The organism is Microbacterium sp. VKM Ac-2923, assembly GCF_022815605.1.
In the GTDB taxonomy this organism is placed as follows: Bacteria; Actinomycetota; Actinomycetes; order Actinomycetales; family Microbacteriaceae; genus Microbacterium.
The window spans coordinates 115,344-173,014 of record NZ_JALGRP010000009.1 but is presented as its reverse complement, the minus strand read 5'-3'; the positions used below and the strand labels follow the sequence as shown (position 1 = coordinate 173,014).

General features: G+C 69.1%; 41 protein-coding genes (2 of these 41 cut by a window edge). 16 read left to right on the top strand and 25 right to left on the bottom strand.

Translation table 11 applies throughout. The features are described 5' to 3' along the window. The 4 genes from MT347_RS14665 to MT347_RS14650 form a co-directional block, all read left to right on the top strand. A protein-coding gene (locus MT347_RS14665) for a LamG-like jellyroll fold domain-containing protein (protein WP_243502007.1) crosses the window boundary here: on the top strand, nt 1-2,546 show its 3' portion. Its footprint begins 682 nt before the window's first position; the window shows 2,546 of its 3,228 coding nt (coding positions 683-3,228); its start codon lies beyond the left edge, outside the window; the stop codon is at nt 2,544-2,546. Between the two features lie 35 nt (nt 2,547-2,581). Then, the gene (locus tag MT347_RS14660) at nt 2,582-5,977 is read left to right on the top strand and encodes a family 43 glycosylhydrolase (protein WP_243502006.1); all 3,396 of its coding nucleotides are present in this window, start codon (nt 2,582-2,584) and stop codon (nt 5,975-5,977) included. 339 nt (nt 5,978-6,316) lie between these two features. Next, nucleotides 6,317-9,247 (top strand): immunoglobulin-like domain-containing protein, encoded by a 2,931-nt coding sequence (locus tag MT347_RS14655; protein WP_243502004.1) that lies wholly within the window; start codon nt 6,317-6,319, stop codon nt 9,245-9,247. Nucleotides 9,248-9,460: 213 nt separating this feature from the next. Further along, entirely contained in the window at nt 9,461-10,402 is a 942-nt protein-coding gene (locus MT347_RS14650) for an Abi family protein (RefSeq protein ID WP_243502003.1), read from the top strand. A gap of 326 nt (nt 10,403-10,728) precedes the next feature. On the opposite strand, the gene araA is transcribed toward MT347_RS14650, so the two are convergent. From araA to MT347_RS14590, 12 genes are all read right to left on the bottom strand, one after another. Then, nucleotides 10,729-12,240: an L-arabinose isomerase gene (gene araA, locus MT347_RS14645; RefSeq protein ID WP_243502002.1), complete on the bottom strand. Its 1,512-nt coding sequence runs from the start codon at nt 12,238-12,240 to the stop codon at nt 10,729-10,731. Nucleotides 12,241-12,281: 41 nt separating this feature from the next. After that, nucleotides 12,282-13,889, bottom strand: a complete 1,608-nt coding sequence (locus tag MT347_RS14640; RefSeq protein WP_243502000.1) for a xylulokinase — start codon at nt 13,887-13,889, stop codon at nt 12,282-12,284. After that, the gene (locus tag MT347_RS14635) at nt 13,886-14,647 is read right to left on the bottom strand and encodes an L-ribulose-5-phosphate 4-epimerase (protein ID WP_243501998.1); all 762 of its coding nucleotides are present in this window, start codon (nt 14,645-14,647) and stop codon (nt 13,886-13,888) included. The genes MT347_RS14640 and MT347_RS14635 overlap by 4 nt, the downstream gene beginning before the upstream one ends. Then, on the bottom strand, nt 14,644-15,696 hold the full coding sequence (locus MT347_RS14630) for an ABC transporter permease (RefSeq protein WP_243501997.1): 1,053 nt from the start codon (nt 15,694-15,696) through the stop codon (nt 14,644-14,646). The genes MT347_RS14635 and MT347_RS14630 overlap by 4 nt, the downstream gene beginning before the upstream one ends. Then, on the bottom strand, nt 15,693-16,730 hold the full coding sequence (locus MT347_RS14625) for an ABC transporter permease (RefSeq protein WP_243501995.1): 1,038 nt from the start codon (nt 16,728-16,730) through the stop codon (nt 15,693-15,695). The genes MT347_RS14630 and MT347_RS14625 overlap by 4 nt, the downstream gene beginning before the upstream one ends. Beyond that, complete coding sequence (locus MT347_RS14620; protein ID WP_243501993.1) at nt 16,730-18,301, bottom strand: sugar ABC transporter ATP-binding protein; 1,572 nt, start codon at nt 18,299-18,301, stop codon at nt 16,730-16,732. The genes MT347_RS14625 and MT347_RS14620 overlap by 1 nt, the downstream gene beginning before the upstream one ends. 110 nt (nt 18,302-18,411) lie before the next feature. After that, nucleotides 18,412-19,416 (bottom strand): substrate-binding domain-containing protein, encoded by a 1,005-nt coding sequence (locus MT347_RS14615; protein WP_243501992.1) that lies wholly within the window; start codon nt 19,414-19,416, stop codon nt 18,412-18,414. Nucleotides 19,417-19,616: 200 nt separating this feature from the next. Beyond that, nucleotides 19,617-20,639, bottom strand: coding sequence for a LacI family DNA-binding transcriptional regulator (locus MT347_RS14610; protein WP_243501991.1), 1,023 nt, complete (start codon nt 20,637-20,639; stop codon nt 19,617-19,619). 203 nt (nt 20,640-20,842) lie between these two features. Next, nucleotides 20,843-21,076 carry an LPXTG cell wall anchor domain-containing protein gene (locus MT347_RS14605; RefSeq protein ID WP_243501990.1) on the bottom strand — a complete coding sequence of 78 codons (234 nt, stop codon included), beginning with the start codon at nt 21,074-21,076 and terminating at the stop codon, nt 20,843-20,845. After that, a complete protein-coding gene (locus MT347_RS14600; protein WP_243501988.1) occupies nt 21,073-22,224 on the bottom strand; it encodes a WxL protein peptidoglycan domain-containing protein in 1,152 nt (383 codons plus the stop codon). The genes MT347_RS14605 and MT347_RS14600 overlap by 4 nt, the downstream gene beginning before the upstream one ends. Nucleotides 22,225-22,337: 113 nt before the next feature. Continuing rightward, nucleotides 22,338-22,985 carry a hypothetical protein gene (locus MT347_RS14595; RefSeq protein ID WP_243501987.1) on the bottom strand — a complete coding sequence of 216 codons (648 nt, stop codon included), beginning with the start codon at nt 22,983-22,985 and terminating at the stop codon, nt 22,338-22,340. Nucleotides 22,986-23,306: 321 nt separating this feature from the next. After that, a complete protein-coding gene (locus tag MT347_RS14590; protein WP_243501986.1) occupies nt 23,307-26,288 on the bottom strand; it encodes an immunoglobulin-like domain-containing protein in 2,982 nt (993 codons plus the stop codon). A gap of 370 nt (nt 26,289-26,658) precedes the next feature. Here MT347_RS14590 and MT347_RS14585 point away from each other — a divergent pair, with 370 nt between their 5' ends. Further along, nucleotides 26,659-30,990, top strand: a complete 4,332-nt coding sequence (locus tag MT347_RS14585; protein WP_243501985.1) for a family 43 glycosylhydrolase — start codon at nt 26,659-26,661, stop codon at nt 30,988-30,990. A 234-nt stretch (nt 30,991-31,224) separates the two neighbouring features. Continuing rightward, complete coding sequence (locus MT347_RS14580; protein WP_243501983.1) at nt 31,225-31,404, top strand: hypothetical protein; 180 nt, start codon at nt 31,225-31,227, stop codon at nt 31,402-31,404. Nucleotides 31,405-31,514: 110 nt separating this feature from the next. Here MT347_RS14580 and MT347_RS14575 read toward each other — a convergent pair whose 3' ends face one another. After that, nucleotides 31,515-32,537, bottom strand: a complete 1,023-nt coding sequence (locus MT347_RS14575) for a substrate-binding domain-containing protein (protein WP_243501982.1) — start codon at nt 32,535-32,537, stop codon at nt 31,515-31,517. Between the two features lie 151 nt (nt 32,538-32,688). Continuing rightward, entirely contained in the window at nt 32,689-37,026 is a 4,338-nt protein-coding gene (locus tag MT347_RS14570; protein ID WP_243501980.1) for a LamG-like jellyroll fold domain-containing protein, read from the bottom strand. Between the two features lie 192 nt (nt 37,027-37,218). Between MT347_RS14570 and MT347_RS14565 the strand changes: the two genes are divergently transcribed. From MT347_RS14565 to MT347_RS14535, 7 genes are all read left to right on the top strand, one after another. Next, nucleotides 37,219-39,402 (top strand): glycoside hydrolase family 36 protein, encoded by a 2,184-nt coding sequence (locus MT347_RS14565; protein WP_243501978.1) that lies wholly within the window; start codon nt 37,219-37,221, stop codon nt 39,400-39,402. Next, nucleotides 39,399-40,718 carry an ABC transporter substrate-binding protein gene (locus MT347_RS14560; protein ID WP_243501977.1) on the top strand — a complete coding sequence of 440 codons (1,320 nt, stop codon included), beginning with the start codon at nt 39,399-39,401 and terminating at the stop codon, nt 40,716-40,718. Before MT347_RS14565 ends, MT347_RS14560 begins: the two co-directional genes overlap by 4 nt. Before the next feature lie 56 nt (nt 40,719-40,774). Beyond that, nucleotides 40,775-41,713: a carbohydrate ABC transporter permease gene (locus MT347_RS14555; RefSeq protein ID WP_243501975.1), complete on the top strand. Its 939-nt coding sequence runs from the start codon at nt 40,775-40,777 to the stop codon at nt 41,711-41,713. Continuing rightward, a complete protein-coding gene (locus MT347_RS14550; protein ID WP_243501973.1) occupies nt 41,710-42,585 on the top strand; it encodes a carbohydrate ABC transporter permease in 876 nt (291 codons plus the stop codon). The genes MT347_RS14555 and MT347_RS14550 overlap by 4 nt, the downstream gene beginning before the upstream one ends. A gap of 29 nt (nt 42,586-42,614) precedes the next feature. Beyond that, the gene (locus tag MT347_RS14545) at nt 42,615-43,649 is read left to right on the top strand and encodes a LacI family DNA-binding transcriptional regulator (RefSeq protein ID WP_243501972.1); all 1,035 of its coding nucleotides are present in this window, start codon (nt 42,615-42,617) and stop codon (nt 43,647-43,649) included. Nucleotides 43,650-43,781: 132 nt separating this feature from the next. Further along, nucleotides 43,782-44,063 carry a hypothetical protein gene (locus tag MT347_RS14540; protein WP_243501971.1) on the top strand — a complete coding sequence of 94 codons (282 nt, stop codon included), beginning with the start codon at nt 43,782-43,784 and terminating at the stop codon, nt 44,061-44,063. Between the two features lie 174 nt (nt 44,064-44,237). Next, entirely contained in the window at nt 44,238-44,510 is a 273-nt protein-coding gene (locus tag MT347_RS14535; RefSeq protein ID WP_243501970.1) for a hypothetical protein, read from the top strand. 131 nt (nt 44,511-44,641) lie between these two features. Here MT347_RS14535 and MT347_RS14530 read toward each other — a convergent pair whose 3' ends face one another. The 4 genes from MT347_RS14530 to MT347_RS14515 all read right to left on the bottom strand — a co-directional run bounded on the left by MT347_RS14530 (nt 44,642) and on the right by MT347_RS14515 (nt 48,653). After that, nucleotides 44,642-45,139 (bottom strand): hypothetical protein, encoded by a 498-nt coding sequence (locus MT347_RS14530; RefSeq protein ID WP_243501968.1) that lies wholly within the window; start codon nt 45,137-45,139, stop codon nt 44,642-44,644. A gap of 385 nt (nt 45,140-45,524) precedes the next feature. Next, nucleotides 45,525-46,433 (bottom strand): carbohydrate ABC transporter permease, encoded by a 909-nt coding sequence (locus MT347_RS14525; RefSeq protein WP_243501967.1) that lies wholly within the window; start codon nt 46,431-46,433, stop codon nt 45,525-45,527. Continuing rightward, the gene (locus tag MT347_RS14520) at nt 46,430-47,359 is read right to left on the bottom strand and encodes a carbohydrate ABC transporter permease (RefSeq protein ID WP_243501966.1); all 930 of its coding nucleotides are present in this window, start codon (nt 47,357-47,359) and stop codon (nt 46,430-46,432) included. Before MT347_RS14520 ends, MT347_RS14525 begins: the two co-directional genes overlap by 4 nt. Beyond that, nucleotides 47,352-48,653, bottom strand: coding sequence for a sugar ABC transporter substrate-binding protein (locus tag MT347_RS14515; RefSeq protein WP_243501965.1), 1,302 nt, complete (start codon nt 48,651-48,653; stop codon nt 47,352-47,354). Before MT347_RS14515 ends, MT347_RS14520 begins: the two co-directional genes overlap by 8 nt. 186 nt (nt 48,654-48,839) lie before the next feature. Here MT347_RS14515 and MT347_RS14510 point away from each other — a divergent pair, with 186 nt between their 5' ends. Next, nucleotides 48,840-49,712, top strand: a complete 873-nt coding sequence (locus MT347_RS14510) for a neutral zinc metallopeptidase (RefSeq protein WP_243501963.1) — start codon at nt 48,840-48,842, stop codon at nt 49,710-49,712. 313 nt (nt 49,713-50,025) lie between these two features. Here the strand turns inward: MT347_RS14510 and MT347_RS14505 are convergent, their stop codons facing one another. Both MT347_RS14505 and MT347_RS14500 read right to left on the bottom strand, forming a co-directional pair. Further along, complete coding sequence (locus tag MT347_RS14505) at nt 50,026-50,337, bottom strand: hypothetical protein (protein WP_243501961.1); 312 nt, start codon at nt 50,335-50,337, stop codon at nt 50,026-50,028. 474 nt (nt 50,338-50,811) lie between these two features. Continuing rightward, nucleotides 50,812-51,627 carry a DUF2690 domain-containing protein gene (locus MT347_RS14500; protein ID WP_279391384.1) on the bottom strand — a complete coding sequence of 272 codons (816 nt, stop codon included), beginning with the start codon at nt 51,625-51,627 and terminating at the stop codon, nt 50,812-50,814. Nucleotides 51,628-51,999: 372 nt separating this feature from the next. Between MT347_RS14500 and MT347_RS14495 the strand changes: the two genes are divergently transcribed. Together MT347_RS14495 and MT347_RS14490 are read left to right on the top strand one after the other, a co-directional pair. Continuing rightward, on the top strand, nt 52,000-52,245 hold the full coding sequence (locus MT347_RS14495) for a hypothetical protein (RefSeq protein WP_243501959.1): 246 nt from the start codon (nt 52,000-52,002) through the stop codon (nt 52,243-52,245). 38 nt (nt 52,246-52,283) lie between these two features. Then, nucleotides 52,284-52,874, top strand: a complete 591-nt coding sequence (locus MT347_RS14490; RefSeq protein WP_243501957.1) for a hypothetical protein — start codon at nt 52,284-52,286, stop codon at nt 52,872-52,874. Between the two features lie 473 nt (nt 52,875-53,347). On the opposite strand, the gene MT347_RS14485 is transcribed toward MT347_RS14490, so the two are convergent. The 5 genes from MT347_RS14485 to MT347_RS14465 all read right to left on the bottom strand — a co-directional run. Continuing rightward, complete coding sequence (locus MT347_RS14485; RefSeq protein ID WP_243501956.1) at nt 53,348-53,926, bottom strand: copper resistance CopC family protein; 579 nt, start codon at nt 53,924-53,926, stop codon at nt 53,348-53,350. Nucleotides 53,927-53,928: 2 nt separating this feature from the next. Continuing rightward, on the bottom strand, nt 53,929-54,675 hold the full coding sequence (locus tag MT347_RS14480) for a YcnI family protein (RefSeq protein WP_243501955.1): 747 nt from the start codon (nt 54,673-54,675) through the stop codon (nt 53,929-53,931). Between the two features lie 64 nt (nt 54,676-54,739). After that, nucleotides 54,740-55,309, bottom strand: a complete 570-nt coding sequence (locus MT347_RS14475; protein WP_243501954.1) for a hypothetical protein — start codon at nt 55,307-55,309, stop codon at nt 54,740-54,742. 194 nt (nt 55,310-55,503) lie between these two features. Then, nucleotides 55,504-56,754, bottom strand: a complete 1,251-nt coding sequence (locus MT347_RS14470) for a wax ester/triacylglycerol synthase domain-containing protein (protein ID WP_243501953.1) — start codon at nt 56,752-56,754, stop codon at nt 55,504-55,506. 174 nt (nt 56,755-56,928) lie between these two features. Further along, nucleotides 56,929-57,671: the 3' portion of a VanZ family protein gene (locus MT347_RS14465; RefSeq protein WP_243501952.1), read on the bottom strand. Its footprint extends 343 nt past the window's final position; 743 of the gene's 1,086 nt are visible here — the last part of the coding sequence; the start codon falls outside the window, past its right edge — the gene reads right to left on this strand; it ends in the stop codon at nt 56,929-56,931.

The following is a 57,671-nucleotide window of genomic DNA, read 5'->3' as shown; positions in this document are numbered from 1 at the left end:
TCTACAACCGCGCGCTCACCCCGTCGGAGCTCGGACTGGCCACGGCGGCCAGCGACCCGGCCGCGGCGCTCAGCATCCCGGCCCGCATCACGGGCGACCTCCCCTCGTCGGTGCTCGGCAGCGCGGTGACGTGGTCGGCATCCGGTGCCGGTGCGTCTCTCGTCTCCGCCGACGGCAAGGTCACCCGCCCGGCATCCGGTCCGGTCGCCGTCGAGCTGACCGCGACGATCGCCGGCGTCACCACGCCCGTCACCGCCTCGGCGCAGATCCTCGACGCCGGCGGTGACGTCGCCACCTACGTCAAGACGGTCACGACGACCAACGGCGTGAAGGACGACCCCCTCGCCTACAACGACGACCGCCGCGCCGACGCCCTGTTCGTCTCGGCCCGCCCGTCGGGCGCCTCGACCTGGGAGCCGCTGAACCGCTCGCAGGCCATCCTCTACGCCACCTGGAACGGCTCGCAGACCGCGAACCCGAACGCCCAGGTCGGCTCCCCCACCCTCGTCCGGTTCGCCGACGGCACGCTCGGCGCAGTGGCGGCCCAGAACAACGCCACCGACTCGGTGTACGTCTGGGACGCGCCCGATGGGGCGACCTTCCGCAACCAGCGCACGGTCAAGATCGCCTCCGACGGATCGATCGTGAAGAACCCGCGCATCGAATACGACGCCGCGAGCCAGAAGTACAAGGCCTACTGGACCGACGAGCTCACCGGTGAAGGCCGCGTGGCGCGTCTCGACTCTCTCACCGCCGCCAGCACTCCCACCGCAGCGACGAAGGCCGACGTGCGCACGCTCGGCGTGGCCGGCGCGGGCCTGCCCGGCTTCACCGCGCAGGCGCAGGCCAGCTCCTTCGCCCTCTCGAAGGCCGAGTTCGACGTCTTCTACAAGAACTACGTCTACCTGCAGAACACCGGCGTCCGCGCGCCGGCCGACGTGCAGGTGGAGAACGGGAAGAAAGTGGATGCCACGACCCTTCCCGGCAGCGTCACCCTCGACTACAACGACGGCTCCACCAAGAACCTCCCGGTGACCTGGGATGCCGAAGATCTGGCATCCATCGACTCTCGGACTCCCGGCACGTACGAAGTAACCGGTCTCGTGCAGCAGACGGCCGAGGAGATGGTCAACGACGCACGCGCCGATCCGCACCTCTTCTTCAACGAGGACGACGGCTTCTGGTACCTGACGGGCTCGCACTACTCGATCCCCTCGAACGCCCCGAACGACCAGCTCATCGACGCCAACGCGTACCGCAAGATCGGTCTCAAGCGCGCCACCACCATCGCCGGCCTCAAGGACGCCCCCGAGCAGATCGTCATCGATCCCGACGGCGGCACCCCCGGCAAGCAGACCCAGTACCCCAACACCTTCTACGGCTGGGGCGGATACATCTGGGCGCAGGAGTTCCACAAGATCAACGGGCAGTGGTGGATCATCGCCGGCATGAACCGCGGCTACGCGCCCACCAACGGGTGGTGCGACAACACCGTCCTCATCCCCTACACCGGCACCGAGGAATCGCTGCGCAACGGCGGCCTCGTGAAGCAGGAGAACTGGGGCGAGCCGACCATCCTCGAGGGCGCGGCGTTCGACGTGTCCTACCTGGAGCGCGAGGAGAACGGCGTGACGCAGGGCTACTGGGTCATGCCGAACAGCGCCAAGCTGCTCATCGGCAAGGCGAAGATGGGCCCGAAGGGCACCGTCCCGTTGATCGACGGCGGGCTCACCGAGGTGTATTCCATCAGCCAGCCGTGGGAGTACGGAAAGCAGTCGCCGACACCTTCCGACACGAACGAGGGCGGCGACCAGGGCATCGTGGAGGCGCCCTACATGGTCGAGCACGGTGAGTACATCTACCTCACCTACTCGGGCGGCACGGTCGACAAGTACTACGACATCGGCATGCTCCGCGCGGCGAAGACGGCCGACCTGAAGAACCCCGCGAGTTGGACGCTCGTCCCCTCGCCCGTGCTCACCACCAACGACACCTTCACCGGACGCATCGGCGGCACGGGCCAGGGTGGCACCGGGCACAACTCGTTCGCGACCGACCCGGCCGGCAACCTCGTGCTGGCATACCACGCGCGTCCGTACCCCGAGCCGCACACCGGCGGTGCCGCGGGCGGCCTGTTCGACCCCGACCGAAACAGCTGGTTCAAGGCGGTCAACGTCCGCGCCAACGGCATGCTCGACCTCTCACTCACGGCCGCGCAGGAGGTCGCACCGGGCAACCGCACCGTCACCGCCCGGGTCGTCGTGGCCGCGGCGCCGGCCGGCGTACAGGCGAGCGTCGCGACACGCTGCGTCGCGGGCAAGGTGACCCTCGTCACGACGGTCACCAACACCGGCACGGCGGCGAGATCCGGAACGATCACCGGCGCGTACGGCTCGACCACCTTCACCGACCTGGGCGCGGGCAAGTCCGTGTCCAAGACGCAGTCCACCCGCAGCGCGTCCGTCGACGCGGGCACCGTCACGGTGACCGTGCAGGGCGCCTCCACCCCGGTGACCACGGACCACCGCGCCACCAGCTGCCGATGACCGACCAGCTCGACTCGACGAAGAGGAGAAACACCGTGACACGAAAGACCACCGCGCCCGCCCGGGGTGCCTTCCGCAGACGCTGTGCGGGGGTGATCTCCAGCGCCCTCGGATTCGCCCTCGTGGTGAGCGGCGTCGGAGTCTCCGGCGCGGCGAGCGCCGCCGAACCCGCATCCCTCGTGGCGTCGTACGACTTCTCGGAGACGAGCGGCACCGTGGTGCGCGACGCCTCGGGCGCCGGGCGCGATGCGTCCGTCGTCGGCGGCACGGCCTGGCGCGGCGGCTCGCTGCAGCTCACCGGGTCGGACCACGTGAAGCTGCCCGACAACCTGCTCTCCGGCCAGAGCGCCGCGACGATCATCATCGAGACCAACCCCGTCGCCCTGTCGGGCGCGAAGTTCCTGTGGAACATCGGCGGGTCGGGCGACAACGCGACCGGACAGTTCTTCATCCAGCCGGTCGCCCCGCGTCTGGCCATCAGCCCCACGAACTGGCGCAACGAGCAGAGCGTCACCTCGACGACCCGGCTCGCCGAGAACCGCTGGCAGTCGGTGGCGGCGACCATCGAGAGAAACGCCGGCGCCACCACCTCGACGCTGAAGCTCTACATCGACGGCGCCCTGGTCGCCCAGAAGGCCGACTCCGCGACCGCGCTGAGCGACCTCGCGACGCACACCATGAACTACATCGGGCGCAGCGCCTACGCGGGCGACGCCTTGTATCAGGGCGGCGTCTCATCGTTCCGCGTGTACAACGCGGCCCTGTCGGCCGGCGACATCGCGGCGGCTTCGCAGACGGATGCCACGTCCACGGCATCCGAGGTCGTCGCCGGTATCGACCTGGCGGGCGCCAACGCACAGAGCCTGTCGGCCGTCGAGACCGACCTCGTCCTGCCCGCGACCGGCGGCGTGACCTGGACCTCGTCGCCCTCGGGCGTCGTCGCCGCCGACGGCAAGGTCACCCGGCCGGCATCGTCGACCGCGGTGACCCTGACCGCCACCGCGACCGTCCGTGGCAAGACCGCCACGCGCACCTTCGACGTCACGGTGCTGCCCGCGCCGAGCGCCGCCGCCCAGGCGGCCAAGGCCGCCGCGGCACTCGTGCTGCCGTCGGTGCTCGAGAAGGGCTACGTGCTCCCCACGACCGCGCAGGGCCTGCCCGTGGTGTGGTCGCACGTCTCAGGAGCCGGATCGGTCGCGAACGGCGCGATCGCCACGGCCCCCGCCAGCGGTCTCGCCTCCGCCACCCTCAAGGCCGTCGTCGGCTCGGGCGCGGATGCGGCGACCACCGAGATCCCGGTGCGCATCGCCGAGACCGGCGCGTCGCGACTGGCGACCTACACGACGTCGAAGAACACCCGCGGCGGAGACGACCCCGAAGTCACGCGCAGCGCCCACCTCGCGCTCAGCAGCGACGGCACCGCCTACACGGCGCTCAACAGCGGCGCGGGCGTGGTGTTCCCCCAGGTCACCGGCATGACCGAGCAGGCCAACGGCACCACCCGCTACCTCGGCTCGCCGTACCTGTTCCGCCTCGAGGGCGACCAGGGCTACGGCCTCATCGCCCGTCGCACCGACGCCTCGGGCGCGGCCGACACCGCCGGCGCCCTCGTGTTCACCTCCCCCGACCTGGTCACCTGGTCGGAGCGCAGCTTCCTGCCCCTCCCCGGGCAGGGCGCGACCGGCGCCGTGTCGGCCGAATGGGACGCCCGCGTCAGCGGGTACCGCGTGGTGTGGACGAGCCCCGCCGGCTCCGCCCTGACCGGCACGACCACCGCGTTCCAGACGATCACCGCACAGGGCGCCGGGCAGCAGCCCAGCGGTCGCTCGGCGAGTATCGGTGTCTCCTACGCCGAGACCGCGAGCGTCATCCCCGTCACCGCGGCCGAGGCCCGGTCGGCATCCGATCGGCTCGGACGTGTGCGCAACACCGGCGTGCAGGCGCCGAAGCCGGTCAGCCTGACCGCGGGCGACGCGCTGACGCTTCCCGAGAAGGTCACCGCCGACTACTCCGACGGCGGCACGCACGACTTCCGGGTCTCGTGGGACACCTCGAAGGTCGACACGAGCACGCCCGGCACCTACACAGCGACCGGAACGCTGCAGCGCACCGAAACGACCTTCCCGCTCGTGGCCAACCGCGCCGACCCGCACGTGCTGCGCTACACGCTGCCCGACGGCAAGAAGACATGGCTCTACATCGCGACCGACGACGCCGGTCAAGACGAGTTCTTCATCCGCCAGGCGGACACGATCGCGGGGCTCTCGAGCGCGCCCGACAATCGCATCCTCGGTTTCGGTCTCTCCGGAACCAGCGTCAACGCTCAGCTCTGGGCACCCGAGCTGCACGTCGTGGACGGCGACCTCTACATCCTCTTCGCCGCAAACGCCGAGAGCAGCAACTGGTGGGCCGGTGTGCAGTCGTACACGATGCGACTGAAGCCCGGCGGCAGCCCGCTCGTGCGCGCCGACTGGGAGGCGCCGCAGCGCGTCGTCGACCAGGCCGGGCAGCCGCTCACGACGTACGGCACCGGGATCACCCTCGACATGACGCACTTCGAAGACAACGGCACCGACTACGTCATGTGGTCGGAGCGCGTGGTCGCGCCCTCGACGGGACCCGCCGTGCTGAAGATCGCGAAGGTGACGCCGAAGGCATCCGGTTCGTGGCAGCTGGCGAGCCCGCGTTCGACGGTCACCTTCCCCGACCGGGGCTGGTCGAACAACACCACCCCGGTGGTGGAGGGACCGTTCGTCATCCAGCGCGACGGCAAGGTCATGGTCACCTTCTCGGGGTCCGGCGTCGACTGGACCTACGCCGTCGGTCTGCTGACCGCCGAGTCGGGCGCCGACCTGCTCGATCCCGCCGTCTGGAACGTGCGCAACAGCTCCATCTGGAGCTACGAGGGCGCGTTCTCGAACAACTGGGGTCCGGGTCACAACTCGTACACCTATGACGACGACGGCAACCTGCTCAACGTCTTCCACGCGAAGGCGACGCAGAACGGCAGCCGCGACTCCGGCATCCGGATGGTCTACTTCCGTCAGGACGACAGCCCCATCCTCGACATGACGGATGCGGAGTGGCTCGCCGCCGGCAACCGCACGGTGACCGCGACCGTCACGGTCACCAGCCCCGTCAAGCCCTCGGTGCAGATGGTGACCGGCAGCCGGTGCGTCGCGGGCAAGGCCACCCTGTTCGCGACGCTGACCAACACGGGGACGGCCACGGCTGACGCCCGCGTGTCGTCGCCGTTCGGCTCCGCCGAGGCCAACGGCCTCGCCGCCGGGAAGTCGAAGTCGGTGACCTTCGCCACCCGGTCGGCGAACCTGGCCGCCGGGTCGCTGACGGCGACGGTGACGACCGAGGTGAACGGAACGCGGGTGCAGGACACGGTGACGGCCGACTACGCCGCACGCAGCTGCGGCTGAGAACCGTTGCACACGAGGGTGCGTCCGGCCGTGGGCCGGGCGCACCCTCGTCGTTGCGGCGCCGTCGCGGCCGCCGGGGAGCCGCGGCCCGGGGTCTGTCGATAGCGTCCGAGCACTGCGTTCGGCGGCGATCCCGCGCTGTCTGATCCAGGAGGCGCTTGACACCTGATCGCGCCGCGTCCTACCGTGAGATGACCGGGTGTTCCCGGTAACATCACAGCCCCTCGACCGCCCCGCGGTCACCCGAAAACCGCGATGACGCGTGTTCCGGCGCCCGAGACGTCGCCGTCCCGGGCCGAAGATGCGCACCGCGTCGCCCCAAGAGCAAGGACGCCCGCCATGCGCACGCGCACACGTTCACCCCAGTGGAGGAAGGGCCTGGCCGTCACGGCCGCGCTGACCCTCTCGATGACCGGATTGGGCGCCACCGCGACGGCCGCCCAGGCGGCCACGGGACCGCAACCGCTCATCCACTACTCGTTCGACGGCGCCACCGGCGCCACGATCGCCGACTCCAGCGGCAACAGCTACAACGCCACCCTGCGCCAGAACGGTGGCTCCGTCACCGGCGGCGCCCTGTCGCTGCCGGGCGGCTCAGCCGGCACCGCGGCCTACCTCGACATCCCCACCGCGGGCCTGGTCGGCAAGAAGGACCTCACCATCTCGACGTGGGCCTCGCCTCGCTCGGGCAACGGCAACGTCGCAGCCGCCTTCATCGGCGCCCCCGTCGCCTCCGGCGCGTCGTTCTCGTCGGGCTACTGGCTGCTCAACCCCGCCAACCCCAGCGGATACGTGAAGTCGGTCGTCACGAACACCGTCAACGCCGGCGCCCCGTGGGGCACCGAGGTCGGCCCCGGGGCGACGAATGCCGCCACCACCGGTGCGCGCACCCCCGCCGGGCTGAGCCTCTACACGACGGTGATCAGCGGAACCACCGGCCAGCTGAGCGTCTACATCAACGGTGCGCGAATCGCACAGAACGCCATCACGCGCGACGTCTCCTCCTTCGGCTCGTCCCTCGTCGCCTACCTGGGCCGTTCGACGTATCCCGATGCAGGATGGAGCGGCCTCGTCGACGACTACGCCGTCTACGCGTCGGCCCTCAGCGAGAGCGACGTCAAGGCGCTCTACGGTGCACAGGCGCTCGACCGCGCCGTTGCGGGCGTGAGCATGCAGAGCACGGCACTGACCGACTTCTCGGTCCCCACCACCAGCGCAGGCGCGACCGTCAGCTGGGCGTCCGACAACGCCGCCGTCGCCTTCACCGGCGGCGCGGCGAAGGTCACGCGCCCGACCGCAGGCGCCGGTGACGCGTCGGTGACCCTCACCGCCACCTTCACCGTCGGCACCGAGACGCGCACGCAGACCTACGCCGTGACGGTCCCGCAGCAGATCGCCGACTCCGAGAAGGTCTCGCGCGACCTCGCCGCGATTTCGATCCGCAACCTCGACAACGTCCGCGGCAACTTCTCGGTGCCCACCACCGGCGCCGAGGGCTCGACCATCTCGTGGTCGATCGCCGCGGCGGGAGCGGCCAACGCCGAACTGCGCGCGGGTGTGCGCGACAACGCGCGCACGGTCGAGGTCAAGCGTCCGGCCGCGGGTTCCCCCGCCGTCGACGTGCAGCTGACGGCCACCGCCACCAACGGCGGCGCGACATCGAGCCGGAGCTTCACCGCCCGCATCCAGCCCATGCCGGGTGCGACGCAGGAGACCGAGGCGTACTTCTGGACCTTCTTCACCGGTGAGGGTGATGGCGCCGAGCGCGTCAGCATCGCCGCCTCGAAGGGTAACGACGCGCTGACCTGGAACACCCTGAACCAGGGCAAGCCGATCTTCAGCTCGACCGTCGGCACCGAGGGTCTGCGCGACCCGTTCATCATCCGCGCTCCTCACGGCGACAAGTTCTACATGATCGCCACCGACCTCAAGGTTGCGGGCCTCGCCGGCGGATTCACCACCGCGCAGATCTCCGGCTCGAAGTACATCGAGGTGTGGGAGTCCGACGACCTGGTGACCTGGTCGGAGCAGCGTCACGTGAAGGTGTCGTCCGACTTCGCCGGCAACACCTGGGCGCCCGAGGCGTACTGGGACGAAGAGCTCGACACGTTCGTGGTCTTCTGGGCGTCGAACCTGTACCCGACCACGAACGTGGCCGACCGCACGGGCGTGACCTACAACCGCATGATGTACGCCACCACCGACGACTTCGTCACCTTCTCGGATGCCAAGGTGTGGAGCGACGTCCGTCGCGGCAACGGTCTCGGCCTGATCGACTCGACCGTGGCGAAGAAGGACGGCGTCTACCACCGCTTCACCAAGGACGAGGCGAGCATGACGATCCGCCACGAGAAGTCCACCGACCTGCTCGCGACCATCTCGGGGACGCTCCCGGGCACGACGGGCATGTCGAACCAGTGGACCCTCGTCGAGGAGCGCGTCGCGAGCGGCCTGCCCAACGGCGAGCCGGGCGGCACCTACTCCAGCGGTGAGGGCGCGAACATCTTCGCGGCCAATGACGGCGACGTGAACAACCTCGACTGGTTCCTCTTCATCGACCAGCCGAACTACCACGGCGGCCCCAACCACTACGTGCCGTTCGGGACGAACAACCTCGACCAGGCCGGCAGCTGGCAGGCACTGGGCAGCAAGCTCCGCCAGGGCCTGCCGCAGAACGCCGACGGCGGCAAGCCGCGTCACGGCACCGTCATCCCGGTCACCCGCGCCGAGTACCAGAAGGTGCTCGAGGCGTACGCGCCGAACATCGCGGTCAAGACCGTGGATGCCATCGACGTCGCCACCGACGCGGGCACCGCGCCCGTCCTGCCCGCCCAGGCACGCCTGACCAAGGTCGACGGTTCGGTGCAGTCGGTGAACGTGAAGTGGGATGCCGTGGATGCCGCGAAGTACGCCACCGCGGGGACCTTCACGGTGTCGGGCATCGCACAGGACGACTCGCGCATGCCGGTCGAAGCCACCGTCACCGTCCGCTCCCTCGTGAAGGTGCAGTTCTCGGCCGAGGCGCGCTGCGTCGCCGGCAAGGTGCAGCTCATCGTGAAGGCCGTCAACGACGGTGACACGGCGGCTTCGCTGGCCATGTCGTCGACCTACGGTTCGAAGAACGCGACGGTCGCCGCCGGCGCCACCACGTCGGCCGTCTTCGCCACCCGCTCGGCCTCGGTCACGGCCGGCGAAGCGAAGGCGACCGTGACCCAGGGGTCCGCGACGGGGACGGTCACCGCCGCCTACGCCGCGAAGTCCTGCAGCTGACCCCCCGCACCGTCGCCCTCGAGTGACGGTGAAGGCCCCGGTGGATTCCCCCTCCACCGGGGCCTGTGTCGTTTCCGTGCCCCTCCCACGCGCAGCGCGGCGCCCGTCGTCGGGCTGATCACGGTCGTCGTCACGGCGGCAGCAGCCGTCGCCGTCGGTTGCGCGATTCCTGCTAGGCTCAATCCAATCGACCCCCTCCCAAGCCTCTCGACGATGCTCAAATGGGAGGGGCCTTTTTTATCGCACCACGAGGAAAAGCGATGGCGAGAAAGCCCGCGAAGAGCTGGGCTGAACAAGCTCAGTTGTTGGTTGCCCGTGGCCTGGTCGTGTCCGATCTCCCGGCATGCCAGACATTTCTCGCTGCCGAGGAACTACTACCGTTTCGCCGGCTACGCTCGTTACTTCCAGAAGGCGCCTCAGTACGGCGACGACAACTTTCGCACCGGGACGACCTTCGAGCAGATCCGTGCGATCTACGACGCGGATCATGCCCTGCGGAACGCGATATCGTCGCAGCTCACGCGCGCGGAGCTCTTGCTCCGAAGTCACACTGCGCGGGCAGTCGTCGACGTGTCTGGACCGTATGAGCGGTATCTCGAGGCCGACTTCTACTCCGACAGTGCCGGCGCCGAGTCGACGGTCGAGTCGTGTCTACGCGATATCAAGCGGTCCAAGGAGCGTCATATCCTCCGCTTCGGGGGCGCGGAAGAGGACCTGAGGAGAGAGCTTCCGGTGTGGTCAGCCGTGGAGGCATGGTCATTCGGAACCTTGTCGAAGTGCATCGAACGCGGTGATCTCGGAGCTCTCGCCGGCCCGATCGCGAACAGCCTGGGAGTTGCGCATGCTGGTTTCGCGTCACGGGTCCGCGCCTTGGTGTACCTACGAAATCGCTGCGCGCACCACAGCAGACTGTGGCATCACTCCGTGATCGATGCGGGTCCGACACCGAATAACGTGAGGACCAAGGCCAAGAGGCTCGCGGGGAACTTCGACCCGCGATCCGTGTTGGATGTGGTCGCGTCCCTCGATGACATCGTCTCGCGCGGATCGGGCGGGACGCCCGTCCTGCCGGTGCTCATCGCCGAGCGCAGTGCAGACGGGGCGTTCTGGGATGGACTCCGCGCGCCCGTGAGCCCGAAGGACCACCGGGCCTGAGCCTCCCCCGACCTGACGACTCCGACGAACCGTCGACCGCCGTCGAGACCGCATAAGGTTCGGCAACAGCCGGAATGGTCAGTCTCCGGCGATGATTCTGTCAGCCGAGCTTTCGCCCGTCATGTCGGCGAGGGGAGGGCGCCGTGCATCATCCTTCACCCCCACCGGAACGCAGAGGTGCCCCGGACTCCGCGGTAGCCCACCGCCACCGCGAGTCCGGGGCACGATCCGTGCGCCGTGAACCGGCGCGCGGCACACGCCCCGAGTGACCGGAACGCGCGAGTGCCGCGTCGTCCCGGGGCGTGCGGCGCCCGGGACGACGGGTCTTACAGGCCCTGGGCCAGGCGGTAGTACGCCTGGTTCCAGCGCAGCTCGCTCTGGAAACCGCGGACCGTGGTGTCCTCGTCGATGACGACGAGTTCGGTCTTGGCGATCTCGGCGAAGTCGCGGAACACCTCGATGCCCACGGCCGTCGTCATGACGGTGTGGTGGGCGGCACCCGCGGCGAGCCAGCAGGAGGCCGAGGTGGCGAAGTCGGGAGCCGGCTTCCACACCGCGCGGCCCACGGGCAGCTTCGGCAGGTCGGGCGCCTCGACGTTCTCGACGACGTTCGCCGTCAGGCGGAAGCGGTCGCGCATGTCGCTCATCGCCACGACCAGGGCGGGGCCGGGGTCGGCGGTGAAGACCAGGCGCACCGGGTCGTCCTTGCCGCCGATGCCCAGCTCGTGGATCTCCAGGCGCGGCTTCTTCGAGGTCAGCGAGGGCGAGACCTCGAGCATGTGCGCGCCGAGGATGCGCTCGGCGCCGGGAACGAGGTCGTAGGTGTAGTCCTCCATGAGCGAGGCGCCGCCGGGAAGGCCCGCGCCCATCACGTTGGCGACGCGCACGAGGATCGCGGTCTTCCAGTCACCCTCGGCGCCGAAGCCGTAACCCTCGGCCATCAGGCGCTGCACCGCGAGACCGGGCAGCTGCTTCAGCGCGCCGAGGTCCTCGAACGAGGTGGTGAAGGCGCCGAAGCCGCCCTCCTCGAGGAACGACCGCAGTCCCAGTTCGATCGCCGCGCCATCGCGCAGCGACTGGTGGCGCGCGCCGCCCGGGAGCAGTTCGGAGACGACGTCGTAGGTGTCGACGTACTCCTGCACGAGAGCGTCGATGTCCGCATCCGAAGCGCCCTCGACGGCCTCGACGAGCTCGTTGACGCCCCAGGTGTTGACCTGCACGCCGAAACGCAGCTCGGCCTCGGTCTTGTCACCCTCCGTGACGGCGACGAAGCGCATGTTGTCACCGAAGCGGGCGAGCTTGAGGGTGCGCGACGCGGTCCAGCCGGCGGCCGCGCGCTCCCAGTCCTCGATCTGCTGGCGCACGACCGGGTTCGAGACGTGTCCCACGACGGTCTTGCGCGAGACGCCGAGTCGCGTCTGGATGTACCCGAACTCCCGGTCGCCGTGGGCGGCCTGGTTGAGGTTCATGAAGTCGAAGTCGATGTCGTTCCACGGCAGTTCGACGTTCGCCTGCGTGTGCAGGTGCAGCAACGGCTTCTGCAGCGCGTCCAGGCCCGAGATCCACATCTTCGCGGGGCTGAACGTGTGCATCCACGCGATCACACCGATGACGTCGTCGCGGCCGTTGATCTCCAGCGCCATACGACGGATGCTGTCGGAGTCCTTCAGCACGGGCTTCCAGACGACCTTCACCGGAAGGCCGTTCAGGCCCTCGACGACGGCCTGCGACTGCTCGGCCACCTGTGCGAGGGTCTCTTCGCCGTAGAGGTTCTGGCTGCCGGTGACGAACCAGACCTCGTAGCCGTCGAGGTCGTTCCTGAGGGGAGTGCGGGTCATGCGGGTATTCCTTTTGGTGGTGTCGGGCGAGAGAGCCGCGGTCAGGGCATGGCCGCGATCGCGGCGTGCTCGATCGTGAGCCCCGTGCGGTAGCGCGTGAGGTAGGCGGCGAACCCGGGAACGTCTTCCGGGTCGGGATCGATGGAGTCGAATCCCGTCTGCGCGAAGACGCGATCGGTGAGGTAGGTGTCGATCGGATCGCCCGCGCCGTCGGCGGCGAAGGCCGCGAGGACCGCGATCCCCCACGCCCCGCCTTCGGACGCGGTGGCGGCGACGGCGACGGGGGCGTCCAACGCCCCGGCGAGGAAGCGCTGCGCGATCCCCGCCGTGCGGAACACGCCGCCGTGGGCGTACATGCGATCGAGCTCCACGCCCTCGTTGGCGAGCACGCGCATGCCGAGGGCGAGGGTGCCGAACACGCCGTAGAGCTGCGCGCGCATGAAGTTCGCCAGCGTGAGGCGACTGTCGGGCGTGCGCACGAAGAGCGGACGACCCTCGGGCAGTCCCGCGATGGGCTCGCCCGCGAGGTGGTTGTACGCCAGCAGGCCGCCGGCGTCGGGCGCCCCGTCCAGCGACTCGAGGAACAGCGCCTCGAACACCTCGTCGGCGTCGAGAGTGCCCCCGGCGATCGCGGCGAACCGCTCGAACAGGCCCACCCAGGCGGCGAGCTCGCTCGCACCGTTGTTGCAGTGCACCATCGCGACGAGGTCACCGGCGGGGGTGGTGACGAGGTCGAGCTCGTCGTGCGCGCGTTTCAGCGGACCCTCGAGCACCACCATCGCGAAGATGCTCGTGCCGGCGCTCACGTTGCCGGTGCGCGGGGCGACCGAGTTCGTCGCGACCATGCCGGTGCCGGCGTCGCCCTCGGGCGGGCAGAACAGCACGCCCGGACGCAGCGTCCCGGACGGATCGAGGAGAGCCGCGCCCTCCGACGTCAGCTCGCCCGCCGCCTCTCCCGCGACGAGGACGTCGGGAAGCAATGAACGCAGGCGCAGGCCCGGGGCCCGCTCGGCGACCAGGCGGTCGAACTTCGCCGCCATGACGGCGTCGTAATCGTGGGTCGCGACGTCGATGGGGAACATGCCGGAGGCGTCTCCGATGCCGAGCACGCGACGACCCGTGAGCTTCTCGTGCACGTAGCCCGCGAGGGTGGTGAACGAGGCGACATCGGGGATGTGATCCTCTTCGTCGAGCACCGCCTGGTAGAGGTGCGCGATCGACCAGCGCAACGGGATGTTCGTCCCCAGCAGCTCCGACAGGACGCCGGCCGCCCGCTCGGTCGAGGTGTTCCGCCACGTGCGGAACGGCACGAGGAGCTCGCCCTCGGCATCGAAGGGGAGGTAGCCGTGCATCATGGCCGACACACCGGCGGCGGCGAGCGTCTCGACGACGACGCCGTGCCGGCGCTGCACGTCGGCGACGAGCGCCGCGTAGGCGGTCTGGAGACCGGCCCAGACGTCGGCGAGCGCGTAGGTCCAGTTGCCGTCGCGGTAGCGGTTCTCCCAGGCGTGCGAGCCGGTGGCCAGGACGCGGGTGGGCTCGTCCGCGTCGACGAGGCAGGCCTTGATGCGCGTCGAGCCGAGTTCGATGCCCAGCACGGCGCGGCCGGAGGCGATGACCTCGGCGGGCGAGGTGGTCGCGGCGCTCACCGGCGCGCGTCCGTGTTCTGGCCGTAGACGTTCTGGTAGCGGTTGTAGAGCGCGTCGATGTGCTCCTGCGGGATCGGGATCAGCGGTCCCGCCTCGCGCGCGATGTGCACGGTGCGGGCGACGTCCTCGAGCATCACCGCCGCCTTCACGGCATCCTTCGCGTTCGCGCCGATCGTGAACGGCCCGTGGTTCTGCATGATGACGCCGCGCGAACGGTGTCCGCGCAGGGTGTCTACGATGCCGCGACCGATCGAGTCGTCGCCGATGATCGCGAACGGACCGACGGGGATGGGCCCGCCGAACTCGTCGGCCATCGCCGTGATGACGCAGGGGATCTCCTCACCACGCGCCGCCCACGCGACGCCGTAGGTGGAGTGCGTGTGCACGACCCCGCCGACCTCGGGCATGTTCCGGTACACGTAGGCGTGAGCCGCGGTGTCGCTCGAGGGGCTGCGCTCGCTCCCCGGAGTACCGGGGATGGCGTCGCCGTCGAGGTCGCACAGGATCATGTTCGACGGGGAGAGGTCGTCGTACGACACCCCCGAGGGCTTGATCACGAACAGGTCCGCACCGGGCACGCGACCCGACACGTTGCCGCCGGTCCACACGATCAGGTTGTAGCGCACCAGCTCGGCGTGCAACCGGGCCACGTCCTCGCGGACGCGATCGATGGATGCCTGGACGTCGGGGGTGATGTCAGCAGGGGACGCTGCCACGGTGTTCTCCTTGGGAGGAAGCGGGTCGACGACGGTGCTCATTTTCGACGCCGTGCGGTCAGCACGCGCTGCAACAGCACGAACGCGAGCAGGATACCGCCGGTGATGATCGTCAAGTACTCGGGGCGGATGCCGCCGTCCTTGGTGATGATCATCGCCAGGGCCGCGAGCACGAGCGAGCCCACGACCGAACCGAGGACGTAGCCCGCGCCACCGGTCAGCAGCGTTCCACCGATGACGACCGCCGCGATGGCATCCAGTTCCCATCCGATGCCCGTGACGTTCTGCGCCTTGCCGCCGACCTCGGCGGTGTAGACGACGGCCGCGAGGCCGGCCAGGGCGCCGCTCAGCACGTAGATGATCACGCGGGTGCGGGCGACGGGGAGGCCCATCAGCTGCGCCGAGTTCTCGGCCCCGCCGATGCCGTACACCGTGCGTCCGGTGCGCGTGCGGTGCAGGAGGACGAAGGCGGCGATGACCACCAGCACGGCGATGAAGAAGCCCGGGGTGAGCACGAGGTCGTTCGTCTTGGGGCCGTCGTAGAGCTTCCAGTCGGTGGCGAGCACCAGGATCGGGGAGTTGTCCGGCGCCTGCACCGGCACGGTCGACAGGATGGATGCCAGACCACGGGCGAGGAACATCATGGCCAACGTGGCGATGAAGGGCTGCACGTTGAAGTACTGGATCAGCACGCCCGAGACGAGCCCGAAGAGGGCGCCGAACACGATCATCAGGATGACGGCGAGCCAGCCGTTGACGCCGTTGTTCATCAGCATCACGCCCGACACCGAGGTGAAGGCGACGACGGCGCCGACCGAGAGGTCGATGCCACCCGAGAGGATGACGATGGTCATGCCGACGGCGAGGATGATCGTGGGCGCGAAGCTGACGAGCAGGCTCGACATCGTGCCGGCGTGGAACACGCGGCCGTAGGCGAGCTCGGCGTAGACGAGCATCGCGACGAGGAGCACCACGGCGGCCAGCGTCGGGACGGCGGACTGGCTGCGACCCCACATGCGGGAGATCGCCAGGCCCCGTACCGGGACCTCGGTGCCGTGCGAGGGCGACGGGGGTGAGACGGTCGTGCTCATGCGACGACCTCCTTACGGGTACGGCGGCGTCCGGCCTGGAGGACGAAGGTCCTCACCCGCTCGGACTGCAGCAGGACGAGCAGCACGATGACGATGGCCTTGAAGGCCGGGGTCGCCGCAGCGGAGACCCCGAGGAACAGCACGGTCTTGTTCAGGGTCGCGATCAACAGCGCCCCGATGGTCGACCCGAGGATGGAGAACTTGCCTCCGGCGAGGGAGGTGCCGCCGATGACGACGGCGAGGATCGCGTCGAGCTCCATCTGGTAGCCGGTGCCCGAGACGTCGACGGTCATGACCTCCGACACCGTGAACAGACCACCGCCGGCGGCGAGGATGCCCGAGAGCACGTAGACGGTGATGAGGATCGGACGCGGACGGATGCCGGCGAGCCGGCTAGCGTCGGGGTTCACGCCGATCGACTCGATCATGAGGCCGAGGGCGGTGCGCCGCATGATCACCGTGACGAGCACGACGATGACGATCGCCGTGACGAAGCTGATGGGCAGGCCCAGCACCTGGCCGTTGGAGATCTGCTGGAACGGCTGGTTCTGCGAGTTGGTGTTCTGACCGCCCGTGATCACGCGGGCGATACCGCGTGCGGCGAGCATCATCACCAGGGTGCTGATGAACGGCTGCAAGCCCACGACCGACACCAGCAGACCGTTCACGAGACCGAGGACGGCGCCGAGCAGCAGCGCGAGGCCGATCGCCATGAACATGGCGCCGAACGAGCTCGCCTCGTTGAGCGAGCGCAGGAGCTCCATGGCGGCGGCGCCGCCGACAGCCATGATCGAGCCGACCGAGAGGTCGATGCCCTTCGTGGCGATGACGAAGGTCATGCCGAGGGCGATCATGATGATCGGCGCCGATACCCGCAGGATGTCGAGCAGGTTGCCCGAGAGCTGTCCGGTCGTCGGGTTGATGCCGACGGCGAGGTAGGTCGGGTCTTTGATGACGTTCAGCGACAGCAGCAGGACGATGCCGACGATGCCCCAGAACCAGGGGGTGCGCAGAAGCGACTTGAAGACGGTCATCAGCGGGTCTCTCCTTCGGCGAGGGCCTCGGTCTGGGCTTCCGCCTCTTCTTCGGTCTCGGCCGCGATGATCGACACGACGCGCTCGGCGGTGACGTCGGGGCCGTTGACGATTTCGCCGACCTTCTCGTGGTCCTTCATGATCACGATGCGCTCGGACAGGCGCACGACCTCTTCGAGCTCGGACGAGATGAACACGACGCTCATTCCCGCCTCGGCGAGCTCGGCGACGGTCTCCTGGATGTCGGCCTTGGCACCGACGTCGATGCCACGGGTGGGCTCGTCGAGAAGCAGCAGCTCCGGGTCGGTCGCCAGCCAGCGGCCGAGGAGGACCTTCTGCTGGTTTCCGCCCGAGAGCAGACGGATCGGGCGCTCGGGGTCGTTGGGCCGGACGCTGAAACGCTCCATGTAGGTCGAGACCAGCTGGTCGACCTCCTTGGCGGGGATGCGGCGCAGCCAGCCGCGCTTGGCCTGCAGCGCGAGCATGATGTTCTCGCGGATGCTCAGGTCGCCGATGATGCCGTCGTCGCGACGGTTCTCGGTCGAGTAGGCGATGTGGTTGCCCAGCCCGGAGACCGGGGAGTTGACGTTGACCTTCTTGCCCTTGAGACGCACGGTGCCCGAATCGGAGCGATCGGCGCCGGCGATGAGGCGCGCGAGCTCGGTGCGACCCGAGCCGAGGAGCCCGGCGAAGCCGACCACCTCGCCCTTGTGGATCTCGATGTCGGTGGGGGCGAGGGCTCCGGCGCGGCCGATGCCCTCGGCGGCGTACACGGGGGTCTCGTTGCGGTCGCGGGCGTCGACCTGACGGTTGGAGCCGAGGGCGCGGAGCGCCTCGATGTCCTTGCCGATCATCTTCGAGATGAGCTGCGTGCGATCGAGGTCGCGGGTCAGGTACTCGCCCACGAAACCGCCGTTGCGGAGCACCGTGATGCGGTCGCTGATCGCGTACACCTGGTCGAGGAAGTGCGAGACGAAGAGGATGGCCACGCCCTGGTCGCGCAGGCGACGCATGACGGTGAAGAGCACCTCGACCTCGGCGGCATCCAGGCTCGAGGTCGGCTCGTCGAGGATGAGCACCTTGGAGTCGGTGACCATCGCGCGGCTGATGGCGACGAGCTGCTGCAGGGCGATCGAGATCGACGACAGCGGGGCGCGGGGGTCGAGATGACCCAGCCCCATGCGGGTCAGCGCCTCTTTGGCTCGGGCGTGCGTGGCGCGCCAGTTGATACCGAAGGGCCCGCGGATCTCGTGCCCGAGCATCACGTTCTCACCGATGGTGAGGTTGGTGCAGAGGTTGACCTCTTGGTAGACGGTCGAGATGCCGGCCGCCTGCGCCGAGGCGGTGCCCGTCAGGCGCCGCTCCTCGCCGAAGATGAGGATCGATCCGGAGTCGATCTGGTAGACGCCGGTGAGCGCCTTGATGAGGGTGGACTTGCCCGCGCCGTTCTCACCCATGAGGGTGTGGACTTCTCCCGGCAGGAGTCGGAAGTTCACTTCGTCGAGGGCTTTGACGCCGGGGAATGTGATCGATGCGCCGCGGACTTCGACGATCGGTAGGGATTCTGTCATCGCTGACGAACTTCCTCGCTGGTACGGAGCGGGTGGGGAATCAGGAGTGGGGGCAGCCCGGACGGGCCGCCCCCACTCGTGAGTGGTGCTGTCGAGCGGGTGGACCGGACTTAGAAGCCCAGGCCCTCGGCCAGCGCGGTGTCGGCCGCGGCCGGCGAGTCGAAGGTGGCGCTGTCGACGATGATGGTCTTTTCGACTGTGTCGCCGGCGAGGGCCTTCTTCACGGCGTCGACGGCGGTGTCACCGAAGAACGGGTTGTACTGGGCGACGAAGCTCAGCTGACCGGCGGCCAAAGCCTCGAGCGCACCCTTGGTGCCGTCGATGGTGGCGATCTTCACGTCGGTGCCGGGGGTCAGGCCCGCGGCGGAGACGGCCTGGGCCGCGCCGATGCCCATCTCATCGTTCTGAGCGAAGATGAACTGGATGTCGTTGTTGTTGGCCTTCAGGACGGTCTCGATGACGGACTTGCCCTCGTCGGTCTTCCAGTTGGCGGTCTGCGCGCCGACCTTGGTGAAGCCGCTGGCTGCGTCGACCTCGGAGTCGAAGCCCTCGTTGCGCTCGTTCACGACCGAGAGGCCGGGGACGCCCTCGAGGACGAAGTACTTCGCACCGGTCGGGAAGCTCTCGACGGCCCAGGAGCCGACCGACGCCGCGACCTGCTTGTTGTCGGGGGCGATACGCGTGACGTAGAGGTCCTCGGACGCGTCGACACCGCGGTCGAGGAGCACGACGGGGATCTCGGCCTCCTTGGCGAGCTCGAGCGAGGACTCCCAGCCCGAGGCCTCTGTGGCCGTGAGCAGGATGACGTCGACCTCGTCGTTGACGAAGGTCGCGAAGGCGTCGAGCTGCGACTTCTGGTCGCTGGGGCTGGCGGCCGGGGCGTACTTGAGGTCGAAGCCGGCGTCCGCGGTGAAAGCGTCCTTGACGGCCTGCTCGTTGGCGTTGCGCCATCCACCCTCGGGGCCGACAGCGACGAAGCCGACGGTGGTGACGTCGCCCGCGGCGTCGCCTTCGTTACCCGCGTCGGCGCCACCGGCACAGCCGGCCAGGCTCAGGGCGACGACGCCCGCACCGATGAATCCGACGACGCCGCGCATGCGCTTCGAAATCGACATGTGTTCTCCTCCTTGAGATCTCTCCAGCGTTCGGGTTGGAGAGTGGATGCTGTGCAGCTGTTAGCGGCACTCCTGGTCATGAACAGTGTGCGCGCTAACATTCGAGAGCGCAAGAGTTATTTGCGAGAATTTCGGCGTGTCAGATCACAAGTCGATCACGACGACGACGCGACGTCCCGTGGCGGGGCATCGACGCCGGATCACCCGGTCGTGACCGCCGTCGTCGACTCGCGCACGATGAGCTGCGGCTGGATCATGTCGTGGCTGGGCTCGGTGTCGCCCTCGATGGCGGCGATGATCTGCTGCAGCGCCAGTTCGCCGAGTGCGGCGAAGTCCTGCCGAACCGTGGTGAGCGGGGGGAGGAAGTGTCGCGCGTCCGACAGATCGTCGAAGCCGATGACGTTCATGTCGTCGGGGACTCGGATGCCGCGACCGTGCAGCCCGTGGATGACGCCGAGTGCGATCTGGTCGTTCGCCGCGAACACCGCCGTGGTCTCGCCCAGGTCGTAGGACCGGCCGAACTCGAAGCCGAAGTCGGAGGTCCAGTCGCCGATGATGAACGGCCCCTCGGGCAGACCCGCCTCAGCGAGGCACTCCCGCCACCCCTGGGTGCGCTCGCGCGCGTCGAACCAGTCCATGGGACCGGCCAGGTGGGCGATCGACCGATGCCCCAGGCCGATGAGGTGCTGGACGGCCAGTCGGGCACCCTCGCGCTGATCGACCCCGACCGTGTGCCAGGACGCGTCCGCTTCGGCCTTGATGACGATCGTGGGAAGACCCGTCGTCTGCTGGCGCAGCAGATCGAGGGACGACTCACGCGGGGCGATGACGCAGAGGGCGTCGACCCCCTGGGTCACCAGCTCCATCACGCCGGAGTCCATCTTGGACTCGTCGTCGTCGCTGATGGAGAACGCGCTCACGGCGTACCCCACCTCGCGCGCGGCCTTCTCGAGCGCGCGCAGGGTGCTGTTCGGGCCGTTCTGCACAGGACCGTCGATGAGCACGCCGATCCGGCGGGCACGCCGCGTGGCCAGAGCGCGAGCGATCGAGCTGGGCGTGTAGTTCATCTCCTCGATCGCCTGCAGCACGCGCGTGCGCGTCGACTCACGGATGTTGGGATGGCCGTTCAGCACCCGCGACACCGTCATGTGCGACACGCCGGCGCGGCGCGCGACGTCGTAGATGCTGGGCCGCTGCCATCCGCGACTCGAAGACTGAGGCATAGAGGTCATCCGATCCGAACATCTTGATCACGGCGCACACCGGATGATCCCGGAGCGAGCGACAGGTCACGGATCACGCTGAAAAAAGCCTGGTCACGCCCTCCCATATTATGTGCGACCCCCGCGACGTCGTCGTCCGACCCTCGGTCAGCGCGTTCTGCGTCGCCGGACCCGCGACAGTGACCCCGGTGAGCGCGGGAGGATCACGAACGCCGGCGGCGCGCACGCACGAGGAGGACGCCGAGGGCCACGACGAGCACGGCCCCGCCGGCGATCAACCACGCCGGCTCGACGCCCGTGGCCGCGAGCCATCCGTGATCGGGCAGGCCCGACGGCGCCGCGCTGACGGACGGGGAGGGATGAATGCCGGGCTGGGGAGCGATGTCGACGGTGACGGAGACGACGCCGTCTCGCACCGGAGCCGCTGTGGGGGTCATCGGAGTCTTTCCGTGGAAGCGGCGTCCGCGCTCAGACCGTCGGCCCGGCCGGGCCCCGCATCCGTTCCCTCAGATGGGATGCCGGAGTCATCGGCCTCCGCGCCGGATGCGGCGCCGCCCGCGACCGGGGCGCCCGCAGCGCGGCGCCCCTCTTCGCGCGCGCGGTCGAGGGCGGCCGTGAAGCGACGGCGACGCCAGAAGAGGGCCGAGACGATGAGCAGCACGCCGAGCAGAACGAGCAGTTGCGGCACGGGGAGTGCCCAGAGCGACGCGTCCGCCGACTGGGGTGCGACCTCGACGGCGTCGCCGCCCAGATCGATCGCCGTCGGCACCAGGTCGATGGATCCCGGCACGAAGAACGTGGGCCAGACGTCGGTGACCGCGACGGTGAACGAACGGGACTCCCCCGGCAGGAGCTCTTGTCGCGGCGCGCCATCGTCAGGGAAGACGGCGGAACCGGTGCCGATCGCCGTGGTCCCGCCGACGACGAGGCTGGCGTTGCCGGTGTTCTCCACGGTGAACGTGGTACGGGCCGCTCCGGGACGGAACGGGTTCCATGACATGTCGTACCCCGAGTCGATCCCCGAGACCGCGAACGAGGCGACGATGTCGCCGGTCACGCGCGTCATGACACGGAAACCGACTCGACTTTCCACGCCCACCTGGGAGCCGCCCGCGTCGGTGCCGGTCGAGGAGACCGACGCGGCGATGCCCGCGGCGTGATCACCCGGAATGGCATCCTCGGGCACCGTGGTGGTGAAGGGCACGACGACGGTGGCGTTCGGGCCCACCGTCACCGAGTCGGGCAGGTCGATCCACCGACCCGCATCGACCGACTCCTGATCGGAGGGCAGCATGTTGAACCGCCCGTTGTCCGTGTAATAGCCGTCCGCCGCCGAGAGGGCGAACGTCACCTCCGTGCGGCTGAGGTTGCGCACAGCGAGGAAGTCCGCGCGCGAAGCCCCGGGATCGAGTTCCTGCTGGATGACTCCGCGGTCGTCGGCGCCCGACGCGTCGGCCGGAGTGACGGACCACGTGATGTCATCGGCGGACGCCGCGGACGCCGCGGGCACGCCGAGCAGAAGCGGAGCGACGAGGGCCCCGAGGGCGATCGTCATCCGCAGGAGGAAGGGGCGTGTCTTGGACATACCGCTGCGTCACCATCCCAGATCTTCGTCGATCCTGTCGACATCGTCGCTCACACAGGACCGCGGGCCGAGCCCTCTTCAGGACTCGGCCCGCGGATGCTTCTGCGACGATCTTACGGCTGCGTGATGACGTCCTCGAAGAGCGAGAGGGTCAGCTTCGACGTGTACGCACCCGGCGTGACACCGGCGTCGGTCTTCAACACCAACGCGGCGTTGGCGGTCCACGACGACTCCCCGCCCTCCTTGACGGCGGCCGACTCCAGCGCGGTGTACAGCAGCTCCTGGTCGACGAGGCCGACCGCGTCGTCTCCGGTGTCTTCGGAGGTCTTGACCTCTTCACCCTCGGCCACGAGGCCGGTCTCGCTCCCGCTGACGAGCTTGGGGGTCCAGCCGAAGTGGTCGGGGGAGATGGTGGCGCCGCCCGGGCTGGTGAAGGCAGACGCCTGACCCACGACGTACCAGAAGTGGTCCGCCGGGATGTCGTCGACGTCACGCGTGTCGGTCACCGTGACCGTGGGGAGGGTGCCGTCGAACTGACGGACCTCGGGGTCACCCGAGACGCCCTCGGCGAGGGTGGCGGAGGTGCCGGCGACCGTCAGGCTCAGGCTGCCGGGTCCGACGACGGGTGCGATGTTGACGTTGACGTCGACACCCTTGTCATCGACCTCAGCCGCGAACGCCGCACCGGCCGTGCCGACGAGGACCAGACCACCGACGGCGGCCACGGCGATGCGTGCCGCAGCACCCTTGGAAAACTTCATTGTGTACTCCGTTTCTTCGTTCGACACCGACGTCGAACGACTAGCAAGCTCACCGGACGCTCCGGTCGTTGCGGGGAAGGATCCGGGTAGTCCGCACCCCGCGACACCACAGATGTTAGCGAGAACACATTCAAATGACAAGTGTTCCGAGAGGACGGATCTCGACCGGAGCGGAGGGCGGTATCGGACCGGCGCGCACACGCGCTGCGCGGCGGTCCGCCCGGGCGCGCACCGGCATCCGGCGCGGCGGTCACCCACCGGGGTGGGGCGCACGCCGGTGGGGAACCCGATCGGATCGGGCGCCCCACCGGCGTCTCAGGATCAGCGGCAGCTGCCCTGGGGGGTGGGAACGGTGAACGAGGTCGCCGCGTCCTTCGTGGCGCTCGCGACCGCGTTGACCGACATCGTGCCTGCGTCGACAGACGGCGCGCGCGTCGAGAACGTAGCCGACACCGTCTTGCCCGCAGCGACGGTCATCACCTTGCTGCCGAACGCGCCGGCGACCGTGACGTCCGCCGAGACGGCATCCGTGTTCGTCACCGAGACGACCTGCGTCACCTTGCCGGCCACGCAGCGGTTCACCACGACGGCGGACAGGTCCAGGCCGAGCGAGAGCGCGTCCGACGTCGAGGCGGTGACCCGATTATCGGTGTATCCGTCGTAGCGGGCCGTCACGGAGCGAACCGTCGAGGGCACCTCGACCGAGGCGGAGCGCTGGTTCAGCGCGACCGTCTGCGTCCAGCCCTCTCCCGTGAAGGTCACGGTGCCGGCGACATCGCCCCGGTCCGCGGCGGCGACGACGGCGGTGACCGTGCGACCCGCGTTGGTGAGGGTCGTGGTCGAGGCGACGGCCTTGACCGACGTCCAGTCGCGCATCGCGGTGAGCACCGACTGGTTCACGCTCACGAACGAGCCGTGGCGCGGGCTGGCGGGCAGGCCGCCGACGGGACGGACGTTCCAGTCCGCGCGACGCGACAGGCGATCGGTCTGCGAGCTGCTCGCGATGGCGGCACCGGTGGTGACGAACGCGCGGTACCCGCCGGCGCCGAAGTTGTCGACGAGGAAGGCGTAGCCGTCGCCCCCGGCATTGTTCGGGTCACCCGCGTTGAGCTTGACGATCTGCGGACCCTCGCCCACCTCGTTCGTCTCGAGGCGCGTCATGTTGGTGTCCGTGAGCTGCCACGTCTTCTCGGGGTCGGCGTTCCAGTTGGAGCGCGTCGTCGGGGCGGTCAGCACCTTCGAGCGCTCGAGGAAGATGTCCTTGCCCGCCTCGAGGCCGTCGGCCGCGCCGCCCTCTTCGTTCTTGGTGAAGCGGTAGTAGTAGTCGCCGATCTTCTGCACCGTCGAATCGATGCGCGCGAAGCCGGTGTTCTGCCACTCGGTGGGCGGGTAGGTGTAGGTCTTGAAGTCACGCGTGAGCACGGTGAAGACGCGGGCGTGCAGGTTGTCGGTGTTGGTCTTCGCGGCGCTGTTGTACAGACGTGACGAGAAGTGCACCACGTACGACTGCAGCGCGTCGTCCCAGTACGCCTCGGGCGCCCAGGTCATGCCGGCCTCGGGCTGGTTGATGGTGATGCCCTCGTTGACCCCGTTCGTGCGGTCCCACTTCACGAGGTCGGTCGACTCCCAGACCTCGATCTTGAGGGAACCGTTCGACTGCGCCGGGCCCCAGCCCGTCCCGCAGCTGATGCACAGGTCGGTGGCGACCATGTAGTACTTGTCGCCGTCCTTCGAGCGGAGGATGTACGGGTCGCGCAGACCCTTCGTGTCCGTCGTCGAGGTGATGACGGCCTGGCCGCCGTTCACGGGCGAGAACGAGAAGAAGTCGTTGCCCGACGTCGCCGCCTGATAGATCTTCTCGTCGCCGTCGGACTTGAAGTACGCCGCGGCGTAGCCGGCATCCGGAGCCGTACGGCCCTTCTCGGCGACCGTGACGTCGAACGACTTCTGCGCGGTCTGACCGTTGAGGGTGGCCGTCGCCGTCAGGGTGACCTTCGCGTCGCCCGCACCGTACGCGGGGCGAACGACGAGGCCACCGCCGCGGAACGGGTCCGCGACGCCGACCGACGGGGCGACGTAGTCGGCGGAGGTCGAGGTGACCAGGGCGGGGTTCGACGAGGTCCAGCTGATCGCGGCGCCGTTGAGGGCGCCCTTGGTCACCAGCGGCAGATTCTCGGTCGTACGGGATGCCAGGGAGACGGCATCCAGGTCGGCGGAGACGTTCGGCGCGATGACGGTGACGTCGAAGACGAGGGTCCCGAGCGAGCTCGTTGCCGTCAGGGTGACGGGGGTGTTCGTCGAGATCGAGCGCGAGACGACGCCGGTGGTCGACACCACTGCCGGGTTGGAGGACGACCAGGTCAGTGCGACGCCGTTCACGGACGACGCGAGGTTGAGGTTGCTCGAGACGCTGTCGAGCGACGTGTTGGAACGCAGCATGGTCGCCGCGACGTCGCCGCGCAGCAGCGCCGACGTCGTCGAGGACTTCTGCGTCGCCGTGGGCATGCTGGCGCCGACCTGGTCGGCGGTGAGAGCGGCATCCCAGAATTTGACGTCGCTGACGTCGGCGCGTAGCAGCGAGTCGCCCTGGTAGAGCGAGCGGCCCAGGTACCCGAGCACGTTGCCCGAGGGGATGATCGAGCTGAGCGAGTTGGCGTGGGTCAGGGTCGAGATGACACTGCCGTCGCGGTACAGCGTCAGGGTGTTGCCCGTGCCCACCATCGTGAGGGTGGTGAAGCCGGGGTTGAGGCCGCCACCGGCCGGCAGGCGGGTCTCGCCGTTGCTGCTGCCGCTCTTGACGCGGATGGCGGCGAGCACCTGATCGGTGTAGCCACCCTGGGCCGAGCGCGGGCTGAGGAAGATGTGGTTGCCGAGCTGCGTGGTGTTCCACGGCCCGACCCCGTCACCGATGACCCAGCCGAAGTGGTTGGCCGCAGACTGCGCAGCGACCGTGTACTCGACCGTGAAGGCGTTGTCGGTCGCGGTGACGAGGCCCTTGGGCAGCGCCGCGTAGCCGTCGGCCTTGAAGCGCAGCACGGCGTCGCCGGCGGCGTCGGCGAACGAGGCGTCGGTGAAACCGGTGAGCGAGGCGTTGCGGCCGTTACCGGAGACATCGAGGAGCGACGTGCCCGTGTGCGACATGTCGTAGTGCGCCGTGGGCGCCGGCACGTCGGCGGCGTGCGCCGCGGGCGCGACCATGCTCATGGTCGAAGCGACGAGCACGCCGGTGAGAGACGCGGTCAGCGCCTTCGACACGCGACGCGAGCGCTCGGCTCGGGGTGGGCGGGTGACCGGTGATCTCATCTTCGAGACCTTTCTCTCGGCGCTGTGTGCGCGGCTTCGAAGGTGGGGGCCGAGGCGAAGCGGTGGGGTGGTGCGCCGAGGCGGCGACGCGTCGGTCGGCCCCGGGAAGGACGACCGCGAGGGCGTTCGCGCGCCCGTGAGGCGACGACGGATGCCGATCGTGGTGCTCAGGTTAGCGGTACCACTCGCGAGAGGCAATCCTTCGTTGACGTCAACATCCGCGCGCTTCCGCACGAACGCGTCGGGCCGCTGCCGGGGTCCGGCCGCGGATCACGCGCCGCCACAGCATCTTGTGACCGGACCCTGTGAGCGATAACATTCAGCATCCCTGCACGACGACAGCCAAAGAGGGCTGTCCGAAAGGATCGCAATGGAGCACCCTCTTCCCCGTCGCGCGCTCGCAAGCGTCGCGACACTGGCCCTCGCGCTGACCGGCGCCCTCGTCGCCGCGCAGCCAGCCGCCGCCGCCGACGACCGCCTGGTCGCGCACTACCCGCTGACGGATGCAAGCGGCACCACCGCCGTCGACGCCTCCGGCAAGGGGCGCAACGCCACCTACGTCGGGGGTGCGACCCTCACCGGCGGCGAGGGCGTCCGCCTCGACGGAACCGACGACTACGTCGACCTGCCCGACAACCTGCTCGCCGGTCTCGACTCGGTCACGATCAGCGCCGACGTGCTGGTGCGAGGAGACCAGGGCACCCCCTACTTCATCTACGGCCTCGGCAACACCGACGGGGGCGGGGTCGGCAACGGATACCTCTACTCGACCGGCAACTCCTACAAGGCCTCCATCGCCACCGGCAACTGGAGCACCGAGCAGACGGTGAACAGCAACGCCAACCTGCAGCGCGACGTGTGGAAGACCCTCACCTACACGCTCGACGACGCCACCGACACGGCGCGCGTCTACCTCGACGGCGCGCAGGTCGGTCAGGCCACCAACGTCACCACCAAGCCCGGCGCGATCGGCGGCGGGACGACCACCGCGAACTACATCGGCCGCTCGGTCTACAACGCCGACCGCCGACTGGCCGGCAGCGTGCGCGACTTCCGGGTGTACAACACCGCGCTCTCGACATCCGATGTCTCCGCCCTCGTGCCCGCCGATGCCACGCGTCTGCAGCGCGACACCGCCGCCCTCTCGCTCGGCGACCTCAGCGCCGTCACCGCCGATCTGCGCCTTCCCACGACCGGCGTCAACGGAGCCTCGATCAGCTGGGCCTCCAGCAACACCGCCGCGGTGAGCGCGGCCGGCAAGGTCACCCGCCCGGCGGCCGGGCAGCAGCCTGCCACCGCGACGCTGACAGCGACCCTCACCCGCGGCTCGGCCACCCAGACGCGCACCTTCGCGGTCACCGTGGCAGCCATGCCGGGTAACGCCGACCTCGCAAAGGCCGACCTCGACAAGATCAGCATCCCGAACGCCACCGACGTGCGCGGCAACATCACCCTCCCGGCCACCGGCTCGGTCAACGGCACGGCCATCACGTGGTCGGCCTCGCCGTCCGGCGTGATCTCGACGTCGGCGACCGGCGGCAAGCCTGCCGGCGTCGTCACCCGCGGTGCGACCGACACAAAGGTGACGCTGACCGCCGCGGCATCCGGAACCTCCGTCACCCGTCAGATCGAGGTCACCGTCAAGGCGGCCCCTGCGGGTCTCGACAAGGACTACACGGCCGGGTACCTGTGGACCCACTTCGCGACCGAGGGCGGCTACGAGAAGATCTTCATGGGGCACAGCACCGACGGTCTGCACTGGGAAAAGCTGAACGACAACAAGTCGATCCTCGCCAACCTCGGCGGCGACCTCGGTGTGCGCGACCCGCACCTCGTGCGCTCCCCCGAGGGCGACAAGTACTGGATCATCGGCACCGACCTGCACGCCGAGGGCGGCGGCGCCGGCGGCTCCGGCTGGGATCAGCTGAACGCCAGCCAGAACCTCGTCGTATGGGAATCCTCCGACCTGGTCAACTGGAGCGACCAGCGCATCGTCTTCGCCGGCTTCGACAAGGCCGGCTGCGTGTGGGCACCCGAGGCGACCTACAACGAGGCCACCGGCGAGTACTACGTGTACTGGGCCGCCCGCGACCAGACCGACAACAACACGCCGGACTGGGCGCTGCGGATGTACCTCACCAAGACGCGCGACTTCGTCACGTTCACCAAGCCGGAGATCTGGACGACGCTGAACCCCAAGGGCGACGGCCAGGGCGGTCGCAACATCATCGACTCCACCATCGCGAAGGAGGGCGACACCTACTACCGGTTCTCGACCTCCGACTGGGACACGGTCGTCGACACCGCGCCGTCGCTCGACGGTCCCTGGACGCAGAAGATCGGCCCGGGGCAAGCCGGTGCGGCGGGTCTGCGCGCCCGCATGGAGGGCTTGACGGTCTACCAGCTGCCGGACGGTCGCTGGTCGGTCATGGGTGACGAGTTCAACTACTACGCGCACGTAACCGACTCGCTCGCGAGCCTGAAGTTCACTCAGCTCAGCAGCGGCAGCGGTGCCAACCAATTCTCGTTCGACCAGAGCTTCCGTCACGGGTCCGTCCTGCGCCTCTCGAAGGCGGAGGAGGCGCGTCTGCTCGAGAAGTACGGCGACACCCCGGTCACTCCCGAGGAGCCCCAGCAGGGCCCGATCGCGGAGTACACGTTCGAGAACGGCTCCCTCGCCGACTCGGTGGGTGACGCCGACCTGACGGCATCCGGAACCGCCGCCGTCGCCACCGACGCCGAGAAGGGCTCGGCCCTGCGGCTCACGGGAGCGGCGAACGGTTTCGCCTCGTTCCCGACCGGATTCTTCGACGGACGCGACACGATGACGGTGTCGATGGACATCAAGTCCGAGCGCACGAGCGGCAACTTCTTCACCTTCGCGTTCGGGCAGAACCAGGACCGCTACTCGTTCCTCCGGGTACGCGGCGGCGAGGCCCGCACCGCGATCACGAAGGCGACATGGCAGGGGGAGTCCGCCGTCAGCGGCACCCTCTCCAGCGGCCAGTGGCACAAATACGACCTCGCCTACGACGGCAAGACGCTGCGCATGTACATCGATGGAGTGAAGGTGGGAGAGAACCTCGCCCTGAACGCCTCGGTGAGCGAGCTCGGCTCCAACCTCGCGGGATACCTGGGCAAGTCGCTCTACAGCGCCGACGGGTACTTCCAGGGCTGGTACGACAACGTGCGCGTCTACAACCGCGCGCTGTCGAACACCGAGATCCTGCAGAACGCGGGCATCGAGGACCAGCTCCTCGATGTGTCCCTCACGCAGCCCGAGAAGCTCAAGATGGCGCCGATCACCGATGGCAAGGCGCGCACCGTCATCCTGCCGGTGGTCAAGGGCACCGACGTGTCGAAGCTCGCGCCCACCTTCACCACGGTCCCCGGCTCCACGGTGTCGCCCGCCTCGGGCACGACCGTCGACCTGACCGCTCCGGTCACCTACACCGTGACGACGCCCTCGGGCGCCAAAGCGGCGTGGAAGGTCGAGGCGCGGGTCGTCAACAGCCCGGTGCTTCCGGGCCTGTACGCCGACCCGAACATCGCGGTCTTCGGTGACACGTACTACATCTACGCGACGAGCGACGGCTTCCCCGGGTGGGGCGGCAAGGAGTTCTACGTCTGGAAGTCGAAGAACCTGACGGACTGGACGCGGTCGGCAACGCCCTTCCTGACGCTCGACGGAGCCAACGGCAACGTGCCGTGGGCAACGGGCAACGCGTGGGCGCCCACCATCATCGAGCGCGACGGGAAGTACTACTTCTACTTCAGCGGTCACAACTCCGCCGTCGATCGCAAGACGATCGGTGTCGCCGTCGCGGACAACCCCGAGGGCCCCTTCACGGCGCAGCCCAACGCGATGATCCTCAACAACGAGGCCGTCACGTCGGGGCAGGCCATCGACCCCGCCGCCTTCCACGACCCGGTCACCGGCAAGTGGTACCTCGGCTGGGGCAACGGCTCCCCCGTCCTGGCGGAGCTCGCAGACGACATGACCTCGATCAAGCCGGGCACCTACCAGCGGATCAACGGGCTGACCGACTTCCGCGAGGGCGTGTTCTTCAACTACCGGAAGGGTCTTTACCACCTCACCTACGCCATCGACGACACCGGGTCGGAGAACTACCGCGTCGGATACGCCACCGCGACGAGCATGAACGGTCCGTGGACGTACCGCGGCGTGATCCTCGAGAAGGACCTGTCCCTCGGCATCAAGGGACCCGGCCACAGCTCGATCATCAACGTGCCGGGAACCGACGACTGGTACATCGCGTACCACCGCTTCGCGATGCCGAACGGCAACGGGAACAACCGCGAGACCACTATCGACAAGGTGACGTTCGGCGCCGACGGCCTCATGCAGAAGGTCACCCCCACGCTCGAGAGCGTGAAGCCGCAGACCGTCCCCTCGCCGGGTCCCGAGGTCACGGCCGCCGTGACCAGCCGGTGCGTGGCGGGCAAGGTGGTGCTGGCGGTGTCGGTCACCAACCGTGACGATGCTCCCGTGTCGCTGAACATGACGTCGGACCACGGGTCGAAGACGGTCGCGTCCCTCGCCGCGGGAAAGACGACGACGCAGACCTTCACGGTCCGCCAGGCGTCCATCCCGGCCGGCACGGTGACGATCGCCGCCACCGATGCGGGCGGCGCCGCCACCGAGGTGAAGGCCGGGTACGGCGCGCGCACCTGCGGCTGACTCGTGGTGCGCCTCACCGATGGGTGAGGAGGTGGGCTCCGGCTTCGGCCGGGGCCCCCTTTGCGTGGGTCTCGGGCTACAGCCGGGGTCTCCTTGTCGTTCTCCCAGGAAAACCACTTGTTACCGAGAACATGCCAGGTTAGCGTGGACGTGAGTTCACCCTCGCCCACCGACCAGAATTCCCCCGAGCCCGCGCAAGGCCGTCGACGTCGACGTCCTCCGGAAGGATTCCCGATGACCCGTCATCAGCTTCTCACCGCCCTCGCCCACGGGCTGCTCGTCACCTCGGCAGTCGCACCGGTGGGGCTGGTCGCCTGGGAGCAGGCCGATTTCGACAGCAGCGCCGTCTTCCAGATGGATGCCACCGAGCCCGACACGCTGTTCATCAACGGGCGCGCGTTCGTCTTGGAGTGACATCGGCGCGGGCGGCCCGCCCCTCCCGCCGTCGGCGGCGGGTCTCGCTTGATCGAGCGGATCGGCATCCCCCTCCCGACGGGCCCGGTTCGCTCTGATCACCGTCTCGGCTACGGAGCCTTCGTCGACCCGCGCACGATCAACTCCGCCGGAATCAGATCGTGACGGGGCGCCGCGTCCCCCTCGATGGCACCGACGATCTGCCGCAGCGCCGCGTCTCCGAGCGCCGCGAAGTCCTGCCGGATGGTGGTCAGCGGCGGGAGGAAGTGCCGCGAGTCGGAGAGGTCGTCGAAGCCGACGAGGCTGATGTCGTCGGGAACCCGGATGCCGCGAGAGTGCAATCCGTGAAGGACGCCGAGCGCGGTCTGGTCGTTCGCTGCGAACACCGCGGTGGTCTGCCCCGGATCGAACGAGCGCCCGAACTCGAAGCCGAGGTCCGACGTCCAATCGCCGACGACGAGCGGCCCCTCGGGCACCCCCGCCGCGGCGAGGGTCTCGCGCCACCCCTCGGCGCGTTCGCGGGCGTCGAACCCGTCCATCGGACCGGCGAGATGCGCGATAGTGCGGTGACCGATCCCGATGAGGTGCCCGACGGCGAGTCGAGCACCCTCGCGCTGATCGACTCCGACCGTGTGCCACGAGGCGTCCGCGGCAGCCGCGACGACGATGGTCGGCAGACCGCCGGTCTGCTGACGGAGCAGACCGAGGGAGGACTCGCGCGGAGCGATGACGCACAGGGCGTCGACGTGCTGGGTAACGAGCTCCATCACCGCGGAGTCCATTCGCGACACGGCACCGTCGGCGAGGGAGAACGTGCTCACCGCGTATCCGGCCTCGCGCGCGGACTTCTCCAGCGCGCGCAAGGTCCGGTCCGGACCGCTGCGCAGGGGTCCGTCGATGAGCACCCCGATCCGGCGGGCTCGTCGGCTTGCGAGCGCGCGGGCGATCCCGCTTCGCGTGTAGCTCATCTCTTCCATGACCTGGAGGACGCGCGAGCGCGTGGACTCGCGAATGTTCAGGTGGTCGTTCAGGACCCGCGACACGGTCATGTGCGACACGCCGGCCCCACGCGCGACGTCGTAGATGCTGGGTCGCTGCCACCCGCGGCCCGCGGACGCCGGGGTTGCCGTCATCGACTCTTCTCTTCCTTGGAAGAAGGAGCGGCCAGCCCGTGACGCGGCACGTCGGTCCGCACCCCGTCCTGGCGAGGGCGGGACACCATGGCTGTCCACCGCAGTGGGCCGGGCCCGTCAGGACCCGGCCCACTGCCGTTCGCGCCGCCTGTCAGTTCTGCGCGGCGTAGGGCGCCTCGACGCCGGAGGTGACGCGCGTGCCGTCGATCGTGGCAGCGGCCGTGACCGTGGCCTTCCCGGCGGGGATGGACGCCTTCCCCGAGTTGATGGCGGCGCTGACCCTCTTGCCCGGCTGAACCGCGGTGAACGACTTCTTGCCGTAGGCGGTGACCACCTCGACGTCCACCGGCACGGACGAGCGGTTCACGACCTCGACCGTCACGTACGCCTTCCCGGCGATCTTGCGGGTGGAGGCGACGGCATCCATCTTCAGAGGCGGCGCGACGGTGAAACTCGCCGAGGGCGGAGAGGCGGGTGACGAGCCCCCTGCGTTCACCGCGGTGACGCGCGCCGTCCAGGCGCCGACCCGCAGATCGGCGATCGCGACGGACATGCGCGCCCGCAGGTTCTCGGTGACGGTGACGCTGCGCCCCTCACCTCCATCGGCAGGGGTGAGCTGCACGATGTAGGAGCTGATCGCCGAGCCGTTGGCGGCGGGGGCATCCCACTCCACGGTGGCCCGCGCGCCCTCGACGGACGCCGTCGGTGCCGCCGGAGCCGCGGGAGCCTCAACGGCCGTTCCGTCGGTCTCGAGCACCAGCGGGGCGAACGCGATCCAGTCCACGTCGGGGGCGATGGCGTACCCCTCCAGCACGACCTGGTCCTGCTGGCTCGTGCGTTCGTCGATCACCAGCGTCTCCTTCGTGTTGCCGAAGGTCACCGCACCGTCGCCGCTCGCCAGGTTCACCGGCATGACGGCCTCCCAGAAGTTGTTCGCGGTGTAGGTGTAGCGGAACGTCGAACGCCCCACCAGACCGTCGTGACCGGCTTCCTGCGCCTGCAGCCCCAGGTCGACGACCTGCGGGTTGTAGTCATGGCGCCCCTCGATGTCGTCGTTCGAGTAGTGCACGATCGCGTTGTAGGCGCCCGCACGGTCGAACCCGGCGCCCCGTCGGATCGTCAGGGTCCCCTGATTCGCCGCGTTGGTATCGGTGATTCCGAGGCCGGCGACGTAGCCGGAGCCGGAGCCGTTGGTCAGATCGGCGCCGAAGCCCTTCACGACGGCGGTGCCGCCGAGGGTGGCCTTCGCGGCATCCTCGACCTCGACCTTCACGATCGCGGCGTCGCCTTCGACCGCGCGGGTCGTCGTGACCGCGCTCACGCGCGCCCCGCCGGTGCTGCGCAGCTCGATCTCGCTGATGCCCTCGGGCAGGTGGATACGCGCACGCTTCTGGCCGTCGGTGAAGGTCGTCGCGAGGCGGCCGTCGACCGTGAGACCCAGGTCGGTGCCCTGCCAGTCGACGGCGACGTCGTAGTAGCCCGACTCGTCGGCCGAGGGGTAGACGTCGACACGGTCGCCCGCGCCGATCTTCGCCTCTCCGGCGACCAGCTTCGCGTTGCCCGCGAGACGCAGGGCCGTCGCCGGGTACTCGGCGCGCTGCGTGTTCGAGTCGGTGCCCACGCGGGTGAGCTCGACGCGGTCCACCGTGACGCCTCCGTCGGCGCCCGCGCCCGGCAGCAGGTTCTGCCCGTCGCGGCTGGTGCGCAGACTCAGCGTGTGCGTCCCGGCGCTCAGCGTGACGTAGACCTCGGCGGTGCCGCGCGCCGTGCCGCGCACGTTGTCGGGCTTGATCGCGTTGGCGCCGTACTGCACCGTGGCCGCATCCGCGCCGTCGACGAACAGAGCGTGCTGGGCGGCGCGACCGGGCGTGGCCCCGAGCACGGTGTAGCGGTACAGGCCGGGCTCGGCGACGTCGACCTGCCAATCGAGGCGGCCGTTCGCACCGGTCAGACCGGTGACATCACGGTCGCCCGAGAGGCGATAGCCGCCACCCGGCTGGGTGCGCACCGCGCCGCCGGTGACCGCGAGGTCCTCGGCCTCCGACCACTGGTGCGGCGCCTGCTGAGCGGCCGCGGCCTCGACGTCACGACCGGTCGCCGGAGTGATGACCACCTGGTACGCCGCGCTCGCGTTCGCGGAGGGCACGCGCACCTGGACGGTGCCGTCGGCCACCGCCGAGTCGTCGTAGGCGGCGACGACGCGGGGGGTGTCGGCGATGCCGTCGGTGCCCGACACGAGGACCTCGCGGATCTCGACGTCGACGGAGTCGCCGAAGGTTTCCTTCGACAGTCCGCGCACGGTGAGCTGACCGTCCCGGCCCTGCTGGATGCCGCCCACGATGACCTGTGCACGACGGTTGGCGTCGTCGACGGCGGCGATCGCCTTCTCGCGGTTCGTGGTGACCTCGGCCGTCTGCGACCCGTGCAGGTCGCCGTACCACTTGAACATCCACCATCCGCCGTTGGCGGCGTTGACCTTCGCCTGGTTGTCGGAGAGCGTTCCGGATGCCGTCCAGTAGGCCGTCTGCGCATCGATCTTGGCCGCCTCGAAGCTGGCGAACCACCGCAGCAGGTTCGACGGCGAGCTCATGTCATTGCTCGCGCCGTACTCCGTGATGTTGACCTGGGGGATCTTGTCCTCGGCGATGCCGAGGTCCCGTGCGTACTGGCGGAACGCGTTGGCGCGATCCGGCATCCACTGGTAGCCCCGCAGCTCGTGCCAGACGTAGATGTCGGGGACCGTGTTCGATGCGATCGCGGAACGCAGGAAGGCCTTGATGTTGCCCTCGCCGCGCCACGCGGCGTCTCCCGGTCCCGCGATGCGGGGTCGGCTCAGCCCGTGCTTGGCATAGACGTCGCTGATGACCTTCCACGCCGCGGCCCAGTCGCTCGCCCCTCCGGGGGTGAAGCTGTCGGGCTGTCCGCCCTGCTGCAGATAGCGGTAGTAGCGGTCGTCATTGTTCAGCCACTGCAGGTCGAGTTCGTTGTAGGGGATGAAGACGTACTTCTCGGGGTCGTCCGCACCGGTCGCGACGGCCTCCGTCACGATCTCGAGCACCTCGAGGTAGTCCCACAGGCCGTTGCCGCCGGCCGTCCACTCCGAGGTGAGCTTGCCGTTCGCGTCGCGCACGTACGTGCGGTCGTCGCCCGGGCGGACTCCGCGGTTGTAGGGCCAGTCGGGGTAGTAGTCCTGCGTGTAGATGTAGAGGTCTTCGCCGTGCTTGTCGAAGAAGGTGTCCTCGATGTTGAACGCGTCGCCGCCGGGGTGCTGCGTGCCGAACGGCGGCTTCTGCGACACGTTCGTCATCGCGGCGCCGTTGACGAGCGCCTGCGTGGGCGACTGTTCGTCGCCGAGGCCGTAGAGGGTGCCCGACGCGCCGCCGCGGAAGTCGCCCGTGCGGCGGCCGAGGTCGGCCACGATCTCCTCGGTGGGTCGTGCGCCGACGGTCACGGTGGCGGTGACGGCTCGATCGGTGCCCGTGATGACGCCGGCGACGGTGAAGGTCGAGCCGGCGGTGGCGTACTGCGAGGCGCGAACGGCATCCCAGCGGATGGCGGCGTCGGTCTTCAGCCCGGACTCGCGGGTGACGCCGACGCGGGCGGGGAGCACGGGCGCCTGCCCCGCGGTCGTGGCGATCTGCCAGGACGTCTGCGCCACGGCCGTGACCGGTCCGGCCGATGCGGCGAAGTCAGCGGCCACCTGCTCAGGGGTGAGCGCGGCGTCGTAGATCGAGAAATCGTCGAACTCGCCGCCGAAGAGCGCAGCCCACTGCGGAGCCCAGGGCACGCGACCGATGAGCCCCGACCGCGTGCTCGATGACGCACCGAGCTTGCTGAAGTCGACCGCGGCGCTCTCGCGGCGGACGAGTTCCCCGTTGATGTAGTACGAGAGCGTCTGGCCGTCGGCGACGGAGGTGATCTTCGTCCAGGCGTTGGCGGTGAGCGGCACCGGCGACACCGCCTTCACCTCGGTGCCGGAATTGGCCACGGCCTTGGACTGACCGCCCTCATTGGGGACGAAGTAGAGACCCCAGTTGTCGCGGGGCAGCCCGTCGCTGCCGACGATGTAGGCCCACGGCAGGTTGCCGGAGTTGCGCCCGTCCCACTTGATCCACGTCGAGACGGTGAGGGCCTTCACCCCGTCGTAGAGGCCCGCGGGGATGTCGAGGTACGGCGCTGCCGTGCTCGACGAGTTCTGCGCGCCGCCGGGGAAGAGGCCCGAGGCCCCCGAGGCGGCGGTGGGGCCGGTCCCCCGGGCGAGGGAGCCGGCGTTGCGCACGCGCGCGTCGAAGGCGGATCCCTTCGTGCCCGAGTTGGCGATGGTGGATGCCGTCGCGCCGCTGTCGAAGGTGTATTTGACGATCGGCGCGGGAGCCGTGGTCTCGGCCGATGCCGGCGCGGCGCCGATCAGGCTCAGCACGAGCGGTACGGCAGCGCACAGGGCGGCGGCGGGTCGCCAGGCGGAGGGGGAGGGGGTTCTTGTGCTCATCGTTCCTCGTCGTCGAGTGGAAGGGCAGCGCGTGATCAATTCTGATAACGCTTTCAAGCCGAGAGCATAGAGGCCGACCGCTCGCCCAGGCAAGAGCTGAGGGAGCCTTTCTGATAACGGCTTCACAGTGCCGCTTGATAACGGTTTCACGATGGGTTAGCGTCCCTCTCGTTCGACACGACGGAGAGACGAATGACGACGACGCATCCCCCGACCACCGGAGCGACCCCTGCCCGCCTTCGCTGGGGCACCGACACCATGTCGCTGGACCTGCGATGGGACGACGAGCAGCCGGTGACGTGTGCGGGGTACCTCACCCGGTCCGGTCGCCATCGCGTGTACCGGGTGCCGCTCGTCGAGGTCCTCACGGCCGACGCCGGCCACCACCCCGCATCGGGGCGCCTCGCCCACACCGAGCACGGCCGGCGCTTCCGCTACGTCGACCACGTCGAGACGGTCGTCGCCGATACGCGCACTCTGTCTCTGCGCCAGCGCTCCGGCGACCTCGAGGCGACCGTCGAGCTCACCGCGCGCGATGGTGTCGCCGCGCTCACCAGCCGCGTGCGCGTCGTCAACGTCGGCACCGGTCGCATCGTCCTGCGCGCGGTCGCGTCGTGGGTGGCGGGGTTCACCGAGCACGAGACCGCCGACGACGCCCTCGCCGGCTGGGACCGGATCTCGGGCACGAGCGACTGGCTCGGGGAGGGGCGGTGGGCGCGCGCCGCGCTCCGCGGCCCCGACTTCGTCCCTCTCGCCGAACACCTGACCGGCCACAATCCCCGGGGTGGGTTCAGTGCGGTCTCCACCGGCACCTGGTCCACCGGGGAGCACCTGCCCACCGGCATCCTCGAGTCGCCCTCCGCCGGGCTGGCCCTGGCGTGGCAGATCGAGCACAACGGCGCCTGGCGGTGGGAGATCGGCGAGGACACCGCCGGCGGCTACCTGGCTCTCTCCGGCCCCACCGACAGCGACTCCGGCTGGTCGCGTGTGCTCGGCCCCGCCGAGGACTTCACCAGTGTGCCCGCCACGATCGCCGTCGGAGCCTCCGCCACCGCGGCCCTGGACGCGCTCACCGATCACCGGCGCGCGAGCCGCCGCCCCCACCCCGACAACGCCGCCATGCCGGTGGTGTTCAACGACTACATGAACACCCTCGACGGCGACCCGACCACCGAGAAGCTGCTGCCGCTGGTCCGCGCCGCCGCCGACGTGGGAGCCGAGGTGTTCTGCATCGACGCCGGGTGGTACGACGACTCCGGCCACTGGTGGGACACCGTGGGCGCCTGGCAGCCCTCCACGACACGCTTTCCCGGCGGGCTCGGCGAGGTCATCGACGCCATCCACGCGGCCGGGATGGTCTCCGGCCTCTGGCTGGAGCCCGAGGTCGTCGGCATCCGCAGTCCGCTCGCCGAGGTCCTCCCCCACGACGCGTTCCTGCAGCGCAACGGCGAACGCGTCGTCGAACATGATCGCTTCCACCTCGACCTGCGTCACCCCGCCGCGCGCGCCCACCTGGATGCCGTCGTCGACCGCCTCGTCGCCGACTTCGGCGTGGGCTTCTTCAAGATGGACTACAACATCGATCCCGGCCCGGGCACCGACCGCGACGCCGATAGCGTCGGAGACGGGCTGCTGGGGCACAACCGAGCGGTGCTCGACTGGCTGGACGGGGTGCTCGACAGGCATCCGGCCCTCGTGATCGAGAACTGCAGTTCGGGTGCCATGCGCATGGACTACGCCATGCTGTCGCGTCTGGCGATGCAGTCCACCTCCGACCAGCAGGACTTCCGCAAGTACCCTCCGATCGCGGCCTCCGCCGCCCTGTCGATGCTTCCCGAGCAGGCGGCGAGCTGGGCCTATCCCCAGCCCGAGATGGATGCCGAAGAGTCCTCGTTCTGCCTGGTCACGGGCCTGCTCGGGCGGTTCTACGTCTCGGGTCACCTCAACCGCATGGATGCCGCGCAGCGCGGACGCGTGGCGGACGCGATCGCCGTCGCCAAGACGCTGCGAACGGAGATCGCCACCTCGCATCCGCACTGGCCGCTCGGCCTGCCGCAGTGGGAGCAACCCTGGATCGCCCTCGGACTGCGCGTCACCGACGGCGACCTCGTCTCGGTCTGGCGCCGCGACGGTCAGGATTCGGTCTCGCTGAGCTTCCCCCACCTCGTCGGAGTCGACGTCGAGGTCACCCCGGTCTTCCCCCTGGACCTCCCCGCCTGGCACACCGATTGGGATGCCACCACGGGAACCCTCCACGTGCACGGCGTCGACACCCGCTTCGCCGCACGCACCCTGCGTCTGTCGGCACGGCCCACCGGGTCGACGACGACGCCCGCACCCGATCACACTGATCACATCGAAGGAGCAATTCAATGAAGAAGCGGTTCATCGCCGCCGCGGCGCTCACCACCGTCGCGGCCCTCGCCCTCGCGGGCTGTTCCGACCCCGGCGCCGGCGGAGGCACCGCCGCCGGACCCGCCGACTGGCCGGCGCAGGACACGAAGCTCGACGGCACCACCCTCACCATCTGGGCGGCGCAGAACTCGAACAAGATCCCCGACAGCGTGGTGAAAGGCTTCGAGGCGGCCACCGGTGCCACCGTCGACGTCGTCACCATCCCCGACCCGTACGAGCAGAGCGTGCAGACCAAGGTCGCCACCGGCGACAAGCCCGACCTGGCGTTCTGGCAGCCCACGGCGTCGCAGCTCACGGCGCTGAACGCCTCGACGAACCTGCAGTCGCTCGACGGCGCACCCTTCGTCGACGCGTACACGCCGGAACTGAAGGACATCACCGGCATCCTGGCCGGCACGCGGTACGCCGCGCTCATCTCGACGCCGGCCGTGGAGGGCGTCTACTACAACAAGGAGGTGTTCGCGAAGGCGGGCATCACCACGACGCCCACGGACTGGGACAGCTTCCTCGCCACGGCCCGCCAGTTGAAGGCCGCGGGGGTCACCCCGTTCTACGACTTCGGCGGCGGCACGCCGTGGGCCACGCAGTGGTGGGTGCACGTGCAGCTCGCCGACGCCGCCAAGGATGGCCTGTGGGACCGCGTGAACGCCAACGAGGAGAAGTTCACCGACCCCACCATCCAGGGCGCGATCGACACCTACCAGGGCCTCATTCAGGAGGGCCTGTTCAATTCCGACCTCAAGACCGCGACCTTCGAGGACCAGGGCCCCGCCCTCCTCGCAGGGGAGGCGGCCATGGCGGTGCAGGTCAACTCGTACTTCGGTCAGCTGCAGTCGCTCGCCGACACCGCCGAGCTGAACGAGAAGATCGGGTTCTTCCCCATCTCCCCGACCGGCAACGTCGGCACCTTCATCCCCGACCAGGCGAATGCCCTCGTGGCGTTCAAGACGGGGGATGCCGCGCGTGAAGCGGCCGCACGCCAGCTGCTGTCGTACTGGCTCGGCGACGGATACGCCGACTTCGTCGACGCGCAGAAGACCGTCTCGCTGCAGAGCGCCGTCCCCTCCTCGCCGGAGGTCCCCGACGCTCTGCTCGCCGTGAGCGATTCCCTCGGAGACTCGGTCGGTTCGATGCAGGCCCTGGCCGTGGCGAACCCCGACCTCTACCTCAACCTGGGCGACATGATCCAGGGCACGAAGACCCCCACCGAGGTCGCCGAGGCCACGCAGGCGCAGTTCGAAGAACTCGCCAAGGCCATCGGGACGCCCGGCTTCTGACCCACCCGGGGCGCCGGGACCCGACCCGGCGCCCCCTTCCTCGTGAGGAACACCCCATGACTTCGACCCTCGAGCGGCCCCGCGCGATCACCCCGCCACCGCGGTCCGCCCGCGTAGCCGCGCGCGGACGACACGCGAAGGACCACCCGTTGTGGTTCCTCATCCCCGCTCTCGCGGTGCTGGTGGTGTTCTTCGCCATCCCCACCGTCTTCAACTTCGTCTACGCGTTCACGAACTGGTCGAGCTTCAAGAGCTCCATCGACTTCATCGGCACGGGCAACTTCGTCTCGCTGTTCTCCAACGGCTCCCTCATCAACGCGCTCACGGTGACACTGATCTACGCCGTGCTCGTGGCCGTCTTCCAGAACCTGTTCGGGCTGGGCCTCGCGCTTCTGCTCGAACGCGACACCCGCACCAACCGCGCCCTGCGCGTCGCCTTCTTCGTGCCGGTGATCATGTCGGCGCTCGCGGTCGGCTACATCTTCCAGGCCATGCTGAAGCCCGACGGGGCGCTCAACGGCATCCTGAGCATCGTGTCGGGTCAGAACGTCGAGATCGCCTGGCTCGGCAGCACCACGTGGACGATCGTCGTCGTCGCCCTCATCCACGCCTGGAAGTGGATGGGCCTGTCCATGCTCATCTACCTCGCCGGACTCAAGACCATCAGCGACGACGTCCTCGAAGCCGCGCGCCTGGACGGGGCGGGCTGGTGGACGACGTTCCGTTCGATCCGCTTCCCCCTGCTGGCCCCCGCCGTCACCTTCAACGTCGCCACGGCGCTGCTCGGGTCGATGAACGGCTTCGACATCGTGCAGGCCACCACCGCCGGCGGGCCCGGCGGCACCACCGAACTGCTCAACATCTTCATCTTCCGGACCTTCGGACAGGGACTGTTCGCGCAGGCCACGACCATGAGCCTCGTGCTCTTCCTGGTCGTCGCCGTCCTCGCCTTCCCCGTCATCCGTACTCTGCGCAAGCGGGAGGACGTACTGTGACCGCGACCATGACCCTCACCACCGGACGCACCCGGCGCGAGCCGCGGCGTCGGCGCGCGACCGCCCGCGTGGTGCAGCCGGTCGCCGCGATCCTCGTGGCGGTCGCACTGCTCGGCATCCCGTTCCTGCTGACCGTCCTGACGGCGTCGAAGACGCAGGCCGAGGCGTTCGTCCCGACGCTCGCGCTCCCCTCGGAGTGGCGTCTTCTCGACAATTTCGCCGCGGTCATCGGCGACGGCCGCATGATCGCCGCCCTCGGAGGCAGCGTCCTCGTGATGGTCCCGGCGGTGCTGGGCGTGCTGATCCTCGGCTCGATGGCCGCGTGGATCCTGGGTCGACGCCAGTCGAAAGCGCTCGCCTTCGTGTACGCGGTCGCCATCAGCGGGATCGTCCTCCCGCCCGCCGTCGTCACCATCGTCCTGCTGCTGCGCCAGCTCGGCCTCGCGGGCACGCCGATCGGGATGATCGGGGTCTACATGGGCATGTACATGTCGACGGTGATCTTCTTCGTGACCGGATTCGTCCGCACGATCCCGATCGAGCTCGAAGAAGCGGCACGCGTCGACGGCGCCTCACCGGTCAAGGTGTTCGTGAAGATCATCCTGCCGCTGCTGATGCCGGTCCTGGCCACGGCGACGATCCTGATCTGCCTTTACATCTGGAACGACGTGTTCTACGCCCTGTTCGTGGTGGGAGGTCGTCTCGACACGCTGCCCCTGAACCTGTACCAGGTGGCCAGCGCGGGTCTGTATCTTCAGAACTGGCACCTGATCTTCGCCTACATCATCCTGATGAGCCTGCCGCTGCTGATCACCTTCATGGTCGCCCAGCGCAAGATCATCTCGGGCATCACCAGCGGCGCCGTCAAATGACCGTCGCCGCTCCACACCGACGGAGCACGATGGACACCCCCCGCGCCAAACCGGCGACCATCGCCGATGTGGCGGCGCGGGCGGGGGTCTCCGTCCCCACGGTGTCGCGCGTACTGACGGGCGCGGCCAAGGTCAGCGCGGGCAAGCGCGAGGCGGTCGAAGCCGCCATCGCGGCGCTCGATTTCCGTCCCAGCGCGGCCGCGCGGGTGCTGGCGTCGCGCAAGTCGCAGGTGATCGCCGTCATCGCCGGAGACACCTCGCAGTACGGCTACGCCGAGACCATCCGCGGGATCGAAGAGGTCGCGCGCGCCGAGGACTACACGGTGATGATCACCGTGGTCGAGAGCACCGACGAGGCCGAGATCGACCGCGCCATCGCCGCCACCCTCGGGCAGCCGCTCGCCGGCGTGTGCGTCCTGAAGTTCGACCCGCCCGGGGTCGCCGCGCTGCACCGCATCCCCTCCTCCCTCCCGCTGGTGGCGCTGTCGGGCGTGCGAGAGCCGGGGCTGCGACAGGCCGTGCTCGACGAGGCCCGCGGTGCCGAAGAGCTCACGGACCACCTGCTCGACCTCGGCCACGCCACGGTCCATCACGTGCGCGTCCCTCCCTCCCGCCGCGAAGACGGGCGCACCACGGGCTGGCGGCGAGCGCTGAAGCGCCGCGGGGCGGTGATCCCGCCGCTCAGCGATGCGACGTGGGATCCGCGATCGGGCATCGAGATCGGTCGCCGCCTCGCCGAGGATCCGACCGTCACGGCGGTCTTCTGCGGAAACGACGAGATCGCCATGGGCGTCATCCGCGGCATCGTCACAGCGGGTCGCCGTGTGCCCGACGACATCTCGGTCGCCGGCTTCGACGACCATCCGCTCGCGGCGCTGTGGAGCCCGCCGCTCACGACGGTCGACCAGGACTTCGCCGGCCTCGGCCGCCGCGGACTGCAGCTCCTGTTGAACGAGATCGCCGGCGAAACCGGGCGACGGTTCTCGTCGGAGCGCCCTTCGTTGGTCGTGAGGGAGAGCACGGCCCCGCCGCCGCCCGACGCTGCGGTGCGCCGCATCGGCTGAGGTCGGACACCACCCGCCCGCCGGCCGTACCCGCTGGTGTGCGGACGCCATCGCACGAGTCTCGCGATCGGTACTCCCCCGCCATCCGTCACCGGATCCGCGGACGCGGTCCGCGCCTGAGAGACTGCACGCGTGAATGGAAAGATCTGGGGATTCATCACCGCAGCGATCGGGTTGACGATCATCACCCTGCTCGTCATCTTCGGCACCGAGTACGGAACATGGCTCGATGAGATCGGCCCGCTCCTCAGTCTGGAAAATGCCGCAGCCGCGCCGACCATCGCCCTGCCCGCGGCCATCGGACTTCTCGCGATCGGGCAACTCGTCGGCGGCCTCGCCGTCGGACTGATCCCCTCGCGACAGGAGCGGGTCGCTGCCGCACTCGCGCACCCGTCGGAAGCCGGCCCCGAATGAGCCGGACAGATCACTCGCGCGGCCGGCCGCGAGGAGAGCGCTTTCTCGGTCTGATCGTCGTGGTCGCGGTCGTGGTGGCGTGTGGGCTGTGGGGTCGGGCGGCTGCTCTTCGACAGCCAGTGGACGCTGACGTTGCACGAACTCCTCGAGAACACTGGGGCCGAGAATCCTCCCGTGACCGAGCCGCGGGACATCACCGCGACCGCGTGCGGGGAGGTGGTGGACTGCGTCGAGGCTTATGACACGCAGGAAGCGACGTACTACCGGTTCGGCTCACGAGGGGCGGCCGAGGCGTTCGCGGCGACCGTGGACGACGGATTCCGGTCGAACTACATCGTGATGGACTTCGCCGGTGCGACGGCGGCCTCCGAGGCAGAGCAGCTCTGGGCGATGCAGCATCTTGCCGGCACCTGGCAAGACTACGAAGGCACCTTCCCCGACCGGTGATCGCCGGGTACGAAACCATTCGCTTCACCGCGCAACCGCGGACTTCCTTCGGGATGAGTCCCGGCTACGGTCCGAGATTCGATCGCGGAACGACGAAGCCACCACGACCCTCGGGCGAGCAGCGCCGCGCCTCAACGCCGGGTGATCGGCCAGCTCTCCACATCGAACTGCGCGAGTGGCTGCGGAGAGAAGATCGAGTACGAACTCCAGTCGTCGATCTGGAGCGTCATGACCGCGATCCAGCCCGTCGCCACAGCGACCAGCGTAAGGATGACGATCGCCATCCGCGCGTTCCCGAGGATGCGAAACGCGTGGTCCTCGTCGACAGCACGCCGCAGGACCAGCGTGAGCGAGCCGATCACGATCGCCGCCAACAAGAGGAAGACAAGCGGACTCGGGCTCAGCGTCGCCGTGCCGCAGAAGGGCTCGATATCGGTGGGTGCGCCGGCCGTCGTGACGAAGCCCTGCCCGTTCGGGCTGAGGCCACCCGAGCAGCTCTGATGCGTCCCGCGAAGGAACGTGCCCATCACGCCCGACGCGACGACTCCCCAGACGAGGAGCGAACGGATGCCGACGATGATCGCCGCCCCGGGAAGCAGCGGCGTCGTGTTCTCGGCGGTGGCGGTCATGACGTCCTCCTCGGAAGAGAGCGGGGGTTTCACTCTCCCACGGTTCGTGGGTCGCAGTGATGTCGCGTGGTGTCATCGAGGACTGCAGCCTGTCCTGAACGAGATCGCCGGCGAAACCGAGCGACGGTTCTCGGCGGAGCGCCCCTCGTTCGTCGTGAGGGAGAGCACCGCCCCGCCGCCGCCCGACGCTGCGGTGCGCCGCATGGGCTGACGGCAGACACCGCGACGATGCCTGAGGTCCCTCGACATCCGATCCCACCTCATGCGCTGGTGGCGGAGATCCGAGGGCCTCTCACGGAGAGACCGGGGTACCAGCCGTGAAGCGGTGCATGCCGCGGTGCCCGCTGCGCGGCAGACACCCGCGGCGCGCAGGGCGCCCCCCGCGCTACTTGATCCCGCTGCGCGCGAAACCCGCCACGAAATACCGCTGGAACACCAGGAACACGATCGCGATCGGCACGACGTTCAGCAGCGCGTAGGCCATGGTCGCGCCGTAGTCGCTGCCGAACTGCCCCTGCAGGTACAGCAGGCCGATCGGCAGGGTGAACAGCCGGTTCTCACGCAGCGCGATGAGCGGCCAGGCGAAGTCGTTCCACGACGACAGCAGGCTCATGAACACCAGCACGGCGATGAGCGGCTTCGACAGCGGCAGCACCACCCGCGTGAACGTCTGCAGATGGCCCGCCCCGTCGAGCCGCGCCGCTTCGATGAGCTCGCGGGGGATGCCGAGCATGAACTGCCGGGCGAGGAACAGCCCGAACGCGGATGCCGAGACCGGCAGGATCACCGCCCAGTAGGTGCCGTAGAGCCCCGTGGCGGTGACGATCCGGAACAGCGACACCATGATGACCTGCACCGGCAGCACGAGGGTCGCCAGCGCCAGGAAGAACAGGGCCGTCGACCCGCGGAAGCGCAACTGGGCGAAGGCGTATCCGGCGAGCAGGCTCGTCGTCACCGAGATGAGGGTAACCACGACCGCGATGGCGACGGAGTTGCCGAACCAGGTCGCGACCGGGAACGACGCGAACACCCGCTCGAAGTTCTCGAGAGTGACCTCACGCGGCCAGAGGCGCAGGTCGCGCCCACCGAGCAACTCCGCGCGTGATGAGAACGCCACCGCGAGCATCCAGTACAGCGGCGACACCGCCGCGAGGCCCACCACCGCGACGATGAGTGTGCGCACCAGCATCCCGCCGCGACGTGACCGAGTGGCAGCCCGCCGACCGGGGGTCATCGCGGGCGGGGCGAGGGGGGAGGCGGATGCCGTGGCATCCAGCCGCTCGTCGAGACTCATTCGACCACGTCCTTGGTGCGGGAGGCGCGGTACTGCGCCGCAGCGAACACGAGCGCGAAGAGGAACAGCACCATGCCGATCGCGGCGGCGTAGCCCTGGTCGCGCGTGACGAAGCCGGTCTCGTAGGCGTACGTGACGAGCACGCTCGTCGCCCCTCCCGGCCCGCCGCCGGTCAACACGAACACGATGTCGAACACCTGGAACGAGAAGATGACGTTGAGCACGACGAGGAAGAACGACGTCGGTCCCAGCAACGGCACCGTCACATGGCGAAAACGCTGCAGACGGTTCGCGCCGTCGAGCCTGGCGGCCTCGTACAGGTCAGGGCCGATGCCCTGCAGCCCCGCGAGGTAGATGAGCATGTTGAAGCCGGTGCGCCACCACACCGTCGCCAGCACGATCGTCGCGAACGCCGGCACGGCATCGGACTGCCACGTCACCGGCGAGAGACCGACCGCCGTCAACAGGCGGTTGAGGATGCCGGAGTTCTGGTCGAACACGAGCACGCCGATGAGCGCGGTGGCCACCCCCGACACCGCCATCGGCAGAATGAGGAGCGAACGCCACAGCGGGCGGGCGGGCAGGGCCGAGTTGAGCAACGTCGCCGCCACGAGTCCGAGCAGCATCGACAGCGGAGTCACGAGCAGCGTGAACAGCACGGTGTTGCCGAGCGCCCGCCAGAACAACGGGTCGCCCGCGAGCCGTGCGTAGTTGTCGAGGCCGGTGAACGTGCCGGCGCCGAAGCCGTCGGTGCGCTGCAGGCTGACGAGGAACGCACCCACGAGCGGCACCAGCACGAACACCAGCAGCAGCAGGTAGTTCGGCGCGATGAACCCGTAGGCCGCGAGCGTCTCGCGACGCGCGCCCGGGCGGCGCGGGCGCACGGCCCGTCGTCCGCCCGCACGCGCGATCAGCGTGTCAGCCACCGGTGGCCGCTCCGATGCCCGACTGCAGGTTCGTCACGGTCGTCGCGGCATCCTGCGCTCCGGTGAAGGCGAGGTCGAGCTGCTCCTTGAGCACCGGGATGATCGCCGACATCGACGGGCTGGCGACCTGGGCGACGTCCTGCGGCTGCACGAGCGAGGCCTGACCGGCGAACACCGGGGCGAGATCCGGGCGCACGTCGAACTCGAGGTCGTCGTTGAGCAGGTCGCCGCGGGTGGGGAGGAGGGATGCCGCACGGCAGAAGTCGCGCATGGGGTCGGCGTTCGTGACAAATTCCAAGAACGCCGCGGCGAGCTCGGGCTGCTGTGTATTCGCGGTGGCCACGAGCGCATTGCCCCCGAAATCGCTGCCCGCGCGGACGTTGCGCGGAGCGTAGGTGGCGGTCCACTCGAAGTCGGCGGTGGTCTCGGCATCCGGGATCTGGAACGCACCCGACCACACCATCGCCACCGACTGCGAGAACCACGACTCCGCCGCGTAGCTCGAGGACGTGATCGTGTTGTTGGCGGGGACGTAGTTCTTAGTGAAGAACGAACTCGAGAACTCCACGGCCTCGCGGGCGGCGTCGGAGTCGATCGCCGGGGTCTTCTGGTCGGATCCCAGGAACGCGCCGTCGGACTGGAACAGCAGACTGAGCCAGCGGGTGACCCCGTTGCCCTGCCAGTTGTAGGCCCACGGCCAGCGGTCGGCGGGAAGTCCCGCGCGCAGGCGCTCGCCGAGGGCGTCGAGTTCGTCCCACGTCCAGGCCTGGTCGGGCGAGGTCGGGATCTCGGAGGCGTCGATGCCGGCCTGGCGGAACAGGTCGAGGTTGACGAGGATCGCCGAGGTGTCCGTGTGGTGCGGGAGGCCGAACGTTCCGTCGCCGTTCTGCACCGCGGCCCACGCCTGGGGCGTGAACTGGCCCCGCCGGTCGGCCGACAGCAGGGGCTTGAGGTCGAGCAGCTGACCGCGACCGGCGTAGGCGCCGAACGTGTAGTACGGCACGCGGAAGATGTCGGGCGGGTTGCCCGCCTGCAGCTGCGCGTCGATGTTCGTGAACATCTGTTCGTAGGGCACGGCGTTCAACTCGACCGTGGAGCCCTCGTTCGCCGCCTCGAAGGCAGCGATGGCGGCGCGGAAGCCGGCGAGCTCGGCATCCGTCCCCCAGGTGGTGAAGGTGAGAGTGCCCTGGCGTTTCTCGGCGGGGGCGGTTTGGACGAACCCGCAGCTCGCGAGGATGAACGGCAGAGCGAGCGCTCCGGATCCGGCGAGGAAGGTACGGCGTGTCAAAGGCATGACGGACTCCGATGGTTGTCGTCGAGAAGCGGACGCCGGGGCTGCGGTGCTCCTCGCGGCCGACGGTACCCCCGTCGATTTCCGAGATCAGGGGGTTGCGCCGGCGGCTTCCGCCTGCGCAGACACCGCTTCTGCGCGAAGTCCAGCCCCATTCCGCCCGGTCGACGCGCGCGTAACGTGACGCCCGTGACGTTCAACGACAATGCGCGCGTCGGCGGCAACTCCGCCCGACGCAGGGGCGGGACCGTGGCGGCGATCGGTGGCGGAACGGTCGGTATCGGCGCGATCGCGGTGCTGCTGTTCTCGTTGTTCACCGGCACCGACCTGACCGGCTCGCTGGGCGGTCAGCAGGCCGCCGGCCCCGGAAGCGGCGGAGAAGAGATCGCCGCCTGCGAGACCGGTCGGGATGCCAACAGCGACGACGCCTGCCGCCTGGCCGCGGCCTCGCTCAACATCGACCAGTTCTGGGCCGAGCGTCTCGAGGGCTACCGCGAGCCGCAGCTCGTCATCGTCGACCAGGCGACGGGGAGCTCGTGCGGCACGGCCTCGAACTCGACGGGTCCGTTCTACTGCCCGCCCGACGAGACGGTCTTCGTCGACCCGACGTTCTTCTCGATCCTGCGTGCGCAGTACGACACGACCGCCGGCCCCCTCGCGCAGCTTTACGTGCTCGCACACGAGTACGGCCACCACGTGCAGAACCTCACCGGCGTCTTCGAGCAGTACCCGAACAACGGCAGCGGCCCCGACAGCAACGGGGTACGCACAGAGCTGCAGGCCGACTGCTACGCGGGGGCGTGGGTCGCCGCCGCGGGCGACCAGGTCGACGAGAACGGCACGCCCTACCTGCAGCCGCCGACGCAACGGGAAATCACCGATGCCCTTTCGGCGGCGTCCGCCGTCGGCGACGACCACATCCAGGCCGAGTCGGGTGGCGTCGTCAACCCCGAGAGCTTCACGCACGGCTCCAGCGAACAGCGCACGCGCTGGTTCGACGTCGGATACGACAGCGGCGTGAACGCGTGCGACACCTTCGCGGTGCCGGCGGAGAACCTGTAGGACGCGGATGCCGCGACCTCGCGTCTCGCAAGGGGCCGCAGGTCGTGGCATCCGGGGTTCCTCGGCCAATCGGCGCTTGCGTGTGCATGAGGGGACGACGCGGACTAGGCGACGGCTGACATCGGCGGGAGTGCGACGACAGCATGTCTGGGCCCGAGTCTGCCTCCTCGAAACAGAGGTGCGAGAGAGGGACCAGCGACCGCTCGCCCCTCTCCTCTGGCAACCTCCCATCCGAGCCCCAGACGGAGAACTGGTTCGTCCGAGGACGCCTGACGGTCGGCATTCACCTCGCGGTGATGGACGTCAGACCAGCTCACGCGCAGATGGCCTTAGACGCCTTCCCGTATCCGTAATACGTGGCATCGAGGTAGGCGCAGACCGTGTCACTCGAGTTGTTGAGTTGAATGATCCTCGTCCACACCGTGGAAGCGTTGGCTTCGTCTGCCCCGGCCTTGTTCTTCCACCCCACCTGAGACTGGATACTCAGTGCGACAGTCTGAGCCGCACCCGCAGAGCTCTGGAACCTCGCGTAGTTGCCGGGGCAGCCACTCGACCATTTGATCTGCAGCAGCCCCACGTAGGTGCCGGAGTTGCTGTAGACGGGAGCCTCTTTCACGAGGCTCAAGCCACTGCAGCTTGTTGGATTGGCGTATCCACCCCAGTCCGATGCGGAAGCGGAGGCTGCCGGGCTAAGAGCCAGGAGGGCAGTCAAGACCGCCACGGTAGCCGCGCCGATCTTCTGACGTCGGTTTCGACGCGAGTGGGTGAGACCCACGTCTGAATTGACAGCTTTCATCATGTGCTCCATCTCACGGGCGAGACCAGGTCTCGCAGAACGGTCGCGACCTGTAGCGGCTCGCGAGTGAGTAGGAAGCTACCGGGCCTGCTAGGCCTCACGATCTTGAACTGTGGACGGATGGAAGAGTCGTCCGTTTCAGCTGAAGTTGGAATTCCGGATGGAATTTTGGGACCTCTTCGGAATGGGTTTGGATGGCCACGTGACCACCGCCCGCCTTCGTGACAGAGCCATCTGGTAGCTACTCCTGACACCAATTGGATGTCGAGCCCCGGTCCGCAACGCGAGATGCTTCGGTCTAGATCAGATGCATAGAGGGTCACCGAGATCGATGGTGGCTCCGTCGACCGTTACGCTTCCTCGAGCACAAAGCCGGGTGTTGCCGTCAGCCCGGATGATGAGCGCGGTGTAGGCGCCCTGAACGTCACCTATGGTTGCTTGCTGCTTCTGATGACCCTCGTCTCCATCTCGCGGGGAGATCTCCACATGGACGCTGTTCCCGCTACTCCGGTTGTCGTAACGGGTGACGCGACCCCAGGCGGCGTCGCAGTTCTCCGACCAAATGACTTCTAGTAGGTAGCTCTCATTCCGGGTCTCTGCTGCAGCTGGCTCCGCATCCTCGATGCACGGCGTGGTTGCGGGGTCGACTCCGGTCGTCACCGCGCTCAGCGTCGGATCCGCGGGAGAAGCAGCGGCGGAAGGACTGCTCTGCGCCCCATCCAGCAGCGCCACAACGCCGACGGTGCCGATGATGCCCGCCCCGAATGCCCCCGCTGCCGCGATTGCCGCCGCCCGAAGCGGTATCAAACGCCTCGGTCTTGCTTTCTCAACCTGAAGCTCCGACGCCGAGCTATTATCCGTCGCATTCAGGGCTAGCTGATCACGCCGCTCCAGCCACGGTCCGGGATCGTCCCCCAGCGCTTTGACCAGAGATGCCAAGGTGCGGTCCGACGGGAGCTTCTTTCCCTGTAGAGCATCAGAGATGGTGGACTTGGAGATCCCTGTTTGACTTGCCAGGTCGTACAGGATTGGATTCCCGGCGGAAGCTCGTAACTGTCGAAGATCTAGAGCTAGTTTCTTGAGCCCCTGGTCCCACTGTTGAATGTCCCCACCTCGCATCTCCGGCCTTTCTCATCATCATCGCGCTCCGCTTCGGCCCACGCTATCGGCACGCGAGCCTACTGGGCCGACCGTTCGACCTCGGCGTGCACGCACCTCAACGATCTTCATCGGCTTAGTCGTACGTTGTCCGCCGGGCGTGAAGTCGATGTTGTCCGGATGCGAATGGTCCATGAAGTGGGACTACCACCGTCGTGCGACAACGCGACGGCTTTTGAGACGCCGCGACGGCGACGGACCTGATTCCGCGGTCGTGATCTGTGGCGCACCACGGTCCGTCAGACGGTGATGTCGGTGGTCCTTGTCACGATGAGTGACGTGACGTCACTTGCTTACATGACCTTGTCGGAATGGGGCCAACGAGGAACCTCAATGGTGCCGCAGAGCGCCCGCATCCGGGACTGGCTCGGCGGAGAGTCGTACCTGTTCGCGACGGCGAGCATGAAGCGGTACGACGACCGCGCCGGCGTCGACCGCTCAATCGTGAACTGGTCGAGGAAGCCAGACGAGGGGTCCGCCATCGAGTCAAGCCTGCCTACCGTGACGACATATACGACATCCTCCTCGCGCGAAGTGAGGAAGAACGGGAAGCCTGAGACCCCCTCCGAGAGTCAGTAACCCCGGGGGGTGTCCGTACCCCACCGTACTGTTGAAAGGTGCCGCTGAGTCCCTTCCGAGCGTTCGTCGACGAGTCGTCAGCGGTTCGTTCCAACACGCGGCAGGAGTACCTCATCGGTGCCGCCCTCATCCCGCTCGAGAAGTGCGCTGAGATCCGGGAGCAGCTTCGATCGCTCGCCCTGCCCGGTCAGGTCAAATTGCACTGGACCGACGAGAGCGAGTCACGGCGCCGCACCATCGTTTCGCGTATCTCCGAACTCGGCCCGGTGACCGTTGTGGTCACGCACCTCAGCGAACGGGTGAAGAAGAACGAGCGGTGTCGACGCAAGTGTCTCGAAGCGCTTTACCACGACATGGTCAACATGGAGGTGTTCGATCTCGTGCTCGAGGACCGCTCCGCCAGTCAGAACAAGCAGGACCTCGGTCACCTCGTCGCCCTGCGGACCCAGGGCCTCGACAAGCGTCTCCGCGTCGACCATCAGCGAGGCGGTGACGAACCCCTGCTGTGGATCGCGGACGTCCTCCTGGGCGCGATCAACGCAGCGGAACTCGGCCAACCGGCTCACCTCCATGCGCTGGGAGAGACCCTGATCCTCCGGCACCGCACGGTGGATTCGTTGGAGCCATGAAAATGCGAAGGGCCCCAGATCCAGTCGTCCGGCTGGGGTTCTGAGGCCTTCTTCCGATCCCGTCGCAACGGGTGGCGAGTTCTATTGTGACACGTGTTCGGCTGCCACGCTACGGCTGCTCAATCGCCGCGACCGGCCCCCGGGGTCACCTCGTCCAGCCGCCGCACGTCCTCTTGGCCGTAGCTGTAACCTGCGAAACCTCACCACCTCGCCCGAGAGCCTCGCTGAGTGCGTCCGCCCGCGCATGCACGACACCTTATTTGTCAACTAACTGACATAACGTAAATTGTCGGCACATCCGCCTCGGCGGGGGGCGACGTTTTACCGCGGACCACAGCTCCTCGAGCGGCGAGCGTACTGCGCCGCCCGCCCGTTGGCCCTGGGAGGACCTGCCGGTTGCGGCTCCTCCGCTCGGCCCATGACCCGGCCGCCACTCGGGCGCACCGGGCCATGGTGGCGTGCGAGGTCGCCGGTCAGTCCTCTCGCGTCCGGGTGCGCAGGATGACGACGATCAGCACGCCGATCAGGACGACCACTCCGCCTCCCAGCAGCAGGCCGAGGGTCAGACCCGACATCCCGCCGACGCTCTCCGGTTCGGCCGCCGCCTCGGCCACTCCGGCGGCACTCGTGCAGGGGGAGGTTTCCGCGCCCGCCGAGACGTTCGGGCCGCTGTACACGAACGGGATGACGCCCGAGACGGGGTGGCCGTCGGACGACACGGCCCGCCACTCCACGGAGTAGTCGCCGGGGGCTCCGAGGGCGACGGGCAGCGTGAGGGTCGGTCCCGCCAGCGCCGCGCAGTCCGCCTCGTAGTGACGCCCGTCCGGGCCCACGACGATGACGATGTTGCCGCCGTCGGCCCCGAGCAGATTGGCGCTGAAGTCCAACCGCACCTCCGACAGGGACGACACGGTGTCGCCCTCCGCCGGCGATGACGCCACGAGGGAGTCGTGCGCCGAGGCGGCGGTGGCCCCGCCGAGGGCGGCGGTCATCGCGGCGGCGACCACCACCGCCCCGGCCAGGGCTCGACGCACCGCGTTCCGGGATGCCACGGTCAGCTCCGCTTCGGGCGACGCGCGAAGGCGAGGGCGCCGAGCACGGCGCCGGCGGCGGCGACGACGAGGGCGGCGATGCTCAGGCCCAGGGCGACACCGGACGAGTCGTCGGACGTCGCCGAGGTCGTCGTCATCTCGTCGGCCTCCGGGGCTGCCGTCGTCGCACCGTGACCTCTGTGGCTGTGCTCGCCACTGGGCGGAGTGTCGTTGATGTAGAGCACCGGCGCGGGCTCGAGCGTGTCGTCGACCGCCACCTCGTCGGGCGTCGCCGCCCAGTCCACGACCTCTCCGTCGGAGTAGGTCTGCGTGGCGGGGAGGACGATGCTGCCGGTGTCCGGCACGGGCCCGAGCACCGCGGAGAAGATCTGGAACTGGTCCTGACCGATTCCGACGCCGGGATCGGCCTGCCAGACGATCTTCAACGCGGCATCCGAGATCGTGTTGCCCTCGACCTCGACCGGTGCGGGGAGCGCCCCCTTCTCGACGGTGGCGGTCCAGCCGGGAACGGGCTGCACGAGCACCGCGCTCAACGGGGTGTCGGTGGGCAAGGACACCTCTAATTTGACGGTGGACGCCGCCTCGCTCTCGGTGGGAACCCGGAAGTTGACGGTGGCGTAGCTGCCCGGGGTGGCGGTGTCCGGGTTGACGGTGACGTGGGCGGATGCCGCGAGGGGCGCGGCGATCGCGAGGGCCGCGCCGGCGGTGAGGCCGACGAGGGCACGACGAAGAGTGGTCTTGCGAGACATGGTGCTGCTTTCTGACGGTGCGCACGCCGAACGGGCGTCTTACGCGATTGATGAGGGTGGGGTGTCACGCCGCGCGCGGCGGACCCCGGTGCCTCATCGGCGACAACACCGTCATCGGCGTCGTCAGCAGCAGCGGCGCGGGCGCCGCGGGAACGGCATCCGTCCGCGGGCCGAGTCCGCGCACGGGCCGCATCATCGACAGGGCCGCGATCACGAAGCGCACGATCGCCTGCACGGCCCGCTCACCGCGACCGAGCGCGACGATCGTCACCACCGCGGCGAGCGCGTGCGCCGCCCACATCCACGGCGCGTGCGCCGCGTGAACCGCGACCTCGTGGGTGGCGGCGGCGTCGAACAGCGCGGCGGCTCCCCCGTGGTGCCCGCCGCCGACGGCGGCACCGTCACCGCTCAGGTCGAGGGCGAGGAGGCCGTGGAACAACGCCTGACTGAGCACCACCGCTGCCGACAGGCGCCACCACGACATCGAACGCCCCGCCAGGGTGACGCACACCGGGGCGGCCAGGCACAGCGCGATCGCCACGTTCAGCGCCGGGGGCGGCTGCGTCCCGACCGAGGCGTGCGAGACGGTCGCCAGGAAGGTCGCGACAGCGGCCGCGGCGATACCGCGGCTCACCCTGGGGGCGCGCCCTGCTCTCGACGACATACGACTCCTTCCCTCCCAGCCTAGGCGGCGGCGCGGCGGCCGGCCGGGTCGGTGCTCCGCCGTCGAGACACGGCGATCCGGTGCCGCTGCCGACGCCGAGCCGCCCAGTCCGGGCCCGGCCCCGCGCGGCAGCCCGACTGAGGGATGCCGCGCCGGCAGCGAGATCACAGGCTCGTGCGCAGCGCCTCCCACGCGTCGTGCGCCGCGTCGGCGAGCATCTCGACGTCAGGCACCGCGTCGGGGTCGACGCAGAAGCCGACCCCGAGCCACCTGTCGTTCGAGATCGCCGCGACCCGCAGGGCATGCCGCGGGCCGGGCTCCGAAGACGTGTACACGTGCCCCACCCGGCGTCCCGCCACCGCCACCGGCACCCGCGGGCCGGGCACGTTCGAGATCGCGAGCGCGAACTCGCGGGGATCGTCGGCGAGTCCCCGCACGCGGGCACCGACGGGACCTGCCGCGGCGAGCGCATGGAACAGCTCGTCGAGCGATCGGGCGTCGTGCGCGTGCTTGCGTGCGCGCATCTGCGCGCTCAGCAGATCGAGCCTGCGCAGATCGTCCGCCTCGTCGAGGTGCAGACCCACATCGACGAAGGAGTCGCGGTTGCCGGATGCCGCGGCATCCTCCCCCCTCTCGTGCAGGCTCACCGGAACCTGGGCGTTCAGGCGGGGCGCGTGACCGTGGTGGAGGAGGCGCCGGCGCAGCGCCCCGGCGATCACGGCGAGCAGCACGTCGTTCACCGTGGCGTGTTCGCGCCGCGCCGCGCCGACGGCCCGCGCCTCGGCGAGAGGGACGTCGACGAAGGCGAGGGCACGACGCGCGGTGAGGGGGCGGTCGAACGGCGAGCGCGAGCCGGGGTGCCCGAGCTCGCGGGCGAGGGTGAGCGGCATCCGTTCCCACTCGCTCCACCGCGTGGGACGAGCGTCGGGATCGCGGAGGCCGACCTCGTGGGCCGGGGCGTCGTGCGGCTCGAAGAGCACCGACTCGAGGAAGCGCACCGCCGTGAGACCGTCGGCGAGCGCGTGATGAAGGCGCACCGCGACCGCCTCCCGGCCATCGGCGAGGGGACCGACCAGGTCGACGCTCCACAGCGGCCGCGCGCGGTCGAGGGGCTCCGCCATGAGCCGCCCGACGACCGCCCGCAGCTCGGCCGGGTCGCTCGCCGCGTGCCTGCGCACGTGCGCGGTCACGTCGACGGTCGGGGCGTCGACCCACGCGGGGCCGTCGCCCGCGTCGACGACCACCTGGCGCCCGCGCGGAAAGGCCGAGAGGCGATCAGCGACGCTCGTCCGCACCGCGTCGAGGTCGAGAGCCTCGCCCGGCTCGAGCACCAGCAGCTTCAGCGCGTGCCCGCGCACGACGTCGGACTCGAGCGCCAGGATGCGCGCATCGGCCGGCGACAGCGGCTCTCCCATGCGGTTACGGTAGCGCCCGTCGGACCTCGCGGTCGATGGAGACGTCAACGGAGCGACGGTTCGCTCAGCCCCCGAACTCGCCCCGCGCGTCGCGGCGGTCGTGAAGGACCCGATGGATGCGCACGGCGTCGTCATCGCAGGTGGAGAACAGGCCCTGCGGGAAGCCGGTCACGCTCATGCGGCGTACCGGTCGACCGTCGGGCTCACCACGCCCGCCCGGTCGTCGACCAATCGGCGCCGGCCGAGCCACCCGGTGAGCCCCCGGCCGTCGCGCCAGACGAACAGCAGCGCCACCGTCGCCAGCGCCAGCGCCGTGGCCGCAGCAGACCACGGCGCGGGTAGCGCGCCGAGCAGCACGAAGGCCCCCGCACCCGTGACGAACCGCAGCGGGCGCGCCACCCAGGCGGGCAGCACGCCATCGGTGAAGCGCACGCGCGTGGCGATGTCGCCGACCGAGCGGCCCGTCGCCAGCACCACCACGAGCCAGAGTCCCGTCGACACCGCCGTTCCCGCCAGGGAGGCGACCTCGTCGGTCGAGAAGGTGGCCGCCTCCCCCAGGGCGAGGGTGATCACCGCCTGCACGAGGACGGACACCGCGAAGCCCACGAGCCAGATACCCACGACGTCGCACGTGATGCCGAGCGCGCGACGGCGACGGGTGACCGGGCGGGGCTTCTCGGCATCCGGAGCCCTCCGCGCCCCGCGGTGCTGGGCCGGGACGGCGAACGCGAGGAGCGACCCGAGCAGAGCCCCGGAGGTGTTCACGATGAGGTCGTCGACATCGAACACGCGGTAGGCGCAGGGGAAGATGCCCCACACGCCGGTGAGCTGCGTGGTCTCGATGATCCCCGAGATCACCAGCCCCGACAGTCCCGCGATGAGGATGCCGCGCCCGCCGAGCACGCGCAGGAAGAAGC

What these genes read in the sequence shown, in the direction of transcription:
- MT347_RS14615 (WP_243501992.1), bottom strand. Translation starts at nt 19,416, where the DNA reads ATGTCGATTTCGAAGCGCATGCGCGGCGTCGTCGGATTCATCGGTGCG.
- MT347_RS14480 (WP_243501955.1), bottom strand. Translation starts at nt 54,675, where the DNA reads ATGTCTCGCAAGACCACTCTTCGTCGTGCCCTCGTCGGCCTCACCGCC.
- MT347_RS14655 (WP_243502004.1), top strand. Translation starts at nt 6,317, where the DNA reads ATGCGCACGCGCACACGTTCACCCCAGTGGAGGAAGGGCCTGGCCGTC.
- MT347_RS14585 (WP_243501985.1), top strand. Translation starts at nt 26,659, where the DNA reads ATGGAGCACCCTCTTCCCCGTCGCGCGCTCGCAAGCGTCGCGACACTG.
- MT347_RS14610 (WP_243501991.1), bottom strand. Translation starts at nt 20,639, where the DNA reads ATGCCTCAGTCTTCGAGTCGCGGATGGCAGCGGCCCAGCATCTACGAC.
- MT347_RS14565 (WP_243501978.1), top strand. Translation starts at nt 37,219, where the DNA reads ATGACGACGACGCATCCCCCGACCACCGGAGCGACCCCTGCCCGCCTT.
- MT347_RS14555 (WP_243501975.1), top strand. Translation starts at nt 40,775, where the DNA reads ATGACTTCGACCCTCGAGCGGCCCCGCGCGATCACCCCGCCACCGCGG.
- MT347_RS14650 (WP_243502003.1), top strand. Translation starts at nt 9,461, where the DNA reads ATGCTCAAATGGGAGGGGCCTTTTTTATCGCACCACGAGGAAAAGCGA.
- MT347_RS14500 (WP_279391384.1), bottom strand. Translation starts at nt 51,627, where the DNA reads ATGCGAGGTGGGGACATTCAACAGTGGGACCAGGGGCTCAAGAAACTA.
- MT347_RS14545 (WP_243501972.1), top strand. Translation starts at nt 42,615, where the DNA reads ATGGACACCCCCCGCGCCAAACCGGCGACCATCGCCGATGTGGCGGCG.
- MT347_RS14560 (WP_243501977.1), top strand. Translation starts at nt 39,399, where the DNA reads ATGAAGAAGCGGTTCATCGCCGCCGCGGCGCTCACCACCGTCGCGGCC.
- MT347_RS14570 (WP_243501980.1), bottom strand. Translation starts at nt 37,026, where the DNA reads ATGAGCACAAGAACCCCCTCCCCCTCCGCCTGGCGACCCGCCGCCGCC.
- MT347_RS14635 (WP_243501998.1), bottom strand. Translation starts at nt 14,647, where the DNA reads ATGAGCACCGTCGTCGACCCGCTTCCTCCCAAGGAGAACACCGTGGCA.
- MT347_RS14575 (WP_243501982.1), bottom strand. Translation starts at nt 32,537, where the DNA reads ATGACGGCAACCCCGGCGTCCGCGGGCCGCGGGTGGCAGCGACCCAGC.
- MT347_RS14620 (WP_243501993.1), bottom strand. Translation starts at nt 18,301, where the DNA reads ATGACAGAATCCCTACCGATCGTCGAAGTCCGCGGCGCATCGATCACA.
- MT347_RS14595 (WP_243501987.1), bottom strand. Translation starts at nt 22,985, where the DNA reads ATGAAGTTTTCCAAGGGTGCTGCGGCACGCATCGCCGTGGCCGCCGTC.
- MT347_RS14630 (WP_243501997.1), bottom strand. Translation starts at nt 15,696, where the DNA reads ATGAGCACGACCGTCTCACCCCCGTCGCCCTCGCACGGCACCGAGGTC.
- MT347_RS14515 (WP_243501965.1), bottom strand. Translation starts at nt 48,653, where the DNA reads ATGCCTTTGACACGCCGTACCTTCCTCGCCGGATCCGGAGCGCTCGCT.
- MT347_RS14580 (WP_243501983.1), top strand. Translation starts at nt 31,225, where the DNA reads ATGACCCGTCATCAGCTTCTCACCGCCCTCGCCCACGGGCTGCTCGTC.
- MT347_RS14600 (WP_243501988.1), bottom strand. Translation starts at nt 22,224, where the DNA reads ATGTCCAAGACACGCCCCTTCCTCCTGCGGATGACGATCGCCCTCGGG.
- MT347_RS14470 (WP_243501953.1), bottom strand. Translation starts at nt 56,754, where the DNA reads ATGGGAGAGCCGCTGTCGCCGGCCGATGCGCGCATCCTGGCGCTCGAG.
- araA (WP_243502002.1), bottom strand. Translation starts at nt 12,240, where the DNA reads ATGACCCGCACTCCCCTCAGGAACGACCTCGACGGCTACGAGGTCTGG.
- MT347_RS14495 (WP_243501959.1), top strand. Translation starts at nt 52,000, where the DNA reads ATGGTGCCGCAGAGCGCCCGCATCCGGGACTGGCTCGGCGGAGAGTCG.
- MT347_RS14530 (WP_243501968.1), bottom strand. Translation starts at nt 45,139, where the DNA reads ATGACCGCCACCGCCGAGAACACGACGCCGCTGCTTCCCGGGGCGGCG.
- MT347_RS14525 (WP_243501967.1), bottom strand. Translation starts at nt 46,433, where the DNA reads ATGAGTCTCGACGAGCGGCTGGATGCCACGGCATCCGCCTCCCCCCTC.
- MT347_RS14605 (WP_243501990.1), bottom strand. Translation starts at nt 21,076, where the DNA reads ATGACCCCCACAGCGGCTCCGGTGCGAGACGGCGTCGTCTCCGTCACC.
- MT347_RS14625 (WP_243501995.1), bottom strand. Translation starts at nt 16,730, where the DNA reads ATGACCGTCTTCAAGTCGCTTCTGCGCACCCCCTGGTTCTGGGGCATC.
- MT347_RS14590 (WP_243501986.1), bottom strand. Translation starts at nt 26,288, where the DNA reads ATGAGATCACCGGTCACCCGCCCACCCCGAGCCGAGCGCTCGCGTCGC.